Genomic DNA, 48935 nt, shown 5'->3' with positions numbered 1-48935 from the left:
TGTCGTGAGATGTTGGGTTAAGTCCCGCAACGAGCGCAACCCTCATTCTTATTTGCCAGCGGGTAATGCCGGGAACTATAAGAAAACTGCCGGTGATAAGCCGGAGGAAGGTGGGGACGACGTCAAGTCATCATGGCCCTTACGGGTTGGGCTACACGCGTGCTACAATGGTGTTTACAGAGGGAAGCAAGACGGCGACGTGGAGCAAATCCCTAAAAGACATCTCAGTTCGGATTGTTCTCTGCAACTCGAGAGCATGAAGTTGGAATCGCTAGTAATCGCGGATCAGCATGCCGCGGTGAATACGTTCTCGGGCCTTGTACACACTGCCCGTCACGCCATGGGAGTTAGTTTTACCTGAAGGTGGTGAGCTAACGCAAGAGGCAGCCAACCACGGTAAAATTAGCGACTGGGGTGAAGTCGTAACAAGGTAGCCGTAGGGGAACCTGCGGCTGGATTACCTCCTTAAAGACTAAATTAGTATATTACTTATACAAATATAAGTAATTACTCAGTCCAAATATTTACTGTCACTATCTTTAACTAATTGTTTGCTTTTAAGACTATAATTTCTTTTCTTTTTTCAATTTCCTATATCTCTTCTCAAAAACAAATACTGTTTTGTCTAAAGAAAGCATTAAAGTAATGAGGAATAACACTTATTTGCTTATATACTCATTAGACTTATTGCATATACTCCTTTTAAAGGTAGTTTGTCCACAGAATCTAGTAATGCTTGACAATATATATTAACAATATCTTTTTATTAAAATTTTGGAGATATTTAGATTAACTTATGAAAATTGCTAAATTACAGGCAAAGATACTTTTTTCAGCATTAAATAAATGGAATAACGCCGGTTTACTTGGATAATACAACTATATTACTTAAACACGATATAGAAATATTAAATTTTGATTGGAAGAAATTAGCTAGATATTCTTTTTTGGTTTCTTGAATATGTATAGTTAATGCTATTTTGTCTGATCATTATCTACGCGAATTATTAGAATATATTTTTAATGCCCCGTATCTGCTGAAATTTATTACCTTATCAACTTTATCGGGAATAATTTATTTTGTTGGTTTTAAAAGACAGCAACAAAAACCAGAGAAAATTTTTAGCAATGGGTCAGTATTATTTTGAGGGGTCTTAACCACTGTTTGTGCTATTTATCAACTAGGAAAAGCATTTGATTCAGGGAGTGGACATTTTTCCATTTTATTGCTTTTATCTTTTATGGTTTATGCCATATTAGAATATTTCTCTAAATCAAATTTAATTTGGTGTGTTGCTTTAATTGCACTAGGTAAGTTGGATAGGAGCAGAAACCGGGTATATGTCAGGATGGGGAGCATATTACTTAGGTATGAATTATCTATTACATTTTATATTATTTGGAGGAATATTAGCATTCTCTGCTCTTGCACTAGAAGAAAATAAAACATTCAATCATTTTACTCAAGTAACTCTTGTAGTTGGTTTATTATACTCATTTATTACAATGTGGTTATTATCAATATTTGGAAATTATGATCCTGAAGATTATTACTTAAAGCCGGTAAAGCCGATAGAATTATTTCATTGGTCTTTATTATTTGCTTTAATGTCTGGAGCAGCTATTTATCACGGTTCAAAACAAGATAATTCGGTAACTAAAGGATTCGGGATTACTTTTTTATTTATTAATTTATATACAAGATTTTTTGAATACAACTCATAAAGCAGTATTTTTACAATTCTAGGAATAAGCTTTTGGTAGCTTGGAAGTAAAGCAGAGAAAATTTGGAATCTTACTGCAAAAAAATAATTAATATATAAAGTTCTGCTTTTGTAAGGAACGTATATATTCAGATAGAACTTAAAAAATTGGCAGCAATGTCTTTGTAAGCCCTCGAATGCCGAACATTTCATAACTGCTGTTGTTTCTTGTCTGTGGCTTCTCGGCTCTTGTTAGCTATAAATTATAAGGTTTTTTTGAAATAGGATATATCCTCTCAAAAATATTAAGGATAAAATATATGAACTACTTAGGATATGGTGGTATTGCTCTTGGAACAATACTTGCAATAGTAATATCATTTAATGTGAATAAATCAATATTATGGGCTATTATTCATGGATTTTTTGGATGGTTTTATATTATATATTATTTGTTATTTAGAAAATAGACTTCTTGCATAACCTCCTTCTAAAGGCGATTTGTACGTCAATCCGGTACTTGCATCCTCACGTTGCTTGCGTGTACGCTGCGGTGGCAAGTGCTTCCGTCTTTCTTTCAAGTCCCTCTTTCTAAGATAGGTTATGCACGAAGTCTAATAATAGGAATCATCTACGAGAATAAAAGCTTTCAGTTGCTTTAAAGAGTGAAGTTTGTTAATCTCTATAAAAACATATTTGAGATTATATGATAACTACATATTTAAAGGACAATAGTTCTATAGTAAAAAATGCAGAATATATTATTAATGAATCCACATTATAGATTGATTTATTCAATATAACAGATGAAGAAAAAGTAATAGTAAAAAATACATTAAATATAGCAATACCGACTTTAAAGGATATATCGCAAATTGAGATTTCTGAGAGGTTATATGTTGAAAATGAGGCGTTATATCTAACTATTACGGAACTCGTTAATAAAGAGCAAGAATTTCCTGAAACACATTCTATAGTATTTATTTTGTATAAATGTTGTCTTATAACAGTTCGTTACGTAGCATTAATACCCTTTAATGACTGTATAAATAAATTTGCTAAGCAGCTTAATAACAAACATAATGCAGAAAATATTTTATTTATGTTACTGCGTAATATGGTAACAAGATTATCGAATATTGTACAGTCGATTAGTGTGGATATTGATGATTATGGACGTTTAATACTTGATAATAATATTAATGATTTGCGTATAGATTATACCAATGTATTAAAGAAAATAGGTTGAAAAGGTGATTTACTTTCTAAAGGCCATGAGTGTTTATTTTCTTTAACTATGGCTATTCAATATATTTTAAAATCTCCACAAATAACTCACAATAAAGCATCTAAGGATCTATTAGATACATTGCTTCGAGACGTAGACTCAATAATTAATTTTTCACAATTTATATCTAGCGAGATTGCAAGAACCCTAGACGCAGCACTCGGTATGATTGCAATTGAACAAAATAATATTATTAAAATTTTTGCGTTGGTTACTATATTTTTTCTCCCACCCACTTTAATAGATAGTATTTACGGCATTTTACCGTAATGCCTGAGCTTAAATCACCGTATGGTTATCCTATAGCCTTATTCTTAATGCTATTATCTACAATTATTAACTATAAATATTTTAAGAAACGGAAGTGGTTGTAAGTTTTTATTGAGAATAGTTCGATAGAATTTTGCATAAAAATCAATGACAGTATTTTATAGTCAATTGATTTGGACTCACCTACATCATTACTTGTTGCTTTCCTATTAGTTATAGGTTTCGTGCCTTGCGCCTTTTATGCAAATCTCATTGAATTGACTATATTACCAACAGTTAAAATTTCTTAAATTTCAATTTAATAATAATTAGGATTTAAATATGAGCGAATTAGATTTTGAAGTAGAAAAGACAAGTTTTGTAGTAAGTGTTATTGATGCTATTGAAGAGTATATAAAAGCAGAATTGTTATTTGACTATGAAAAGCAAAAAGAAAATTTTCAATATATCCAAGGTGATTTAAATAATTTGGAATTGCCTGAGATTATTAAAAATTCTGCAGTCATGCAAAAATTCTTTAGATTAAAATCAGAATTTAGGAAATATATTAAAGATAAAAATTATGAATTTTTTGCAGAAATATATAAAAAATCAAGTATATCTATAGAAGAGAAAATTGTAGAAATAGATACAAAATAGAGCGTATTAAAAACGATCAACCTGAAAATGAAGAAAAAAAGGCTTGGGAGTAGAATAAGAGTAATGAATTAGAGCGAAAAGCAATAGAAGAGGTGTATAAGAAAAAACAAGATAAGGAAAGTATAGATAGTTATAAACAATTAGGGGCAAGGGTACAAGCGGTAAGAGCTAATCATCAATAGAAAAGGTGGAAGATCATTTTTTAGTGCAAGAGAAAATATTAAGTGCAGAAGAAATGAAAGCTATTATTTCAAATCTTATCCCTTTTTTGCCGGTTACGTTATAGCCTTATTTTCAATGCTATTATCTATAATTATCAACTCTAAATTTTTATAAATACTATATAGCTTTATATGATTTTTTCTTATTAAAAACTTAACAACTATGAATAAAATACCAACTCTATCTTGACTTTTATAAAAATTGCCATATTATGCGGTAATTCTCATAGAATATGGTAATTAAGTGAATTATATAAGGATATAAATATGCAAAAAATATTGTTTAAAGGCCCGAATATAAGTATGAAAAATGAAAATCCTGATATCAAGGAAATAAAAACCTTAGCTGACTTACCTTCAGGTACAGGTAGTGAATATTTTATAAATGCACATGGATCAGAGTTTTTCTATAAACCTACTGATTTAGGTTTATGGGGAAAAATTAAATCATATTTTATGCCTGAGCCTTCTTACTTATCAATAAGTATATTTTCTGATGAAGGTACAACTCCTGTATTAGATATTACACTACTTAATAAAATACAAAATAATACCACTGCAAATCAATGTAATATTGTTCATATATTTTCTTGTCATTCAGGAGCCGCTCAACATCATTTAGATTGGATACAGGGCAACATGGTGTTATGCACTTATAATAAGGCCAGCGATGCAAATATTATGCGATTAGCTCAAAATAATTACGATGCTAGAACAAAAAATGACTTCTTATTGATTGAATATATAAGAGATTATTTTCATCTATTAGTAGCATCAGATTTTAGTATAAGCTATAAATTAGACGATCAAATTTATAGTTTTTCTTTAAGTGCTAATAAAATTAAAAAGATGAAAAGCATAGCGGAGTTGCCGGTTTTTCTACATAAAGAATATAAAGCTTTTGTAAAATTTTATAAAAATATTCATGCGAAATATCATGAATCATATCCTGAAATATTTAACTTAAATATAGAAACAAAGCCGAAAGAATTAACATATGATGACTTAATCAGGGTATTTAGTAGAGCTTTAACCTTAGAAACATATTATTTTAATAAATTTTCTCTAAGCAAGATAGAGACTATGTTAAATCAGAAGGGATTATACACTGATACTAGTATAGGGAATGCTATAGAGCAAGGCAATTCTGAACTATTAATGTGTTTACTTAATTATGGTAATACTAAAGTAAGTACCTATAATCTTGATAAGGCTATAGAGAAAGGTGATTTAGCTATTCTAAAAGCTGTACTTGAGCATAGTACTATAGAGGTAGGTAGCTCTAATATTTATATGGCAGAAGAGACGCATAATTTAGACGTTATCGAATTAGTAAAAAAATATTATTATTCTACTATAAAGACTATTACGTCTGAAGAAAATACTATAGATACAACACTTACTGTGGTAGAAGAAGTACCGGTATTAGGAGAGGGGACAGAGGGAGTATAAGTAATAAAATTCAATATTATTCCCGTGGAAGGCTTGCTTGCATGGCTTGAAAAACCTATTCGATGTCATTCCCGCGACAGCGGGAATGACATAAAACGAGCCATGCCACAACGCAGCGACTGCAAGAAGCGTGGCAATCTATAAAAAATAGTAAAAAATCTGTAAAAATGACGGCAAAACCAAGCCACGCGAGTAATGCCAAGTCATTTCAATAGACCTCTTCGGAAACTCGCTTATAGAGAGGAATTTGAAGGAGACACGGAACACAGAACCGCAGCATACAAAAGAGTACGTGAGGATTCGAGTACCGGATCGACATACAAATTACATATAGAAGTAGAGTTTCTGAAGAGGTCTAATAATATCTAAATATTTCTTAGAATTACTTTACTTAATTCATAATTCAAGTGTGAGAAGTTTATCTCTTCAAATCCTTTTCTCGGAATAATAATCATTGCAAATTTTATAGCCTTAAAGCTAGAATCACTAACAATAATTCTAATTAGATGTCGTATACGCCTTTTAATTTTGTTACGAACTACAGCTTTTTTATTTAGCTTTCTGCTAACTTTGATTCCTAAAAAGGTGTTATATTTTGATTCAAGGAAGATTTTTGGAAGTTTTGTGGCGATTACCAAAATAAAATATCTCTCATGGAGCTTCTTTCCAAGCTTATTTATAAGCTCAAATTCTTTTTGATTTTTTAAAGAGGTAATAGACAATTTGATAAATCAGATTATTTTAAGCAGATAATTTATTTCTACCTTTAGCACGACGTTTTCTTAAGATTGCTCTTCCGGTTGGAGTAGCCATTCTAGATCTAAAACCATGTCTTCTTTTTCTAACTAAATTACTAGGTTGAAATGTACGTTTCATAATATTTATACCGAACGAAAATAAAAATTAATTATTATAAATATGTCATCCCGTGGCTTGACCATGAGATGACATTAAATACTTAAATATGTGCTTTTGCTTTTTCTACGATACTTACGAATCCGTCACTGTTATTGACGGCAAGTTCTGCAAGTACTTTACGATCTATATCGATTTCTGTTTTTTTAAGAGCTCCCATAAATTGAGAGTAAACAAGCCCATGTTCTCTTATTGCTGCATTTATTCTTTGAATCCATAAGCCTCTAAAATCACGTTTACGGTTTCTACGATCTCTATAAGCATATTGTAGGGCTTTTTCTACTTTCTCAATAGCTACTCTAAAACAGCTATTTGCTCTACCTCTATAGCCTTTGGCTAATTTAAGGATTTTTTTATGTCGATTTTTGGAAATTTTTCCTGATTTTGCACGTGTCATTGCTTTAGTTCCTAGTTAATTAATTTATACCGTACGGTAAAAAATATTTTTTAATATTATATCCGTCTTGAGGACAAAGTATTGTAGTTCCTCTAAGGTTACGAATTTGAGCTTTAGTACGACGACGCATAAAATGTTTTTTACCTGCTTGAGATGCAATAACCTTGCCGCTAGCAGTAAGTTTAAAACGTTTTTTTACGGCAGATTTTGTTTTTAATTTAGGCATATTGTTCCTTATAATTGGTATTTCTAGGTTTAAGCGGTAAAATATTAGGTATACCAAAGCCATATTACCGATGAAACCTAAATAATAGTTTTTTGTATTAGTTATTGCAAGATTTTTTTATAAAAATGTACTATAATATTTTTAATCAATCGATAATAATTTAAAAATGTTTGGACAAAATCCTAAAAGAAGCATATTAAACGGTGACGGTACTCAGTTAGAGGTACAGTCTATTTTTAAGACTATACAAGGGGAGGGCATTTTTGTAGGTTGTCCTGCAATCTTTATTAGGCTTGGAGGATGTAATCTTGCTTGTAATTTTTGTGATACGGAGTTTGAAGATTTTGATTTAGTAGATATAGATAAGATTTTGAATAAAGTAGAAAGCCTGGCATTAAATTCTAAAAATGAAAAATCGATTAATTTAGTAGTAATAACCGGCGGTGAGCCGATGCGTCAACCTATAGAGTTATTATGTCAGAAGTTATTAGACCGAGATGTTAAAGTTCAAATAGAGACTAACGGTACGTTATATCGTTCTTTGCCGAAAGAAGTGTCTATAATTTGTTCGCCGAAGGTAGGTAAAACCGGTTATAGTAAAATAAGAGAAGATTTATTGCCTAAAATTAGTGCGGTGAAATTTATCGTTGCTAAAAATATTTTAGAATATAGTCTCATACCGGAAGTAGGGCAAACCTCTTATAATATACCGGTTTTTATTCAACCTATGGATCAAAACAACCAAAGACTTAATGGCGAAAATAATGAGTTAGCAGTAAAATTAGCATTAGAAAGTGGTGCTAGATTATCTCTGCAAACTCATAAATTTTTAAATATCCCATAGATTTAGGTCGCTGTATGACCCCTTTTCATCACCTAATAATATATACTATTCCAACGTTACCATTGTCAGAATTAGAAGGGTAAAGCTCTTTAAAAATTTTAATTATAACGATATAATTTCCCTAATTGTTTTTGTTGTGCTACAGAAGGGAAAGGTAAGCTAATTGTGTTAGCATCTATGTTGCTTTTTGATGTTGATGTTATCATAGATTCAATTGAACTTTCGGTACAGAATTGTTGGAGTTGTACTACATTTAATTACCTGCTTTTCATTGTCTAAATTAGAAACCTTCACATTTTCTGATTGTTCTCTAACATTTGTTTGGTAGTACATATATAATATACTAAACTAAATCTAAGTGAATTTAGCATTCCGGTTCTTTATTTTTAACAAGAGTATTGAGGCATAAGAATCGTCATCTTCACTATCTTCACTCGCGCTGTCACGCCCAATATAGTCATAGTCAGAAGAGTACATAATAGATTCAAGTAGAAAATCCTTATTATATCCTTGGCAGCAATTTCTTCTCCACAGTTTGAGGGATTTGCAATACGCTTAGGTTGTATCTGTTTCATAATTTCCTTACAAAATAATTTCGGTTAGAACTAAATTTCTTTTCAATATCCAATCAATTAAAGAATTTTAACTAAGGAATATATTACTCCTATATTCTAGTCAAAAATTAATTTACTTGAATTTTTAATTGTACTGAATTATGATAATGAAGATTTATTATAAGTTAATATGGAGTAATAATGAGTGAAATATTAGAACTTGAAGCGGAATTCCGCACGGAATTCGGTACGGGAGCAGCAAGAGCATTAAGAAGAGCAGGGCGTGTTCCGGCTATTATTTATGGAGCGGGTAAAACACCTGTTAGTATTTCTTTGGAAGAAAAGGAAATAACTAAATATTATAGAAAGCCGGCTTTTATCTCTCAGTTAATTAATTTAACAATTGATAAGAAAAAATATAAAGTATTGCCGAAGGCTGTAGAATTACATCCTGTTACGGATATAGTACGCCATGTTGATTTTGTCTTTTTAGAAGAGAAAACCCAAAAAATAGAAGTACCTGTAGTATATGAAGGGAAAGAAAGAGCTTTAGGCGTTAAAAGAGGTGGATACTTTAATATAGTAAAAAGAAGAGTTAGTTTATTATGTGATGTTAATAATATCCCAAGAAACGTAACTATAGATGTTACTAATATGCCTATGGCTACTTCGCTCAAATCGTCAAAAATAGAATTACCGAAAGGATGTAGTTTTATGACAAAAAAAGAATTTGTCCTTGCAACTATTATAGGACGTAGAGGAGCAAAAACTGAAGCTGAAGGGGAACAACAAGCCGCTGAAGCAGGGAAGTAAGATAATTCTCACTATAAGGACTTGCTTAGATACTTAAATCGGTTATTGCGAGGATTCGTAGGCGTTGTTGTTTGGCTCGTTTTATGCCATTCCTAGCTAGAAGCGGGAATCCGGTAATCTTTAATTGTCATATTGCGAGCTTGTAGCGGTATCCAGGCTTTGTTAATTTTTTTCTGGATACCGTGGTCAAGCCATGGTATGACATCGAGTAGGTTTTTCGATCCACGCAATAATGCTGAGCTAAGAATGACATTATTCTGTACTGCTTGCAAATCAATACTTCTTCAAAAATTTTCCATTACTATTTTTATTAGGTAAATTATTATGCTTCTTGTTATTGGTCTTGGTAATCCAGGAAAAGAGTATCAATATACGAGGCATAATGTCGGCTTTATTGCTATAGAGAAAATAGCAAACCAATATAATTCATCATTTAGTACAAAGAAAAAATTCAATTGTGAAATTGCTGAAACTATTAGTGATGGACAAAAGATTAGTTTTATAAAGCCTACCACCTATATGAACTTGTCCGGTAAGTCAGTGATATCGGTGAAAACATATTATAATATCTACCCCGCAAAAATCTTTGTTATTCATGATGATATTGATTTAGAAACAGGTAGAATAAAATTTAAAACCGGTGGCAGTAATGGTGGGCATAATGGTTTAAAGTCGATTGATGGGGTTATAGGTAATAATTATAACCGGATTAGGATTGGAGTCGGTAGACCGCAAAATAATCAGGATGTAGCAGATTACGTACTTAATCATTTCTCTAAACCGGAGTATAAAACAGTAATGCAAGCTATAGATAGAATCACTAGTAACTTTGGTTTAATATTAGAGAATAAGTTAGAAGAATTTAAGAATAAGATAGCTTGATATATTCAATGTTATTCCTACGACTTGATCGACGTTGCTGTATGGATGATACCAACTCGTCATTGCAAGGAAAAACTGTAAGTTTTGACGAAGCAATCTCAGGAATTCTATACTACTTCATGAGATTGCCACGTTTATGCTATGCATCTCCTCGCAATGACGGGAAAACGATATTAAAACTAAACAGCAAAGAAGCAAAGATTTATGACACAAAATTTTGAAATTGTTTTGCTGATGCAATGGATAGAACTCATAGAACTATAATTATTGAGGCTTTGAACAAAGATGCTAGAGAACAAAAGGGGTTAGTAGGAGATATTGAATCTTTTTCATTTTCCTGTTTAGATCAGGATAAAAATTTTGTTGTAGGCATTAGCGGTATGAGTTCTTGGGGGGATTTTACATTGAATCACTCTTTGTTAATGAAAAATATAAGAAACTAAAATTATGGTACTGTACTAATGCAAAAGGTTGAGGATTTAGCACGTGAACGAGGCTGTAATTTTATTCATCTTGTTACTATGGACTGCCAAGCAAAATCGTTTTATGAGAAACTGGGGTATAAAATTGAATTTGCTATGCACGGTTACGAAAAAGATTCTATAATGTATTATTTACGGAAAAATTTATGACACTAAAACTCGGAATTGTTGGGTTACCGAATGTCGGTAAGTCGACGTTATTTAATGCATTAACGGCAAGTCAGGCTGCAGATGCTGCTAATTATCCGTTTTGTACTATTGAGCCTAATAGCAGCAAAGTTTTAGTGCCTGATGCGCGTTTGCATACACTAGCAAGCTTAGCCGGAAGCGGTAAAATTATTCCGTCTTATATTGAGTTTGTCGATATTGCAGGACTTGTTAAAGGAGCAAGCAAAGGGGAGGGGCTAGGTAATAAGTTCTTATCTCATATCAGGGAAGTCGATGCAATACTGCACGTACTGCGTTGTTTTGAAGATGAGGATATAACGCACGTACATAACAAAGTCGATCCGCTGCATGACCTCGAGATTATTGAAACGGAATTAATACTTTCCGATATAGAATCGGTTGAAAAGTTTTTAGCTACAAGTGAAAAACGCTTGAAGTCAGGCGATAAAGCAATGGCAGAGCAGATAGAGCTGTTAAAAGAGGTTTATAAGGTATTAGGTGTGGATAAACCTGCAAGAGTGTTAAATGAAACTTTAAGAGTTGATAATTTAAAACAATTGCAGTTAATTACCTCTAAGCCCGTTTTATATATATGTAACGTACTTGAAAAAGATGCAGCTATAGGTAATGAATTTACAAAATTAGTAGCGGAAAGAGCAAAGAAAGAAAATGCTAAAAGTGTCGTAATTTCTTCAAAAATAGAAGCTGAAATTGCTTTACTTGAAAGCATGGAAGAAAAGGAAGAGTTTTTAAAATTTATAGGTTTAGATGAAACAGGGCTTAGTAAAGTCATTAAAGAGGGGTATAATCTTTTAAACCTTAAAAGTTTTTTTACTATAGGACCAAAGGAAGTCCATAGCTGGACTTTTAAAGACGGCACACTTGCACCGGCTGCTGCCGGTATTATTCATACCGATTTTGAAAAAGGTTTTATCAGAGCAGAAGTTATCAGCTATAAAGATTACATAAATCTCGGTAGTGAAGCAAAAGCCAAGGAAGTAGGTAAAATGCGTTTAGAGGGTAAAGAATATAAAATGCAGGATGGGGATATAGTACATTTTAGATTTAACGTTTAAATAACGATCAGCTATGAAAACAATTTGACCAAAATGGTCTCTTGAAGTGCAAAATAGGCTTGATTATATAGTGTAGCAAATTTTGGCTGTTGCCAAGGATAAAATTGCCCTGATTATCTTGTATGGCTCGTATGCTAGAGGTGATTGGGTTAAAGATATGTATACGGAAGATCATACTACTTATAGTTATACAAGTGATTTTAACTTTTTAGTAGAAAAAAAGGTAAATTTAAGGAGCATGCTACTTTAAGGGTGGAATCTAAGATAGAAAAAAGGTTAGAACAAACAGGCTTAAGAAAAGCCGAGTTTTTTTCGCTAGAACCTTGGATATCTATAATATGCGAATCTATAAGTGAGGTAAATGACAAGCTTGAAAAAGGGCGTTATTTTTATACCGACATTAAGCGTGAAGGTATTCTTTTATATGATAGTGGCGAGCAGCTTGCTCGAGCTAAAAATTTGTCTTGGAGTGAAGTAAAAGAAATGGCTAAAGAAGATTATGAATGCTGGTGTGGTAGAGACAAGAGTTTTTTATTGATTGTAAATACCCATTAGAAAGAGGTGATTTTAGTAAAAGTGCTTTTGAGCTGCATCAAGCCACTGAAAGTATTTACAGTAACATTTTATTAGTTTTTGCCCGTTACAAACCAAAGTTACACGATATAAGAAAGCTAGGTGGATATTGTGCAAATTTATAATGTTGAACTACTTAAAGTATTTCTGCAATCGTCTCCCGAACAAAAAGAATATTTTGAATTACTAGAAAAAGCTTACGTTGATGCAAGATATGATAAAAATTATAGAATTAGCAGAGAGCAGTTACTTTACTTGATTGAGAGAATAGAAAGATTAAAAATGATAATGGAAAAATTTTGTTTGGAGTGGATTAATAGATAAAACTCGATGAACCGAAATAAAAAAAATCATTTATGAAAATTATTGCGAAGATTCCACCATGGATGCTTCTATGCTTATTTATTTTATTACCGACTACGGAAACAATTTATACTTCAGGATTACCGAGTTTAACCAAATATTTCGGCATTGACGGCGGTCTCACTCACATTACATCTACATTATATTTTCTAGGGTTTACGCTTGGTATATTATCACTCGGCAGATTATCAGATATTTACGGCAGGAGACCTATAGCTTTATTAGGGCTTTTTATTTATGTTGTATCTTCAATTATTAGCATTTTTGCAGTTTAGCAATGTTGATGATAAGCTCGTTTTGTGCAAGCTTTTGGTGTAAGTGTAGGTTTTGTTATTGGGCAGGTATGGCTGGAGACTGCTATCAAGGCTTAGAGTTATCATATGTCTATGCTAGCTTATCTCTATGGCTGTTATTTATCCCTTCTCTATGTTCATCTATAGGGGACTATATTATAGAATATTCAAGCTGGCATTATGTTTTTGTATTTTTTAGCCTTACCGGTACTATATTATACAGTTTTACCTGAAATAAATTCTTATATAGATTTTTCCCAAAGCAGTAAATATTTTGAGGTGTTGCAGGTAATTATTAAAGATAAAATTCTTTGGTTATATGCTTTTATCATCGGTGCATTTAACGGCATATATTACGGTTTTTTCATAGAAGCTCCTTTTATTTTAATTGATAAAATGAAAGTTTCGCCATCTTTTTACGGTAAATTAGCGTTTTTGTTATCTTTTGCCGCTATCTTTGGAGGCTTTTTCAGAGGGTATTTAATAAAAAAACGCCCATGTACACGATAAAAAAGTTATGGGTTTAGGATTTATTTTTAGTTTGTGTGGTTGTATATTATTTGCGGTAAATGCTTTTATATTAGAAATTATTTCAACGAATCATAATCTTGCAATCGCTATGATATTTGCACCGATGATAATTCATATGGTTGGGCATCATCTACTTATCCCTATGATGCTTCGTTATGCACTGAAGGATTATGCTAAAGTAACAGGTACAGCAGGGTCTATATTTGGTGCAATATACTACGTAGTTATCGCTGCTGTAACTTTAATATTTGGTTTCTAAAATACACGGCGCAACGATAAGCAATTTTGCTTTATTATGCTTCGTTTTAAGTATTAGCTCTGCTATTTCGTTTTATTGTATTTGGATTTTATATAAGAAGAAAAAGTCAAATATCCCTAACTAAACACAGGTGTCGTCATTGTGAGCAGCTGTGGCGTTGTTGTATGGCTCGAAGAAAGCGTTCGATTTCATTCCTACGAAAACAGGAATCTAAGGTAAAGCGAGATAAATCGAACGTTTAGTTTTAAAAGTCTAGCATATTTATACTTTTTTGACTGGATTCCCGCCTACGCCGGAATGACATTAAGAAAGTTAGAGATAACCTTGTACATCATCTGTATGCTCTTCACCCTCAAGAGTCATATCCTCTTTTAAGGCTTCCATACTACAGCTACTAAATACATCAAGGTTATTCTGCTCTGCTTGCCATTTTAATCTAGCTTCTTTAAAAGTAACAATACCGTTTTCAATTTCTGCTAATGTCAAATTTTTTATTTCGTGTAAAAAATTCTCTATCTCTACTTTTGCTTCTGGATTTTTTTCGATGAATGGATTAAAAAACTCCTTGATACCTGCTAATAATTCTTTTTTCTCAGGTTCTATATCTTGAGAATCTAGAGCTTGAGCTATTGGTGTATTCACTGCATCCTCGTTGTTTGCTATATCCTCTTCCTGTTCAAAACTTTTATCAAGTACGTTATTAGAAGTATTAATATGGAATAACTCTTTATAAAAATCATTCATAACAATTTGGTCGTTAGGGTTATTTGCATTATAATTAGTTATTATTTTATCAATAGCTTCTTTAAACTTTTCATTATAAGGTATATCTCTAAAGGTGGAGCTTCCATATATAGATTTTTTAGCAAATTCTTTTAGTGCTTGCAGATTTTCAGTACTAGAATTACTCATCTCAGCATGTGTTGCTGGAATATAAGTAGCTATTTCTATTAATTTATTACCAAAAATGCTTTGAGCAGTTTGTTCATCAGCTTGTTGTGTTGCTGCTAATATTTTAGCGGGCATATTATTTTTCACTAGTTCTAGCATCCCTCCGCCGCAACAAACAGTTTGGTAATCATCATTATTTTCTTCTTTTAATGATAAATACAAAGCGTTTTCTATGTGATAGTTATTTTCTTTTAATAATTGCCATGTTTGTAAGGTTGGGTCATTAGCATATACTCCACCATCAATAATTTTATGTGATTTAGTATTGGTTATATTACGGAAATTGTGGCTGGGGAAATATCCAGGTGCTGCAGTGATGCCTTGTATTATATCTGAAAGGTAATAATTATTCTCTTCACTTTGTCTAGCATCTATAGTAGAGAAGGTCATAAGAGGATTTTGTTTATTATTTAGATCATAACCTGTAACTACAACATCACCGATTAAATCCTTGAGGGTATAATCCTTACAATATTTTTTCAATAATTTTACTAATGGTTCAGGAGAAAATTTATGGCTGAATAAGCCATTAAAACTCCACAATTTTCTAAAAGTTAATCCTACCGGAAAAATATTTTGTGCCATTTCTTCAAACAGTTTTTGAGCTTGCGCTGCACTGAATAAAGGTTTTCCGGGATTATTAGGATTCGGTAAATTAAGCAAAATAGAAATAAGTCCTCCAACACTGGTCCCTCCAGTAAAATCGAATATCTCACAAGTAGGCTTACCGGTTATTTGCTCCATTATTTTTAATTTTTCTAAATGGATATTTCCTTTTACTCCACCGCCTTCAAATAGTGCTAAGCTAATCTTATTATTGTTTATATCTACCATAACTACCTTTCAAAAAAAATACTAAGAGGGCAAAATACAATAAAAATTAACTTTTGTCAATAACTTATTTGTCTCAAATCTAAACTGAACAAAATTTAACTTATAAAATAAATTGTAACTATTAGTAAAGAAAGCTTAATTAATAGTGAATATTTTAGTATATAGCTAATATTATAACTATGATGGTATGAGATATGCTAAGTCATCCTAGTAATATAGATACTCAGTTATTAGCTCAAGAAGTAAATACAATGATGCCCTTAGTAGAGAAAGATTTAGCTGATGTTGAAGATACAATAACTTATGGAAAAGAATTATTATTTAAATTTGTTAAAGATAAGAAAATTATGGAAGCTTTGGCATTTATGTATTGTTTTGAGGGAAATACTGGATAAACTTTAGATATTAAAGAATTTTGTACTACAAATGATTTATTATATAGAGATGATTTTAGTGCCCTTACGGAGATACTAGATACTTTAATCCCCTTTATAGGGATATTTTCTAAATAATTTAATACTCATTCTACTATAAATAATAATGCTAAAATACGAAAACTTTGATAGCTCCTCTGATGAAGAGTTAAAAGAAAATTATACTTTATCTAAATATCTTAATTTTTTACTTAAAAATATACTAAATATTAATTATATATATAACTCTGAAGATTTTAAACTTAAACTAAGTTTAGTATTACATAATTTAGCTGATAGATTTTTTAAATATTCTACTATTAGAAATATTTATAAAAAAATTAAATCTGAAATATTAGTTGTAGATAATAATGATTACGAAGAAAATTTTAATACTATCAAAACTGCTTTTAATAAACGTAATTATTTAAAAATTATAACAAAGAAAATATAAGTGATAAGGATTATCAAAAGTTATTGCATTGTGTATTTAATCCAAATCACTCTATTCCTAAGATATTTGCTTTAGCAGACGGTATGACTGCTCAGCATGCAAAGAAAGTATTATTACAAGCATTGCAAAACAGTAATATCAACTTAAAAAAGTATAAGTAATAACCCATACATAATTCTAAAGGACTTTTAGCTTTTGCTGAAATGATTGGCAGGAATAATAAAATCAGCTAAAGCACCGGATTTTAGAAGAAATAAATAGTGATTTATCTACTATATGTAAGATCTCAAATACTAAAGAAGAAACTTTTACAATTAATCATATAGTACATTATAAAACCGGTAATGTACAAACAGATGTATCTGGCTTAGGACAGTATGATGAAATTTTATCTAAATTTGAGCAAGAACATGAATATAAACATGCTATTATAAAACGTATATTTGAAGTTGTACATGCTAAAGCATTGATAGCAAATTACCGCGAAAACTAAATTACTTTGCAGAAAAGTTAACACATTTGTTATTTATGCTTGTAACGCATAGAAATAATGCAACCTTATTTACGGCTCCTATATTTTTAGCATATAAGGAGTTTTTTCCTATGTTTGCTGAGCATGCCGTTGCTCAAACAAGAGGTATACTGAAAAACTATAAATATATGTTACCAAATTCCTGTCCAATAGATTATGACACTACAAATGTACAAAATGGTAATCTATTACTTATTAAAGAAGGTAATATATTAATAGAATGGCTTAGTAAAAAATTAAATAATCATAAACTAGCAAATATAGCACGAATATTTGACATCTTAGCTTCAATGTAATTTTACAAAAATATGGATAATGTAAAAAGCAATGATATAAAATCTTTTTTAGCCAAAGTTCATAAATTAGAGCATTGTCCTATAAAGTTGTTAAATTCATTAGACCAAAATTTAACTGCTTTAATTCTTAAAGTAAACAATATAGGAGAACGTAATTTAAAGCTTACAAAAACTAAATTGCTTGAAAAAAAGGATTTTTCTCAAGATTTAAAGGATTTAATTGAAATAACTTACTTGGAATTTACTGAAAGCTTAAAAAATATTGAAGGATTTTTAGCTCAAAAACAAGCATCTCTCAAGACAGAAATTAAAATCCTACCTGAAATTCTACAAATTTTATATGCTAAAATAAAAGAATGGTATGATATTGATGCACCTGAATATGCTAAGAATGTATTATAAGATATTACCCCCCAAATTTAATCAAACTATTTCCCCTACCCCGTTTCAAAAGAGATTAAAACTTTCCTTGTCTAAAAGAAAAGATATATATGATGCAAATGATGATGATAATAATCAAACTTTGGAAACAACTGATATAGACAATAGTATGAAAGAATATTCCAAACTAATTGGAGAACATACTAATACTATATACGATTAAAAACAGTATTAATATTATGGTCTTTTTGAGGTCCTAGAACTTGGTAGCTAAGAGTAAATGAATCAGGATTTAAAAATACATAGGTAGTATTATATTGATTTTTACCACATAGATGATTGCCTGTAGCTTGTATACTCAAATGATTTGAAGCATTGTTTCTACAAAACTTCGGAGGACTCGCATGCTCACCTATTAAGGGTTGTGCGTACTCGCTCCTCGTTTTACATTCCAATTCTCCAAATCATTTGAGTATACCCTTTCTGCATCAATAAATTTTAATTGATAAAATAAGCGCTTTTCAGGAGCAATAAAATATTTTGTAATATTACTATTCTTAAAAATATATCTATATTCTTGATTAGCGTGGATTTGATAATCGTAGTCGAGATAGTGAATTTATCATTTCTCTTTATTAATTTATTTAAACTTTTAAGTAAGAAATATGCTACCCCCTCACCGTAACCATAATTATCTATAATTCTGTTAATTTGGTATTTTCTGGAGAATCTTGAAAAAAAATTTCTTTTACTGAATCGTTTTTTGAAAGCATTTGATATATATATCTATATCATTCCTGCGAAGTTTGGGCTTTATTGTATGGCTGTTTATGTCATGTCCACGAAAGCGAGAATCCAGTAATTTAAAGGTTATACACAATAAGTTTGTACAATTAAAAGCTCGATTTATTTTACTTTACCCGGGATTCCCGATTTCGCGGGAATGACATCGCGTCAGTTTTTCGGACCATGCAACAAAGTCAGCTTGACTACAGTATGACGTTTAGTTCTGCAATATTTTCATTAGCAAATTAATCTCTTCGCGTAATTCTATATCGTTTTCCAGTAATTCTTCTACTTTCTTAATAGCATGCATAACCGTCGTGTGGTCTTTTTTACCGAATTTTTTACCGATATCTGCAAGACTTTTCGGCGTTAATGCTTTACTAAGATACATGGCTATTTGACGTGGTCTTGCAATTTCTCGTAATCTCCGTGATGAAGACATATCGGATAACTTAATATTATAACGGCTAGCTACCTTTTTCTGAATATCTTCAACGGTAATTATTCTTTCATTAGAACGCAGTAAATCCCGTAAAATATTTTGTGTGTTTTCGAGTGTAATTTCTTTTAAAGTAAAATTAGAATGAGCGATCACCTTATTTAAAGCTCCTTCAAGTTCTCTAACGTTTGAAACGATTTTAGATGCTAAAAAATCAATTACGTCTTTTGGTATTTTAACGTTCATCTGCTCAATCTTAGATTCTAGAATACCGAGTCGTAGCTCATAAGTAGTACTATGAACGTCAGCAACTAAGCCCCATCCAAGACGAGATTTTATCCGATCTTCAATATTATCTAAATCTGAAGGCGATCTATCACAAGAAATAACCATTTGACGGTTATTATCAATCAATGTATTAAAAGTATGGAAAAATTCTTCCTGCGTACTATCTTTACCGCAAATAAATTGAATATCATCAATCATTAACACGTCAACCGAACGAAATTTCTCTTTAAACGAGATTACTTCTTTGTTACGTAGAGCTTTAACAAATTGATACATAAATTTTTCTGCTGACATGTATATCACTTTGCGGCTTGGATTATGCTGCTTGATGTACCAACCGATTGCATGCATTAAATGAGTTTTACCAAGCCCTACGCCGCCATATAGAAAAAGCGGATTAGACTCAGAAACCGCACCTGATGATTCTGCAACCGCTCTTGCGGCTGCATAAGCTAGCTCATTTGGGGCTCCAACCACAAAATTGTCGAAAGTAAAACGTACATCAAGGGTTGAAAAGATATTTTCCGAATTAAGCGCACTGCTGCCGATATCGGCAAAAGTCTTAGTAGGTAATTCTGTAACTGTTTGAGTTGTTCCAGGTAACTCTTTAGTAATTATTTCAATTGACTTAATGGTATTATTATAATGTTGAAATAGTTGCAATATGACCATAGAGTACTTGGATTTTATCCAATCTCTAACAAAGTTAGTAGGGGCACAAAGAATAACGGTATTTAATGAAGACTCTATAAAATTAACTTTACTAAACCAGCTATTATATAGAGTTTCACCGTAATGATTGTAAAGATCTTGAGCCACGTGACTCCAGACATTTACATAATTATCACCTTGATCCGTTAAAATTATTTGGTTAGTACTCACTTAAAACTGCCACGGTAAGTTATTTTGTTTCCACCCTTTATCTTGATTATTGCCTTCAAAGCCGTCACTTATATTATAACAATTTTTATAACCTATATTAGTTATAAAATTTGCTGCGATAAATGACCTATATCCTGAACGGCACAGAAAAAATATTATTGCATGAATTTTATCGTTAACGATAGATAAAAAATTATCTTCAAAATCTTTATTCAATTGCCAACTTAGAAAGATCATCTTATTTTTATTATCTAAATGAGGTATCCCCACTTGCTGCCACTCTTCTCTAGTTCTAACATCTACAAGAAAAGCATTATCATTTGAAATTAGCATATCATAAGCTTTTGTAGAACAGATATTTTGAACCGACATATTTATTTTTTTGCTGTTATTGATAATAAAAGTTAATAGAATTTTACCCATGTAGAATGGATTTATTAGAGTGCTGAATTATTAAAGCATTTTAAAATGATCTTGGTATCTGATTATTTTAATAATATTATTATAAAAAATTTTTGCAAGATGTTATAGATGAATAAATTAAATAAAAACTCTTTACAAAAGAAACTTGTTTACCGTAGTAAAAATCGTGGTTGCAGAGAAATGGATTATATACTCGGTAGCTTTGCCGAAAAGTACCTATCCTTAATGGATGAAAAAAAACTTGGAAGCTATTCTTTAATACTTGATCAAAATGATAATGATCTTTATAATTGGATTAATAATAAATCTTCTGCTCCTTCTTATCTAGATGCCGAAATAATTGATAAATTACACAAAATAGCAAAAATATAAACTCCTGTAGAATGTTACAACAAAAATTTCCGGCGGCTGCCAAGTCTTTCTTTGCAATTGATAATTTTACTAAGAATCTTAAGCAAGATTTCATCTTGAGTGCGAGTAATGAAGAGGAGGCGTTGCAATTATACAAGCAAGCTTTATTTTTTTCTTCTAATGAAAATATTTATTACTTTCCAAGCTATAATACCATCCCTTATGGCCATACGTCACCAAATGCAAATATCTTATCTAGACGTGCAGAAACATTAATCAAGCTAACAACAAATAATAGTAATAGTAACAAATTACTCATCACTCATACAGCAAACTTATTAAACAAATTACCGCCGAAAGATTTTTTTTCTAAATATTTTTTGAAATTATCCCCTAAAATGAAATTTACTACGGATGAGCTTGCTATGTTTCTAGTAGAAAATAGTTTTACAAGAAATGCGAGTAGCATCGATGCTGGGGAATTTGCGGTTAGAGGCGAAATTATTGATATCATATTGTCCGGTCCTAAAGCTTATAGAATTCATTTTAGCTGGGGTTATATTGAATCAATAAAAGAATTTGATATTGATACGCAAATTTCGACTAAATCCTGCAGGGAGCTTATTATTAGTCCTGCAAATGAGATAGTTTTAAATAGTGAAACTATAGGTAATTTTAAGAATAATTACTTACGAAATTTTGGAGTTAATCATACTGATAATGCTTTATATGAGGCGGTAATATCTGGAAGAAAATTCACAGGATATGAACAATTACTCCCATTATTTTACGATTCCTGCTCTAACTTAATAGATTATTTAAACGATCCTATTTTCATATTCGATAATTTGTCAAAACAAGCCATTTTAGAATTTGAACATAGTTATAACGATTTTTATTCGGCAAGGTCAGAGGCAAATAAACTTAAATTTAATAGTTTCTATCCCACCCTTTCACCGACTAGCTTATATTTTACCGCTTCTGAAATAACGGAATTACTAGAACAAAAAAATAATATGCTACTTACTTTTGAAAACTCAGAGCAAGCTAGCTTAATTGAAAATATCGCTGCTACAAGTTTTATAGAAAAGAAAACGGTTTTCGATAAATTATTTGAGGTTATTAAAGCAAATTTTCATAAGAAAATTATTATAGGCTCAAGCGTTTTAAGTAGTTTTGAGCGAATCAAAAGCATAATTCAAAATTATGAATATAAATATAATGAGATAAATAAATTAGATGAGGCTAAGGCTTCAATAATAAATGTCGCGATAATTCCTTTAAATCAAAGCTTTTATACGAAAGAATATTTATTTATTACCGCTAGCGAATTATTAGAAGAAAAACCTAGCTCTACAAACACTAACAAAAAACTTAAAAATATCTTGCTGGAGCTTGATAATTTAGCTGAAGGCGAATTTGTTGTTCACAAAGATCATGGAATAGGGCAGTTTTTAAAGCTAGAAGCTTTAGAAATCAAAGGCAAACCACATGATTTTTTAAAGATTTTATATGCTGGCAATGATAAATTATATATACCAGTTGAAAGTATAGAGGTAATAAAAAAATACGGCAATGATAATGCGGAGCTTGATAAGCTTGGTAGCGTTGCATGGCAAAGAAGTAAGGCAAAGCTTAAAAAGCGTATAAAAGAGATAGCACTGCATTTAATACAAATAGCAGCTAAAAGGAAACTTAATAGTAGTGCTTCCGTTGAATTTGACCTTGAAGAATATGATAAATTTTGTGCTAATTTTCCTTTCAGCGAAACGGAAGACCAATTAATCGCTATAAACGATATTAAAGAAGATCTAAGAAACGGTATGTTAATGGATAGGTTAATATGCGGTGATGTCGGGTTTGGTAAAACAGAGGTAGCAATGCGTGCCGTCTTTATGGTAGCAAAATCTCTAAATGAACATTTACCTCAAGTAGCCGTAGTTGTACCGACAACTATTTTATGTAGTCAACATTTTTCAAGGTTCATAGAAAGGTTCAAAGGTTTTGGTTTAAATATCAAGCAATTATCTAGCGTTATTAGTTCTAAAGAAGCAAAAATTATAAGATCGGAGCTTGAAAGCGGTAAAATAAATATAATAATAGGCACTCATTCTTTATTACATAAAAATATAAAATTCTTTAATTTGAAATTGTTAATAATCGATGAAGAACAACATTTCGGTGTCGGTCAAAAAGAATTTCTTAAATCGCTAAAATCCTCTTCCCATGTACTTGCAATGTCGGCAACACCGATTCCTAGAACGCTGCAAATGTCAATGACCGGTTTAAAAGAACTTAGCATTATTGCAACGCCGCCTCTAAACAGGCTGGAAGTTCATACCTCGGTTATGCCGTTTGATCCCGTTATTATCAGAGATGCATTATTACGCGAACATTTTAGAGGTGGAAGAAGTTTTTATGTAGTTCCAAGAATTAGAGATATAGAGGATATCGCAAAACAATTACAACAAATTGTGCCGGAATTAAGCTATAAAATAGCTTACGGAAAAATGACTCCGAGTAAAATTGATGAGGTTATGAGCGAGTTTTATGCCGGCAAATTCGATATATTAGTCTCAACTACTATTATAGAATCAGGAATTGATATAGCCGAGGCAAATACCATGATCATACATAATGCTGATATGCTGGGTCTTAGTCAGCTATATCAATTGTGTGGTCGCATAGGTCGAAGTAAAATGCGGGGTTATGCTTATCTCACGGTAGCAAGTCATAAAAAAATGACATCGCACTCCTTAAGATGCTTAGAGATAATACAAAATAGTTGTGCTTTGGGCTCAGGTTTTACTATTGCAAGCCGTGATATGGATTTACGAGGTTTCGGTAATTTGATAGGTGAAGAACAATCAGGACAAATTAAAGAAGTAGGTACAGCACTATATCAAGAAATGCTGGAAGAACAAATAGCTATTTTTAAAGATGAACCGATTGTTTCAGAACAACCCTTTATCCCGACTATTAATTTGGGATTATCCGTCTTTATTCCAGATAATTATGTAGCCGATGCAGCTCTTAAACTTGGACTATATAGAAGAATAGGTAATTTAAGTAATGAGATAGAAGTAGAGACATTTAAAGATGAGATGATTGATAGATTCGGTTTACTACCGATTGAATTTAATAATTTACTTGATATTGTAAAAATAAAACTATTATGCTTTAAGTTAAATATTGAAAATCTAGATTCAGGAGATAACGGATTTGTGATTAAATTTTATAAAAATGCCGATATGACTGATAAAATTTTAAAGTTCGTTAGTACTTACTCTAATCAGGCAAAAATCAAACCAGATAATAAATTAGTATATATCAAGAAATTAGTAGATAAAAATATAATTGTTGAGGCAAATCAACTACTTTGGAATTTATCGGAGGTGTAGACTCGATGTTATTCCTGCTCTGTCATTGCAAGCAGCCGTAGGCTGCGTGGCAATCTCATGAAATAATAACAAACTCCTGATATTGCTTCGTCAATTGCTATGCAATTTCCTCGCAATGACGGTAACACTTTTTTAACATAATAAATATGTCCTATAACCTAAAGCAATTATTTCAACAACATAATGTAAAAGGTTTGTCGATTAATTCTAAAACCGTTAAGGATAAAGATATCTTTTTTGCGATTAAAGGACGGAATACTGATGGAAATAATTTTATTAAGGATGCTTTAAGCAAAGGTGCAGTATTAGTAATTACGGACAATAAAAAAAATATTGTTATAGATAAAGTAATTTACGTAAAAGATGTGCAGGCAGCTTTATATGAAGCCATAGAAATATTCTATCCTAAAAAACCAAAGGATCTAATAGCCGTAACCGGTACTAACGGTAAAAGCTCGGTAGTATCCTATATAGCTCAAACATATTCGTTACTTGGGAAAAAAGCAGCATCTATAGGTACGATAGGGGTAGAAATATTTGGCTGCGTTAATCTTATAAATGATGTACCGGAATTAACAACTTTAGACTATTTAAGCTTTAGAAAAATTGCTCATAATTTAGCTGAAAATGGTATAGAATATTTAGTTTTTGAAGCTTCTAGTCATGGTCTTGATCAAGCAAGACTTAGGGAAATAAAAGTAAATATTGCATGTTTTACTAGCTTTAGTCAGGATCATATAGATTACCACCATACAAAAGAAAATTATTTATTAGCCAAACTGAAATTATTTATAAATCATTTATTACCGAACGGTATCGCAATATTAAATTCTGATATAGAAGAAATAGAGTTTGTTAAAGATTATCTACATAATCATAATATTAAATTTATAACCGTTGGGACAAAAGGTGATTTAGAAATAACTAGACTTAACGGTTCTTTAAGAGGACAAAATATTAATTTTACATTTAATAATAGAGAATATAATTTTAATACCCCGATAATTGGTAGCTTTCAGGCTAGTAATTTATTAATTGCTGTTCTTAGCATTCATTATATTGGTTTTGCTTTTGATGATATTATAGATTCTTTAGTAGAAGTTAAAGCAGTAAAAGGCAGAATGGAGAGAATAGATAACACTAATATCTTCGTTGATTATGCCCACACTCCGGACGCTCTTGAAAAAGCTTTAACGGAACTGAAAAATATTAAATTACGTGATAGTAAGCTAAGCGTAGTTTTTGGCTGCGGCGGTAATCGTGATAAGACAAAGAGAAGTCTTATGGGGCAAATAGCCGCAAAACGTGCCGATACCATCATAATTACAGATGATAATCCACGCCATGAAGACCCAAAGCTTATTAGAGCTGAAATCATAAGTGGTATAGAGAAAGCAGATTATACAGAAATAGCAAATAGAGAAGAGGCTATTAAATACGGTATAAATAATTTAAAACAAGATGATATCTTATTAGTTGCCGGTAAAGGTCATGAAAATTACCAAATTATAGGCGATAAGAAATTACCTTTTAATGATGCTGAGGTTGTGAGGAAGTATATAAAAGTTTGTCATCCCGTGGCTTGACCCATAGTACCGGACAGTTTTAAAAAAAACTTGATGTCATCCCCGCGGAAGCGGGGATCCAGAAAAATAACTTCAATATTAATACAGAAGTGACATATTTGATAAAATAAACATATAAAAAGCTTGCTTTTTATATGTTTACTGGCTTCTCGCCTACGCGAGAATGACATAAACATGCCATACAACAACACATAAATAACAAAAACATATGATCTGGAATTCTAAAACATTAAGTGCTGTTCTCGGTATAACAATCTCTAATTCTATAAATTGTAATGAAGTGCAATTTAATTCCAAAGATGTTAAAAAAGGTAATTTATTTATAGCACTTCAAGGTAATAGAGATGGTCACGATTATGTTCTAGATGCAATAGATAAAGGAGCAGCAGCCGTAATTATTAGTAAGCGAGTAGAGATCAATGATAAAGATAAAATTATCTTAGTCGATGATTGTTTTGAAGCGCTACAAAAAATGGCTTTATATAAACGAGAGAATTCAAAAGCTCAATTTATAGCTATAACAGGCAGCGTTGGTAAAACTTCTACAAAAGAAGCACTGAAAGTATTATTACAACATGATTTTCTAGTTTTTGCTAGCCGAGATAACTTCAATAACAAACTCGGTATGCTTATTAATCTTGCTTCAATGGCTGATGATACGGAATATGCTATTTTTGAGCTTGGCATGAACCATAAAGGTGAAATAAGAGAGCTGGTTCAAATATTAAAGCCGAATATTGCCATGATTACTAATATTTCAGAGGCTCATTTAGAATTTTTTAACTCGCTTGAAGAGATAGCTGAAGCTAAATGTGAGATTTTTGCAAATTTTAGCAAAAATGATATTGCCGTTATTAATGCCGATACTAATTGCTATAACAAAATATTATCGATATTAAAAAACCTTTCTATCACCGATATACATAGCTTCGGTAGATCAGCTAAAACTTCAGCAGAATTAATTTTATATGAGAACCTAGGAGAGCAAGTCTACTTAAAGTATAAGATAAATAATAAAGTCTTAGATGTAACTATACCGTTTATTCCTCGGCATTTTACCGAAAATTATACCGGTGTACTTTTAATTATCGATATATTAGGGCAAGATATAGAGATAGCTGCAAATCACTTAGCAAATATTTCTCCTACTAAAGGAAGAGGGGAAATTATCAATATACAAAATTGTCGTGTAATTTGTGATTACTATAACGCAAGTCCGCAGTCAATGAAAGCTGCATTAGAATATTTAAAACAAGTACCTGCCGAGAATAAAACTGCTATAATAGGTGATATGCTAGAGCTAGGGGACAATTCTAAACGATTACATGAGAAACTAGTGCAGTACATATTAGATGCCGCTTGTTCTAAGGTCTATTTAGTAGGAATAAATACTAAATATATTGATGATTTACTACCTTCCAAAATAGCTAAAAAATACTTTAAAAATGTTGATGAATTAATTACGCATATTACGGGTTTATTTGAAGGTAATGAGCTGATTCTAATAAAAGGGTCAAGAGGCGTAAAACTTGATAAGATTGTTGATTATTATAAATAAATACACTAGGATACTCTTAATATTGTGTGGTTTGGTTGCCAGTCATTGCGCGGAAATTACGTAGTAATTGACGAAGCAATCTCAGGATGTTTGACGAGATTGCTGCCGCGCAGTCTACAACTGCGCGCAATGACGATTTGGTATCCAATAACATCAAAATATACTTTTAAATTTAAATCTACAAATGTTATACAATCTTTTACTCCCTTATATCCATAATTCACATATAGCTAATTTATTTCACTATATTACTTTTCGTAGCAGTCTTGCTATTATTATAACTCTAAGCCTTAGCTTTATCACGGGTCCGATATTAATAGAATTGCTGCGATCTCTTCAAAAAAACGGTCAGCCTATACGCTCAGACGGACCTGAATCGCATCAAACAAAAGTAGGTACTCCGACAATGGGGGGCATTATTATTATTTTGTCTAGTTGTCTTTCTACTTTATTACTTGCTGATTTAACGAATAAATATATTTGGATTACGTTATTTGGTTTTATTAGTTTCGGTATTATAGGATTTATGGATGATTATGCTAAGGTAACTAAAAATAATCATTACGGAGTAAGAGGAAAAAGTAAGCTTTTACTTCAAGGAATTATTAGCTTCATTATATGTGTTTTACTAGAATATCTAGATAAAAGTCCAAGTCATTTACTTAACGTACCGTTTTTTAAAAATTTAAGTTTAGATCTTGGTTATTGTTATATAGTTTTTGCTATATTTGTTATAGTCGGCTCTTCTAATGCCGTGAATCTAACGGATGGTCTTGATGGTCTTGCTACCGTTCCTATTGCCTTTACTGCCGGTTCTTTTGCTTTAATAAGTTATTTAGTAGGAAATCTAATTTACTCGAACTACTTACAGCTAACCTATATACCGAATACCGGAGAGTTAACGGTGTTATGTGCAGGATTAGTCGGTAGCTGCCTTGGATTTTTATGGTTTAATGCACAACCGGCAGAAGTTTTTATGGGCGATACCGGTAGTCTAAGTCTTGGCGGTGTGCTTGGTATTATTAGCGTTATTACTAAGCATGAAATAGTTTTAGCTATAGTCGGCGGCTTGTTTGTTATTGAAACGGCATCTGTAATTTTACAGGTATATTACTTCAAAGCTACTAAAGGAAAAAGAATATTTAAAATGGCACCGCTCCATCATCATTTTGAAAAACACGGCTGGGCAGAATCAAAAGTCGTAATAAGATTTTGGATTATTTCAGTTATATTTGCTCTTATAGGCTTATCATCCTTAAAATTACGTTAACTATATTCGTTTATCTATCTTTTATTTATCAAAATACATTACATAAATTAACTTTCTCTTTGCTTTTGTATAAGAAATTTGCTATAATACTGGTATTAATTTATAGTAGGTGTATGGCATGGTTAAAGAAATAGATATAAATAAATTATTAGCACAAGAAAATAATGCTTTAAATGCTATATTAAGCCAAGTAAATGAATTATGCAAGCAAAATAAGCAGTTGCAAGGTTTAATCGAAATACAAAATGAAACTAAAGAACTAGAAAAAGAACATAATAGATCGTTGCCTTGGTTTAAAAGATTTGTAAAAACAGTTTCTAATGTAAAGTATATTTTGATAAAAAGTGAAGAACAGTTAACAAATGAAGCAATAAAGTATAATAATAAAATATTAAAAGATATTGATAATAAGATATATAATATAGCGGCAAAATCTGTACCTTTAAAGCAAGCATTACAAGAAGAAATCGAAAAAAATTTTAAGGATTTAACAAAGAAAGATTTATCTAAAGATCAAAGAGCAAGATTATCGGAAGTATTTTTTAGTTATAAAAGTAAACCTGAAAGATTCTCAGCTCTACATATGACAAATCCCTTACAATTCATTAATGCTGAAGCACTAGAGAAACAATATAATTCTTTAAATGCTACAAAACAAAACATCCAAAATTTAATATCCAAAAATTCTAATATCAAAGAACTTAAAGAAATACAAAAACAGGTTGCTGAAATTAGGGCAGAAGTACCTCATACATTTTTTGAAAAATTAAATAATATTTGGCAAAATGTTAAAAATGTTTTTGTAAATAATAGTGAGCAGGTTTTAGCAAAAAACAAAGAGAGTAATACTAGAACAATTAGAAAGATTGATGAACAATTATATAAAACGAAGCATAAATTTGAGGAATTAATTGAAAATAAAGAAAGAAATATTAAGGGTATAATTGCAAAATTACCTGACAATGAGGAGTTACAAAAGATAGTAAGTAACCTTACAAATCACATGGCTTCAAAAAAAGAACCAATATTAGCAAATGCATCCCTAGTTAAACCTTTGGAAAATAACATTCCATCACCACCTCCACCTCCGCCTCCTTTACCGGAAAATAACATTCCATCACCACCTCCACCTCCACCTCCGCCTATGGCTCCGGCTGAGACATTATCTAAGTCTGTAGAAGCTACTACGGTTAAAAAACTGAAAAATCAACCACGTCCTTCTATAGATACTTCTGATTTAATGAGAGAAATAGCAGGGCCAAAAAAACTAAAAAAAGTTGAATTTGACCCTAATACAGGAAAACCGGTTGCACATTCTCATAGTAAGCCTGCTCAGAATGTTAACAAACCTAGTGGACTTGAATCAATTTTTGCACGAAGAGTTGCTATAGAGATGAGTGATAGTAGTAGCAGTGAAAGCGATAGTGGTAACTGGAGTGATGTTAGTGTTAATAGGAATAAATCAAAAATGCTTAAAACTAAAGGAGAACGAGATGCTAAAATGACTACGCATGCTCAAAAAATTAATAATAGGAACTCACAAAAACCATCATTTGTTAGATAATAAATTGTCATTCCCACGGAAGCGGGAATGACATAAAACACCATATAAATCTACCTAACTTCTTAGTTATTTCAACTATTCTTTTATCAAAGAAATTAGCAGTTTTTAAATCGCCTTGAGTAGGAGTAATATCAGGAGAAGATTTGTGGTTAGATTGAGTCATACGTCCTGACCAGCTACCTAAGCGGTGAATTTTATTGGGATCAGGCATATCTCATGATCAGAAAAATTCAGAGCAGCTTCAGCTTGCCCGACCCAAATCATACAATGCTGCATAGGGAAGTGAAATAGCTGCTGAATACTGCAAACTTATCACCTGAATAAAAACGCAGAATTAGTAAAAGTTGCAGCTATTTTATCTTTCCATTTTTGTTGTGCCCATCTAGTTGAGGTAGCTTCCATAAATATTTTAAACGATCTGGCTAAACTACCCATATAGGTTGGGACTCCAAAAATGATAGCACCTGCATTGTCTAATCAATCCCAATCGAGATTATTAGGTTTATCTTTATTTATTTGTATAAGAAACATTGGCTTCTGCTTCTTTTATGCTCTTATTTAGTTTTTCAGCTACTTTTGCAGTATGACCGTATCTACTATAATATTACGATAGCTACTTTAACCATTTTATTCTCCTATAAATTAACTATAAACTCGGCTTCAGTTTTAGACTTTATTTCTTTAATAGTAACATCATCAGCTTGTCTAACTAATATCATTTCATCTTTATCAATATCAAAAATTCCAAGATCGGTAATTACTCTGTTAACTACTTTTTTACCTGTTAACGGCAAGTTGCATTCTTTTAATAATTTAGCACCGCCATCTTTTGCGTTATGTTCCATTATAATAACTACTCTTTTGGTGTTAGCGACCAAATCCATAGCTCCTCCCATACCTTTAACCATTTTACCCGGAATAGTCCAGTTGGCAAGATCGCCTGTTTGTGCGACTTGCATAGCACCTAAAATAGTTAAATCGACATGCGAACCTCTAATCATCCCAAATGAAAAGCTACTGTCGAAATAGCTGCTTTCAGGAATAGCAGTAATAGTTTGCTTATCGGCGTTAATTAAATCAGGATCTTCCTCTCCTGCGTAAGGCAATGGTCCCATACCAATCATACCGTTCTCGCTTTGAAATATTACATTCACTCCTTGAGGTATATAATGTGCTACATGCGTAGGCATACCTATACCAAGATTGACATATAATCCGTCTTTAAGTTCCTCTGCGGTTATTTGATAAATTTCTTCTTTGCTCCAAGGCATATTTGATTTTTCCCTGACAGTTAATTGCCCAATACGTTTCTCATATTTTTCACCTACTATTAATCGTTGTATGAAAATATTAGGTGTGTGAATATTGTTAGGGTCAAGCTCTCCCACCTCAATTATTTCCTCTACTTCACAAACTGTAACTTTAGCGGCACCTGCCATGACTGCATTAAAATTTCATGCAGTTTTATTATAAATCACGTTGCCGCTTTTATCAGCTTTAAAGCCTTTAATAATAGCAAGGTCAGCTTGAAAGGCAGTTTCCATTATATATTTTTTACCGTTAAACTCCTTTGTTTCTTTACCTTCCTCTACAATTGTACCTATACCTGTTTTAGTATAAAAAGCTGGAATTCCCATACAAGCAGCCCTAATTCATTCAGCTAAAGTTCCTTGTGGGTTTAGCTCAAGCTCTAAAACCTTATCAAGATATTGTTGCTCAAAAATCTTATTTTCTCCGACATATGAAGAAATCATTTTTTTTATTTGTTTAGTTTGAAGAAGCAGCCCAAGTCCGAAGTTGTCAACACCGCAATTATTGCTTATAACTGTTAAATTTTGAACATTGCTTTTAAGAAGTGCATTTATTAAATTTCAGGAATATCGCATAGACCGCATCCGCCCGACATTATAGTCATGACGTCATAAAGAAGTCCTTCAAGAGCAGCTTCAGCCGAAGGATAGATTGTATTCATGCATTTTAAATTATTAATATCTATTCTTTAAGACATTAGGAAGATTTGCAAAAGAAGTCAAGGACATACATAAGTTTGGTATATTACAAAAATACTGTACAAGAAATTAAATTTAAGCATTGCTGCGTGTTTTTTGTATTCATCAACAGTATTAGTAACTGCATCAAATATTGATGACAATATAACAATTCAAGAAAATTCTAAAAAAAATTATAGTTATGTAGTGACTTATGATAAAGATATGTCCTCAAGAGTGAGTAGTAATGTTGCTATGTCATTAATTGAAGGTTACCGTCAATTAGATGATGCTATGTTTGCCGATTCAGATAATATAGCTATAAAGATCTTAAGTTATATTACAAGATTTACTGCTACATCTTGGATTATGGTAGGTAATCATGAAATAGGAGGTTTATGGAGTAAGAGCAAAGAATTTGATTTAAAAGTAACAAAATATGAAGTAGATCCTTTTGAGGGTACAACATATTTTAAAACTAAAGATTTTAATTCTTTGCAAGTTCATAAGCACATTGCTATAGATACAGGGGGAATGCAAGCAAGTTATTTGTTATCTGAAAATATTAAAGATAGATACATGGCAAGTAACAAAATTAATCCTACTTACGGTATAGGTTATTTATGAAGACTAGAGCAAGCAAGTTATATTTTTAGTACTAAGTTTGATGGTAAAGATAAAAGCGGTAATGATATAAATACATATGTAAAAGCGATTAACTCCATATACGGTAAAAATTATATTACTAAAAATAAAATTTTTTCATATGCTTATTGAGATTTATTTGATCCGTTTTTATCCTATTCAGGATATTCATTTATTAACTTAAATAATATTCCGATGATTGAATTAGGACCGGTTAAATATTTACCGGCTACTAGAGCGATACTTGCTCCATACGGTTTAGAGCGTGGTTTAGTTAACCATTTTGTTGTTGATAACAGAATATATTCAAGTTAATATTAATTACGGCAAAAATCAAAAATTTAAGTCTTACGGTGTCGGAGTTAAAGCTAATAACTGAGTCAAAGTTGAATTTATCGGTTTAGGTTTAGAAGCGACATTTTGGAATCAGCCTAAAATGTTAACCGCTACCCCTTTAAAAGAAAATTGTAAGCAAGGTGGACTTGGAGCCGTTAATTTTGAGCTTAGCTTAAATGAAACATTTAAGATAGTCGGCTCAGACGGTTACAAAACAGTGGGATGTATAGAAGGTATGCCTTTAAAATCCTCAGTTATAGTTAGAGCAGGGTTAAAATTAGCTTTATAAGAGAAGGCTTTGTTGCATGATTAATATGTCATTCCTGCGAAAGCAGCAATCCAGAAAAAAGCGTGATACATCAAGCTTTTAATTTTCAAAACTTACTGTGTATGCACCGTTTAATTACTGGATTCCCGCTTTTGCAAGAATGACATATTAATCATAATTTGTATATTTTATTATTCTTCTTTTATTATAAAGTATATATATTTGTATATAAGATAATTATGACTATATATGCTAACTATTTTAGAAAAATTCTTATTCTCTTCTGTAAAAACGTTCATCAATATACGTGAAGATACCGTATCTGCTCTTAAAAGGCTTGGTATTAACAATATTCGTGATTTATTATTTTATCTACCTGTTTCATATCAAAATAAAATATTATCGCCTAATTTAACTGAAGTTAGAGATGGTGACATAATCCAAACAGAAATTGTAGTTGAGAGCATTAATTTACCCAAGAAAAGTAGTCAGCCTTTAAAAATTACAGCTAGCAATGATACTGGTTCTTTGTTATTAGTATTTTTTCATAAACCCCCACCGTTTATTTTTAATAAGCTGCAAGTTGGTACTTCTCATATTATCAGCGGAAAGGTACAATTTTTTGATCATTACTTACAAATTGCGCATCCTGAATTTGTTGTAAATCCTAAACTCGCAAAAGAAATAGAGCCGATTTATTCCCTGACATATTTACTTAGTAACAAGCAGTTATATTCATATATCATAAAAGCAATAGAGATATTTGAAGAGAAGTGTAAGAGTATAGAAAATAAAGAAGTAAAAGATTATTTAGATATTATATTGCAGAATTTGCAAATGTTGCATGTGTTCCATCATTGCGAGGAGGCATGCATGCCGACGAAGCAATCCAGTAATGTAAAATTAATAAATTCTAGATTGCCGCAGCCCCTAAAGGGGCTTCGCAATGATGATTTATATACTAACGCCAAAAAACAACTAGCAGCTAAGGAGCTTATCGCTAATCAAATCTCTCTTTTAAATGTACGTACGCAAATAAGTAGAAGACAAGGTAATATTTACCCTAAAGCTGTATCTATTCAAGCAAATATATTAAATGAGCTAGGATTTGAGTTAACTTCTTATCAAAAGCAAGTCATAGAAGAAATAGAGTGTGATCAAAGCAATAAAATAGAAATGATGAGATTGTTGCAAGGCGATGTTGGTTCCGGTAAAACTTTGGTAGCTCTGCTGACGATGGTAAATGTGGTAGCCACTGGATTTCAAGCAACGCTTATGGCTCCAACTGATTTGCTTGCCAATCAGCATTATGAGTTTTTTGTTAAAGCTTTAAAAAATACTAATATAAGAGTCGGATTACTTACAGGTAAGATACTGGGGGCCGCTCGTAAAAATATTATGATACAACTTGACAACGATGAGATTGATATATTAGTCGGTACTCATGCTTTATTTCAAGAAAAAGTAAGTTTTAAGAAATTAGGTTATATAGTTATTGATGAGCAGCATAGATTTGGGGTACAACAGCGTTTGAATTTAATAAATAAAGGAGTAAATCCCGATGTGTTAGTTATGACTGCAACGCCGATTCCTCGAAGTCTTGCACTGACTATGTTTGGTGATATGACTATCTCAAAGCTAATGGGTAAGCCGAAAAGTCGTTTACCTATCGCTACAAATACCATGTCGGTTAATAAGATAGAGCATATTATAGTAGCGATAAATAAGAAGCTTATTGCAGGTGAGCGGGTATATTGGATTTGTCCATTGATAGAGCAGGGAGGGAAAGAAATGCCGGAAGAGGATAGTTTATTGATGGATGTGATGAATCGTTTTAACTCTATCGACAATATCTATCAAGGTTATACCGGTATTATTCACGGTAAGATGAAGAACGAGCAGAAAGACCAAATAATGAAGCAATTTAAGGAAGGTGAAATTAAGATATTAGTTGCAACAACCGTTATTGAAGTCGGAATAGACATACCTGAAGCCACTTTGATAATTATTGAAAATGCTGAGCAATTTGGTCTCGCTCAACTTCATCAGCTTAGAGGTAGAGTAGGGCGGGGTAGTTTGCAGTCATATTGTATATTGTTATACAATCCTAAAAGGCTTAGAAAAGTTGCACGAGGCAGGTTTGAGATAATGAAACAAACTAATGATGGATTTTATATAGCTGAGCAGGATTTAAAACTTCGAGGTAGCGGTGAGATTTTAGGAGTAAAACAAAGCGGCGAAATCACATTTTTCTTCGCCGATTTAGCGGACGATTATGACCTACTTCTTAAAGCGCATAAATTTGCGGCAATAGGCTCAAAAGGTAATGTAAATTTTGTTAACTTTCAGATCAAGCTCTTTGCCAAATCTCAAGTAAGCGAGCTGGTTTAGTTTAAATATGCTATTTCCGCTTGACATTGGCGTTGTTGCGTGGATCGATTTTTCCGTCATTGCGAGAAGAATTATGCAGTAATTCGATAAAGCAATCTCGTGCCAAAATCCTGAGATTGCCGTGCTCCTTTCAGTCGCTCGCAATGATGAAAAACCGTACCGTGCAAGCAAGCTTTTTTATAAAATCTAGAATACTATAAGTTAAAGTTAATCCTGTGTGACTTCAGCAAGTCTAGTAAACAGAGCGTCAATCATATCCCAGCCTTTTTTTTGAATAGTGAGTAAAGAAGAATCATTAATGTTTATTTGTTTTAATAAAGCTATTCCCATTTGTTCATGTTCAGGATCAAGATACATATGTGTTTTGAAATGTTTTGCTGCTTTATGATTAAAAAATATTGATCCTAGTTTTGCATAAAATATAGTAGCACATGACTCTATTACTAAATGGACAAGGACGGCTCTTTCACTATCTCCAAGAGTCATCATTTTTAGCGTAAACCAAGAACCTAAGGCCTCAAAAATAGCATCTGTAGTTTCTTCATTATTTTCTAGATTTTGGAATAATTCTATATTATGTCCAAATTCATCGGTAAGATGCTCCCATGCAAGTTGTTGAAATGCTTTTGTTTCAGAAAACACTACTCTTGCTAATACCATTTTTTGAAATGCGTCTGACCAAAGCCGAAAATGTTTAAGAAATTTATTTTTTCGTAGCGTACTATCTAACTTAATTTTAAATAGTTTGTTTTTTTTAAATTGCTCTTTATATTGTTCATTATCCAAAATTAAACGATCTATTATATTCATATATTTAATTATTAATATATTTAAATATATTAATATTAACTAAATCACGCTGTCACTCATTATTAATGTTTATTTACCAATTTTTAAAACCATATGTGTATTTATAGATGAATATGAATTGTAAGATCATAATGTGTATGCAGTAAATATATAAAACATTGCGACTTATCCATTTTAGATTTATAGCTATTTTTTGTGAATAACCCCTTAGGATCATTAATATATAGGTAATTGTTAAGAAAGTGAGGTTTAAAATTAAGCCAGTATTTGAAAAATTAAACTCATTAAAGGAAATCGCAAGAGTAAAAAGAGTTGAATGCACGAAAGAAGCAAAAATTGCTATAAAACAGCAAAGTTTTAAGTTCGCCTGCTCATGTTTTGAAATAAATCCAAGTATCATTGTAGCAATTACAAGAGTCCCGTAATCAATCAAAGCCCAGCTAATATACCACAATAGTACCATTATAATTGCATGACAATAACCGCTATAGAAAAAGCGAGTTAAAGAATTACGAAAATAATAAATATACCATTGCCCTAAATAGATAGAGATTAGAATATTTGTAGTAAGAAACTGTTTAAATAGTACAGTGGTATATATTTGTAATAAAACACCGAATATTATTATATGGGTTTTTGGTTTATCATGAAAATTATAACCGGCAAAAAAGCAAAATACTGGCATAGTTGTACGACCTATGATCCGCATAATCGTTAATTCAGGATATAGATATAAACCTACATGATCAATGATCATGGCTATAATAGCTAAGGCTTTTAACCAATCCTGATAATTTGATTGGTGCTTATTTTTTGTTATTATCATAATTAACCGCTTTTAATAAATATGCCGTGCTGAAAAATGCTCCCATTCCAACTGCAATTGTACTACCTAGCATACAGACTTTAATCAGTAAAGATTCCGAATAAAAATATTCTAAATAATAATGCTTTATTAAAGCAATTATAATAGTCATTAATATACAGCATAACAAAATTTTACCGCAGAAAAGTTTTATACTGGCTTCTATATGAAGCTTATTTTGTTTTGTAGTATAGCTATATAATAAACCTAGATTATACCAAGCTGCAATAGATGTACCGACTGCAATACCGATATGTTTCAAAGAATCCATTAATAATAGGTTCATGCCAGTATTAATTATTATTGAAAATAAGGTTATTTTGAGCGGTGTTTTAGTATCTCCGTTAGCATAAAAAATAGGAGTTAAAATTTTTGCCAAAATAAAAGCAGGGAGCCCAAGTGCAAACGCAGAAATAGCCTCAGCTGTATTTGTAGTATCTTGGCTCGTGAATACTCCTCTTTCATAAATTATATTAATAATCGGATGAGATAGAATTATAATACCGAATGTAGCAGGCAACGATAATAATAATCCCATTCTAATAGCATTATTCTGTATTTTTTTTGCAGCTACTATATCATTTGATTTATAGATTTTTGACAGCTCAGGTAGCAATATAGTAGAGAAGCTAGTACCTATTATTGATAGAGGAAATTGATATATTCGGTCGGCATAAGATAATATAGAAATAGCACCTTCAATAAAGCTAGCAATAGATTGGGATATGAAAAGGTTTAATTGCTGTACGCCGGAGCTAATGGTTGCCGGTCCCATATTAATCAAAAGCTTTTTTACATCGGGATCGCTTGGGTTAAAAATTATCGGAAAGTTTAAATCCGCTCTTTTCACACAGACAAACATAAACGAAACTTGTAGTATTCCGGCCATTATTAAAGATAAGCTAATTGAGATAGTAGATTCTATATAATGATCAAATGTTAAAGTAAAAATTATTACGCATATACTTAAAATAACCGGTGAAAAAGCAAATGCAGCGAATTTTTTTATAGAGTTTAATATTCCGCCCATTAGAGCCGTTAATGAAACAAATATTAAATACGGTATTGTAATTCGGCATAAAAATACCGTAAGCTCAAACTTTTCTTTTTTACCGTGAAATCCAGGAACAATAAACAGCATTAATTGTGGCATGAAGATTTGCATTGATGCTATTATTACTATTAATGTCAGAAGTAAAAGGGTAAAAATCTCACCTGAAAAATTATTAGCGGCTTTCTTAGAAATAAGCATTTTTTCATTATAAATAGGAATGAATACGCTTGATAATGCTCCTTCTGCAAAAATTCTTCTAAATAGATTCGGTAGTTTAAAAGCAACATTAATGCTATCACCAATAGGAGTAGAGCCGAATAATGATGCAATAAACTGTTCACGCACTAAGCCAAATATGCGAGAAATTAATGTGAAAAAAGCTACTACGACTCCTGAACGAAATAATCGACTTCTTGCATAACTTGCCTCTAAAGGTAATTTGTGCGTCAATCCGGTACTCGCATTCTCACGTACTAAAGTGTACGCTGCGGTGCTGTGTTCCGTGTTTCCTTTAAATTCCTCTTTATTAGCTACGTTATGCAAGAAGTCGGTCACTGTTTGTTTTGTATCTTATTTTTCTGATGTCATTCCCGTGGAGGTGGGAATCCAGTAAAAACCTATAAAAAATAAAAACTTCTTTTTATAGGTTTATTTTGTTAATTAATGTGTAATTGTTGAGATCGGGATTAAGGCTACTTTTTCTGGATTCCCGCCTCCGCGGGAATGACATCAAGCACCATGCAAGCAACGTCATGAATTCTTATCCCTAGCTGACCCTATTCCTGCATTGATTAAAGCGTCTGCTTTTGATTTATTTTCCCATCCAGTAACTTTAACCCATTTACCTTTTTCTAAATCTTTATAATGCTCAAAGAAATGCACGATACGTTTTTTGAGCATGTCACATAAATCATCTAGCTCTTTAATATGATCGAAAGTAATATCGAGCTTAGAAGTCGGTACTGCGATTATTTTCTCATCAAGTCCTGATTCGTCTTCCATCATCAATACACCGACTGCTCGGCATTTTATAACCGACCCAGGCACTACCGGATGATGAGCTACGACAAGTACGTCTACCGGATCACCGTCATTTGAAAGAGTATGAGGAATAAAACCGTAATTGCATGGATAGCTCATGGTAGTTTGCATAAAGCGATCAACAAAAATTGCTCCTGATTCTTTGTCAAATTCGTATTTGATTGGACCGCTATTCATCGGAATTTCGATAATTACGTTTATTTCGTAATTATTTGCTTTTGCTTTGATTTTATCTATAAACATGTTTTTATTTATTTGGTTTAGTTGTGTTTCGTCATTGCGAGGAGAATTACAACGTAATTCGACGAAGCAATCTCAGGCCTATTTTACTAGATTGCCACGTCGCTTTGTTCTTCGCAATGACGCTGTTATTGCGGAGGTCTGTAATTCTCATCATGCTTTGCAAGTAATTGTCTTGCTATAAATTTCCCGTTCGATAATTGCCCGATGGCAATAATTCCTTGTCCTTTACGAAATAGCGCCGGAAGGGCTCCTTGATATAATATCTCGAAATCCTTAATATTATCGGTAATAACAAAACTTATCTTATCATCAGCAATTTTATTTATTGAGTCTGTTTTAACAAGCCCACCGACTCTTAACTCTTTGCCTTGTTCTATTTCATTAATTTTTGACGGCGGCAAAAAAAATACTATATTTTTCTCTAAATTGTAAAGTATTATACTAATTCCTAAACATGCTGAGCAGAAACAAATAATTATTGTTATTAATCTATTTCTTACTCTCTTTTGCATTAAAGTGCTGTTTATTTTTCAATGACTTGTAATTTAAAAAACTTACAATTAACAATGTCGCTAAGGTTAAAAAGGTAAATAAATACGCTACCGATATATAATTATTCATTTCTTAAAAATTCCATAATTTCCTTAGGTGAAGAATCTAAATAGAAATGTTTTAGATATTTTCCGTTTGCATCGATTAAATATGTAAAAGATGAATGATCAAGCATATAGTTCGGGTCGTCATCATCACCATGCACACGAGCATAGAAAACCTTGAATTTATCAGTTACATCTTTTATTTGCTGCTCGTTACCGGTAAGACCTATAAATTTCGGATGAAAATGTTTTAGATATTCTTTAAGTGCTATAGGAGTATCACGTTTTGGGTCAATAGTGATAAAAACAGGTAGAATATCTATTTTATGTTTATTTAAAATTTCTACAATCTCCGTCATTTTATTTAGAGAGGTTGGGCATATATCAGGACAACTAGTAAAGCCAAAGTAAATGAGGCTTAAGTTGCCTTTCAACTTATCACTATTAAATATCTCTCCATTTTGGTCTATTAGTTCAAAATCACCGCCAATTTTTACGTTATCTTCATAGATATTAACTTGACCGGCAAGTGGCTTTTCAGGCGTTCTTAAAGATAACAACAAATATAATGCTCCTACTCCTATTAATAAGCTAATTACGATAATTATTTTTATAACATTTGACTGTATTTTCATAAGATATTATCCATTTTTGTGTTGTCAATTCTAGCTGGTCCTGCTGCATGGCTCTTATGTTATTCCTGCGAAAGCAGGAATCCAGAGAAAAGTGAAAATGTCATACCGTGGCTTGACTACGGTATCGTATATCACAGGCCGTGTCCTGAGATCCCGCAATCAAGTTGCGGGATGAAATTAAAGATTACTGGATTCCCGCTTGCGTGGGAATGACATAAAAAGACCATACAACAAAGTCTACTCTTTTATACAAGCCCTAATTTTTTAGGTTTAAAATATTGTACCCAAATATCTATTAACAATTTAGTAATGATAATTGCCGAAAACATTGAAGATATAATCCCGATCGTTAATGCAACGGCAAAACCTTTTATTGCACCTACTCCAAATATATAAAGTAAAAAAGCAACGATTAAAGTAGTTAGGTTAGCATCAAGGATAGTGGCAAACGCAGATTCAAAACCGGTTCTAATAGCATAAAGATTAGACACTCCTTTATGCAGTTCCTCTTTAATTCTTTCATAAATCAATACATTAGCATCAACAGCCATACCCATAGTGAGTATTATTCCTGCAATTCCCGGCAGAGTTAAAGTAGCTTGGAAAAGTGAAAGTAAAGCTAAAATATATAACAATGCAAGGATTAAGGCTATATTGGCAAATAAACCAAGCACACCGTAAGACCAAATCATAAATATACACACTGCTATAAATCCTATAAGTCCTGCCTTTTTGCCCGATTCTATAGAATCAGCACCCAAATTTGGACCTATACTTCTCTCTTCAATAATTTTAAGTGGGGCAGGAAGCGAACCGGCTCGCAATAATAGTGCAAGCTCATTTGCCGACTCAACGGTAAAATTTCCTGTTATTATACCGCTTCCGCCTATAATCGCTCCGTTTATCGTTGGAGCACTTAGTAATTTATTGTCCAAAACTATAGCAAGGCGTTTACCGGTATTATTTTTAGTTATTTCACCAAATATTTTACTACCTAAATTGTTGAAAGAAAAAGCAACTACCGCTTGCGAATTTTGGTCAAAAGAAGCTGAAGCGGTTGTAAGCTGATCCCCACCCAAAACAACTTTTTTCTTTATAACGATATAATATTCCCCATGACTTTCGTTATCTCCCTTAACTAGCATTGAACCTACTGGAACATGTCCTTTTACCGCTTCTTCGATATTGGCATTTTCATCAACTAAATGAAAAGTTAGCTTTGCAGTTTTCCCTAATATATTCTTCAGGTAAGAGGGATTTTCTTCACCGGGAACTTGCAGTAATATATGCTTATCGCCTTGTTTCTGTAGGGTCGGCTCTTTAGTGCCGGTACTATCAACTCTCATGCGAACGATCTCAATAGATTGGTCTACTACCTTATTAAGTAAGTCCTTTAATCTAGATTCGCTGTAGCTAAGCTTTATTTTATTTTCATTTACTTCAGCGATAATTTCTGGATCGATTTTATTAATTATTTTCTTTAACGGCTTTAATTTCTCAGGCGATCTTACTTCTAATTGAATGCTATTTTGTCTAACTAACAGATTTTTATAGCCGATTTTATCCTCACGAAAATTTTTGCGTAAAGTGTCGGCAAGATTTTCCATTGAATCATTTAAGTAGGTGTCAAAATCAACATCGAGTAATAAATGGGCTCCTCCTCTAAGATCAAGTCCTAGATTTACTGAATCATGAGGTAGAAACTTAGAGTTTACCTGCATGAAATTAGGTAAGGCACAAATAACCGCAAAAACCGTACATATAATTGAAAGAAAAATTTTCCACTTAGGAAGATTTTGCACCGCTTACCTTCTTATTTTTTTTGTTTTCTTTTTTTACTGCTACTTCTTTTGTACGACTAGTTATATCGATAATAGCACTTTTTAAAACTTTAATACGTACATCTTTAGCTATTTCGATTTCAATATTATTGTCATTTTCACTTACTTTAGTCACAATACCATAAATGCCGCTATTTGTTAGAACTTCTTCGCCTTTTTTAACTTCACTTACTAATTTCTCTCTTTCTTTGCGTCGTGTTTCTTGTGGACGTAATAATAAGAAGTAAAATACAGCAAAAATTAAAACCATCGGTATTAAGCTTGTTAACCCCGATTGTAAAGAATTTGTTTTTGCAGGCACTATCTCAGTTTCCTGTATTTCTATAGTGTCGTTATTATTTGTCTGATTATCTTGCGTATTTGCTGACATATGTAATTTCCTAATTGTTGCAATAGTCTTCCTGTATAACCTCTTTCTAAAAGTAATTTGTATACCTTTGATACTTCAAGCTTTGGTACATCAAATTTTAGGCTTCGCCTTTGCTCATGTAGTTTTCTATGCTCTGCAGGCTCACCACTTACTTGGCTTCCAACTTTTGAAGTATCTGTGGTATACATCAATCGGGTACTCACATCTCACATCCCTTTTTGTACGCTGCAGTGCTACGTGCCGTGTTTCCTTAAAATTTCTCTTTATAAGATAGGTTATGCCTAAGTCTAATAAAATAAAAATAGCTACCTAATAGGTTTAATGCAAGGGTAAAATAATAATATTAAATATATTTAAATGTATTTAATACTAATATAAGTTATCACAAAACCGATAAATGGCTATTTTTATGACAGTTATAACTACTAGAATTTCTAATTAACTAGATATTATACGTAAAGCAATAGAAAGTTATATAGAAGAAAAAGCAGATTTATTAATTGCTGTGTCTTGTGTAGAAAAAAGAGAAGAAGTAATTTCATTAGAAGATATTAAGAAAAAATATGGTTTGGAAGATTGAATTTATGATAAACTTACTGATGTCATTTGCAAAAGGGCGTTGTTGCTTGGCTTGAAAAACATGCTCTATGTCATTCCCGCGTAGGCGGGAATGACATAAAACGGACAAAATCACTGGAGCGGGTGAAGGGATTCGAACCCTCGACTTCAACCTTGGCAAGGTAGTGCTCTACCCCTGAGCTACACCCGCTTAAATAAAATAACGGCGTTTTAATGTAAAAAGTTTAAGGGGATCAAAATTAATTACATAAAAACGCCTTAGTGCTTTTTAATCTAAGCGAATCTGAATATAAGTAATTATAAGATAAATTGCAAGTATTAAATTAGAAATTTATTGGCATTGCTAAATAAAGATATATTATTTAATAAATTAACGCCATTGCAAGGCAATTACAAAGTATATTGACTTAAGCAATCTAGTTAAAAACTCTGTAAACTAGAATTGATTATTATTTTTTTAGAGTGATACGCTCCTTTTAGTCGCTCAGCTCATTACGACACCTGTCTTGAGTTAGCAATGCTATAAAAAATCTAATTTTGTTAACTTGACTTTTATTTTTATATAAAACAGTATAGTGCTTTATTAATTTTAACTAATCTGTAAAAAAGTATGTGAAGTTACGTAAAAGAGCAAAAAAGTTTAGCCCGTAATCAAAAAGAAACAATAAGACTACTATCGATAGGTACGTTTCTTGCATATTTTGATCTCACGCTCGTACACATGGCGGTAATACTTAACGAGCTATTTTTTCCTGAAGCTGATGCACGAGCAGCTTCTCTATTGTCATTGCATATTGTGCAACATATGTATTTAGACCTATCGGTGCTTTAATATTCGGTTGGATAGGAGATACTATAGGTCGTAAGGCAACGGTCATTATTACAACTTTTTTAATGTCGCTTTGTTATCTTATAATGGCTAATTATAAAAACTTATGCTGTAATTGGTATTACGGGGACTTTTGTAGTAACTGCGTGTCGTATCGCTTAGGGGATGTCCTTTATAGGGGAGGTAGTAGGCCGAGCTTTATCTAACTGAAATGACAAAAATTCCTCAACGTTATTGGGTGGTGGCTTCGCTTGTTGTTTTTATAATTTTAGGTGCAACCGTGTAGCATTGGCGGTAGGAACACTTGTTACTTCTTTTGGACTTGATTGGCGTATTGCATTTTGGTTGGGAGCAGTTATTGCTATAGTTGGTGCTGTTGTAAGGACAAATCTTAGGGAGACTCCAGATTTCATTGATGCAAAAAGACGAATAAAGAAAACTGTAGCGTAAGCAAGGATAGATAGTAATCGGCTAAAATCAAGCCCTATTTGGAGTGAAAAAATTAATAAACCAACAGCAATAGCTTTCTTTTTGGTACATTGTGGAGCCCCGTTATGGTTTTATATTGTTTATATTTATTGCGGTAATATGCTAAAAACTCATTATAATTACAGTGCTACTCAAGTAATTCATCAAAATTTTATTGTTTGTGGTACAGAATTAATAAGTACAATAATTGTTACTTATTTGGTTTGTAAAATACATCCTTTAAAAGTCCTTAAAGTAAGATTAATAATATTTTCTATGGTAGCCCTTATGTCTTCTATCTTACTAAATAATATTTCAAATACTATAGAATTTTTTATTCCAATTATTTATTGTAGTATTTGCCCCTACTACTTTTCCGGCAGGTGCAGTGTTTGATGCAAGATTGCCAGTATTAAAACGTTGTACATGCGGTAGTTTTATATTTGCTTTATCCACGAGCTTTAATGTTTGCAGTTTCTTCTTTTAGAATAATTTACTTGATAGATTCTTTTAATCACTGGGGATTATTATTCTTGATGATTCCAATTCTAATTGGTTATACATTTGGAGTAAATCATTTTATAAAGTTAGAGTAGGAAGCAGAGAGTTATTATTAGAAAAAGCTTTGTGTCTTTCAAGTTCAATATTAAAAACTTTTAGGCATAACTTAGCAAATTCTTGTTCTAGTTTATAATTTATATTAGCAGCGACCAAAAGAAAATTTATTAAACTCGCTTCAATGTCGCTTCAATAATTTTGCTAGCTTTCTCAGGTGATTTAACTCCTAAAGTTTGCACATTATGAATTCGGTCAAATAATTTTATTAATGCCGTATTGTATCTTTTCTCTTTAATTAATAAGTTTAGGCTTTCTCCGCTACTTATCTTCCCGTAAGATTTAATTCTAGTTAGACCTTCTACGTGTTTTGCTACTTCCGGTCCAAAAATTTCGGTAATTGCTTCTTCAGTTAATTCAGTGCCTTCAATAGTATCATGAAGTAAAGCGGCTTGCAGCATAATAATGTTATAAAGCTTAGGTGCTTCTTCAGCTACAAATTCAGCAAGCATAATTTTTACCTCAATCGGGTGCGAATAATAAGGATCGCCTGATTGACGTATTTGAGAACTGTGTTACATGCATAGTGGATACCTTTTGTGATTTCGAGTATATCTATAGGATTTGCTACTTTAGTATTTAAATATTCGAGTTTATCAAGTAATTTTTGACTATAAACACAAATTGCAAACTTTTCTTTCCAAGAGCTTATATTTTCTATAAAAGTTATTTCTTATTTCATTATAATTTGTGGGCTATTAATTAAAAAATTAGGCATTGCCTAGAAAAAGTTGATAATTTGAAAAGTTTACGTCATTGCTACGCTTTTTGCAGTCGCTTAGCTCATGACGATATCAACCGTTTCGAGGAAATGCCAAAAATTGCAGTAATAAATAGCTGCAGATTAGGTTCTATGAAGGAAAATTAAATTAAGCTATTTTTGCTATTTTTTGCTGTAAATCGTAAGATTTTTTTGAAATAGGAACAACTATTACTGCAAAAATCTTATTAATGTTCGCTAAAAAATATCTGAAAATATCAATAATTTAATTTGCCTTCACAGAACCTAAAGATTATTGTTTTATTATTTTAAATATGAATCCTAAAGTCAAAATATAACTATGTCAAACCGTAATAGTTTAGAAGTACAAGAGTACGCACAAGCTAGCTCCTTAAATAATACTAATCTAACTGCATCATAGGGTGCATTAATACTAACTGTTGCAAATTTATTGTGTTCAAAGAGTCCAATATTAATAATCATCAGAATATACAAAGAGATAATAATATATCTTATGAGAATAATATTACAGACTTTGAAAATCAGGATACAAGTTGTGGTATATGTAAATGTCTTGGAGCGATAGCTACACTGTTTGCTGCAATGTGTATGTATTTTTATTTGCATAAACACCAAATTTTACACTAAAAAAATATGAGCAAGGCTTAAGAAAGTTAGGAAACCTAGAGCATCGGTTATGGTGGTTAGAAATACACCGGAGCCTGTAGCGGGGTCTATATCAAAATAATGCAGTATTATAGGAATAGCAGAGCCGAATAATCCGGCTACTAAAAAATTTAAAATAACTGCAATAGCAAAAATAACGCTAAGGTTTAAGTCAAGCAACATCACAAAGCTAAGTCCTGCTCCGATAATTGCAAGTACAAAACCGTTAAAAGCCGATACGGCTATTTCTTTTAATATAACTTTATTGACATTATTATAATGAATATCTTTATTAGCAAGGGCTCTAACCGTAACGGTCATGGCTTGTGTTCCGGCATTTCCGCCCATTGAAGCTACAATAGGCATAATTGCTGCAAGCGTTACAAGTTTTGCAATAGTATCATTAAAATGGTTAATGATCAGTGAGGTCATGCAGGCAGTGATTAGATTAACAAAGAGCCAAGGAAAACGATGTCTAACGGTATAAAATACATTGAAGAACGTATCTTGAGTGTGTACCCCACTTAATGATAATATATCTTTGCCGGCTTGTTCTTCGATAATATAAATTATATTATCGATTGATACGCTACCTACTAACTTACCGCTTTTATTTACTACCGGTACAATAGTTAAAGCATATTGTCTAAAAATGAAGCTTAGTTCATTTAAGTCGGTAAAAGCATCTACAAGTTTAAAATCTTTGTTCATCAAATCTTTTATCAATTCATTTTGTTTGCCTTTAATTAGCATGCTAAGAGAAATAATACCGATAGGGCGTAATTTATTATCCGTAACGATTGCCGCATAAAAGTCATTCTTTACGTTCTTGATAAAATTTAATGATTCCTCGACCGTCCATCCTTCTTGAAGATTAATAAAATCTCGTTCAATTACCCTACCTACCGTATTTTCGGGATATGTACAACCTACGGTAATTTGGTGTTTTTTTTCTTTAGTGAGATTACTTAGGATAAGGTCTTTTATATCATCGTCTAGATCGATTACTACTTCAATAGCATCTTCTATAACTAGCTTATTGATTAATTCTGTAGATTTTTTTATGCCTAAAGTTTCTATTATTAAAGGTTTACTATAAGCATTTAATGATACTAACGTTTCAGGCTTAATTTCATCCTGTAATAAAGGAATAATTATTTTATATGTTTTATTGTTAAGATTATCTAAGAAATCTGCTAAATCGGCATAATGAAGCTTGGCCAGCCTGCTTGCAGCAGCATCATAATTGTGATTTTCGATCAGATCGTTAATTTGATCAAAAATTTCAGCAAATTGATTGTGATGATCTGGTAAGATGCTTTTAAATATATTGAAATTAGGCATAGCCTATTGACCTAATAGTTTATTATAGACTTATTATAATTATTTAAAGCTGGGTAGCTAGGCTTGGCACAGAATTGTGTACAATTTGCTAATCAATATAAATTACAGAGTACAAATAAGCAATAGTTTTTATTTTAACTCCTTTTCATTTATCAGGAGTATACAATTAGCACAAACATTTGCTGACAAGACGAACTTAGGAGTAAATATAAAATCTGAAACAAACAAAAATTTGACTTCGTGAAAAACCGGCGAATGGTGCGGTCGAGAAG

The 48935-nt window shown here is 31.9% G+C and carries 50 protein-coding genes, 1 tRNA gene, 1 rRNA gene and 9 pseudogenes (1 of these 61 running past the window's edge); 37 read left to right on the top strand and 24 right to left on the bottom strand.

All coding sequences use genetic code 11. From position 1 onward, the window contains the following. The 7 genes and pseudogenes from BG75_RS05140 to BG75_RS05115 form a co-directional block, all read left to right on the top strand. A 16S ribosomal RNA gene (locus tag BG75_RS05140) occupies positions 1 to 468 on the top strand; it begins 1028 nt to the left of the window's first position. 873 nt (positions 469 to 1341) lie between these two features. Beyond that, on the top strand, positions 1342 to 1725 hold the full coding sequence (locus BG75_RS07690; protein WP_084777236.1) for a hypothetical protein: 384 nt from the start codon (positions 1342 to 1344) through the stop codon (positions 1723 to 1725). A 298-nt stretch (positions 1726 to 2023) separates the two neighbouring features. Next, the gene (locus tag BG75_RS08780; protein ID WP_196242483.1) at positions 2024 to 2173 is read left to right on the top strand and encodes a hypothetical protein; all 150 of its coding nucleotides are present in this window, start codon (positions 2024 to 2026) and stop codon (positions 2171 to 2173) included. 236 nt (positions 2174 to 2409) lie between these two features. Then, positions 2410 to 3365: pseudogene (locus BG75_RS05130) on the top strand (magnesium transporter CorA family protein). A 217-nt stretch (positions 3366 to 3582) separates the two neighbouring features. Then, positions 3583 to 3900, top strand: a complete 318-nt coding sequence (locus tag BG75_RS05125; RefSeq protein ID WP_062811670.1) for a hypothetical protein — start codon at positions 3583 to 3585, stop codon at positions 3898 to 3900. Between the two features lie 488 nt (positions 3901 to 4388). Then, positions 4389 to 5573 carry a hypothetical protein gene (locus BG75_RS05120; protein WP_062811669.1) on the top strand — a complete coding sequence of 395 codons (1185 nt, stop codon included), beginning with the start codon at positions 4389 to 4391 and terminating at the stop codon, positions 5571 to 5573. Between the two features lie 195 nt (positions 5574 to 5768). Further along, on the top strand, positions 5769 to 5942 hold the full coding sequence (locus BG75_RS05115) for a palindromic element RPE1 domain-containing protein (RefSeq protein WP_084777234.1): 174 nt from the start codon (positions 5769 to 5771) through the stop codon (positions 5940 to 5942). Here BG75_RS05115 and rnpA read toward each other — a convergent pair. The 4 genes from rnpA to rpmI form a co-directional block, all read right to left on the bottom strand. After that, complete coding sequence (gene rnpA, locus BG75_RS05110) at positions 5939 to 6295, bottom strand: ribonuclease P protein component (RefSeq protein ID WP_010977534.1); 357 nt, start codon at positions 6293 to 6295, stop codon at positions 5939 to 5941. The two genes, BG75_RS05115 and rnpA, sit on opposite strands and share 4 nt — an antisense overlap. A gap of 19 nt (positions 6296 to 6314) precedes the next feature. Continuing rightward, complete coding sequence (gene rpmH, locus BG75_RS05105) at positions 6315 to 6449, bottom strand: 50S ribosomal protein L34 (RefSeq protein ID WP_004997918.1); 135 nt, start codon at positions 6447 to 6449, stop codon at positions 6315 to 6317. Between the two features lie 82 nt (positions 6450 to 6531). Next, positions 6532 to 6885: a 50S ribosomal protein L20 gene (gene rplT / locus BG75_RS05100; protein WP_062811668.1), complete on the bottom strand. Its 354-nt coding sequence runs from the start codon at positions 6883 to 6885 to the stop codon at positions 6532 to 6534. Positions 6886 to 6904: 19 nt separating this feature from the next. Further along, positions 6905 to 7111, bottom strand: coding sequence for a 50S ribosomal protein L35 (gene rpmI / locus BG75_RS05095; RefSeq protein ID WP_004997924.1), 207 nt, complete (start codon positions 7109 to 7111; stop codon positions 6905 to 6907). Positions 7112 to 7277: 166 nt separating this feature from the next. Between rpmI and BG75_RS05090 the strand changes: the two genes are divergently transcribed. The 11 genes and pseudogenes from BG75_RS05090 (at position 7278) to BG75_RS07650 (ending at position 14073) form a co-directional block, all read left to right on the top strand. After that, positions 7278 to 7955, top strand: a complete 678-nt coding sequence (locus BG75_RS05090; protein WP_004997925.1) for a 7-carboxy-7-deazaguanine synthase QueE — start codon at positions 7278 to 7280, stop codon at positions 7953 to 7955. A 755-nt stretch (positions 7956 to 8710) separates the two neighbouring features. After that, a complete protein-coding gene (locus BG75_RS05085) occupies positions 8711 to 9322 on the top strand; it encodes a 50S ribosomal protein L25/general stress protein Ctc (protein ID WP_062811667.1) in 612 nt (203 codons plus the stop codon). Positions 9323 to 9646: 324 nt separating this feature from the next. Further along, entirely contained in the window at positions 9647 to 10204 is a 558-nt protein-coding gene (gene pth, locus BG75_RS05080) for an aminoacyl-tRNA hydrolase (protein ID WP_062811666.1), read from the top strand. Positions 10205 to 10245: 41 nt separating this feature from the next. Next, positions 10246 to 10425 (top strand): hypothetical protein, encoded by a 180-nt coding sequence (locus tag BG75_RS10035; RefSeq protein WP_252903671.1) that lies wholly within the window; start codon positions 10246 to 10248, stop codon positions 10423 to 10425. Continuing rightward, positions 10409 to 10666 (top strand): annotated as a pseudogene (locus BG75_RS05075) (acetyltransferase). The gene BG75_RS10035 and the pseudogene BG75_RS05075 overlap by 17 nt, the downstream one beginning before the upstream one ends. Further along, positions 10666 to 10836 (top strand): GNAT family N-acetyltransferase, encoded by a 171-nt coding sequence (locus tag BG75_RS05070; protein WP_014273656.1) that lies wholly within the window; start codon positions 10666 to 10668, stop codon positions 10834 to 10836. The pseudogene BG75_RS05075 and the gene BG75_RS05070 overlap by 1 nt, the downstream one beginning before the upstream one ends. After that, a complete protein-coding gene (gene ychF, locus BG75_RS05065) occupies positions 10833 to 11930 on the top strand; it encodes a redox-regulated ATPase YchF (protein WP_062811664.1) in 1098 nt (365 codons plus the stop codon). Before BG75_RS05070 ends, ychF begins: the two co-directional genes overlap by 4 nt. An 82-nt stretch (positions 11931 to 12012) precedes the next feature. Further along, on the top strand, positions 12013 to 12180 hold the full coding sequence (locus BG75_RS08375) for a nucleotidyltransferase domain-containing protein (protein WP_156468978.1): 168 nt from the start codon (positions 12013 to 12015) through the stop codon (positions 12178 to 12180). 2 nt (positions 12181 to 12182) lie between these two features. Continuing rightward, on the top strand, positions 12183 to 12485 hold the full coding sequence (locus BG75_RS10030; RefSeq protein ID WP_252903670.1) for a hypothetical protein: 303 nt from the start codon (positions 12183 to 12185) through the stop codon (positions 12483 to 12485). 120 nt (positions 12486 to 12605) lie between these two features. Then, positions 12606 to 12827 (top strand): HEPN domain-containing protein, encoded by a 222-nt coding sequence (locus BG75_RS10025; RefSeq protein ID WP_084777233.1) that lies wholly within the window; start codon positions 12606 to 12608, stop codon positions 12825 to 12827. Positions 12828 to 12859: 32 nt separating this feature from the next. Continuing rightward, positions 12860 to 14073 (top strand): annotated as a pseudogene (locus tag BG75_RS07650) (Bcr/CflA family efflux MFS transporter). A gap of 188 nt (positions 14074 to 14261) precedes the next feature. Here BG75_RS07650 and BG75_RS05040 read toward each other — a convergent pair. Beyond that, positions 14262 to 15734: a patatin-like phospholipase family protein gene (locus BG75_RS05040; protein ID WP_062811662.1), complete on the bottom strand. Its 1473-nt coding sequence runs from the start codon at positions 15732 to 15734 to the stop codon at positions 14262 to 14264. A 194-nt stretch (positions 15735 to 15928) separates the two neighbouring features. On the opposite strand from BG75_RS05040, the pseudogene BG75_RS10675 reads away from it, so the two are divergent. The 6 genes and pseudogenes from BG75_RS10675 (at position 15929) to BG75_RS05015 (ending at position 18033) form a co-directional block, all read left to right on the top strand. Next, a pseudogene (locus BG75_RS10675) lies at positions 15929 to 16246 on the top strand (hypothetical protein). A gap of 28 nt (positions 16247 to 16274) precedes the next feature. Continuing rightward, positions 16275 to 16601, top strand: coding sequence for a hypothetical protein (locus BG75_RS05030; protein WP_062811661.1), 327 nt, complete (start codon positions 16275 to 16277; stop codon positions 16599 to 16601). A gap of 23 nt (positions 16602 to 16624) precedes the next feature. After that, the gene (locus tag BG75_RS09095; protein WP_217284901.1) at positions 16625 to 16762 is read left to right on the top strand and encodes a hypothetical protein; all 138 of its coding nucleotides are present in this window, start codon (positions 16625 to 16627) and stop codon (positions 16760 to 16762) included. Between the two features lie 367 nt (positions 16763 to 17129). Further along, positions 17130 to 17429, top strand: a complete 300-nt coding sequence (locus tag BG75_RS05025; protein WP_062811660.1) for a hypothetical protein — start codon at positions 17130 to 17132, stop codon at positions 17427 to 17429. A gap of 12 nt (positions 17430 to 17441) precedes the next feature. Next, complete coding sequence (locus tag BG75_RS05020) at positions 17442 to 17831, top strand: hypothetical protein (protein WP_217284887.1); 390 nt, start codon at positions 17442 to 17444, stop codon at positions 17829 to 17831. After that, on the top strand, positions 17821 to 18033 hold the full coding sequence (locus tag BG75_RS05015; protein ID WP_084777231.1) for a hypothetical protein: 213 nt from the start codon (positions 17821 to 17823) through the stop codon (positions 18031 to 18033). The genes BG75_RS05020 and BG75_RS05015 overlap by 11 nt, the downstream gene beginning before the upstream one ends. Here BG75_RS05015 and BG75_RS10020 read toward each other — a convergent pair. The 3 genes from BG75_RS10020 to BG75_RS04995 form a co-directional block, all read right to left on the bottom strand. Beyond that, positions 18020 to 18172: a DUF6314 family protein gene (locus BG75_RS10020; protein ID WP_252903669.1), complete on the bottom strand. Its 153-nt coding sequence runs from the start codon at positions 18170 to 18172 to the stop codon at positions 18020 to 18022. The two genes, BG75_RS05015 and BG75_RS10020, sit on opposite strands and share 14 nt — an antisense overlap. Positions 18173 to 18813: 641 nt before the next feature. Next, entirely contained in the window at positions 18814 to 20205 is a 1392-nt protein-coding gene (gene dnaA / locus BG75_RS05000) for a chromosomal replication initiator protein DnaA (protein WP_062811657.1), read from the bottom strand. Further along, on the bottom strand, positions 20206 to 20577 hold the full coding sequence (locus BG75_RS04995) for a rhodanese-like domain-containing protein (RefSeq protein WP_062811891.1): 372 nt from the start codon (positions 20575 to 20577) through the stop codon (positions 20206 to 20208). A gap of 159 nt (positions 20578 to 20736) precedes the next feature. On the opposite strand from BG75_RS04995, the gene BG75_RS04990 reads away from it, so the two are divergent. The 6 genes from BG75_RS04990 (at position 20737) to rickA (ending at position 30358) form a co-directional block, all read left to right on the top strand. Further along, on the top strand, positions 20737 to 21000 hold the full coding sequence (locus tag BG75_RS04990) for a succinate dehydrogenase assembly factor 2 (RefSeq protein ID WP_012151075.1): 264 nt from the start codon (positions 20737 to 20739) through the stop codon (positions 20998 to 21000). Between the two features lie 11 nt (positions 21001 to 21011). After that, positions 21012 to 24380: a transcription-repair coupling factor gene (gene mfd / locus BG75_RS04985; RefSeq protein ID WP_062811656.1), complete on the top strand. Its 3369-nt coding sequence runs from the start codon at positions 21012 to 21014 to the stop codon at positions 24378 to 24380. Positions 24381 to 24526: 146 nt separating this feature from the next. Next, entirely contained in the window at positions 24527 to 25966 is a 1440-nt protein-coding gene (locus BG75_RS04980; protein ID WP_062811655.1) for a UDP-N-acetylmuramoyl-L-alanyl-D-glutamate--2,6-diaminopimelate ligase, read from the top strand. A gap of 208 nt (positions 25967 to 26174) precedes the next feature. Next, on the top strand, positions 26175 to 27524 hold the full coding sequence (locus BG75_RS04975) for a UDP-N-acetylmuramoyl-tripeptide--D-alanyl-D-alanine ligase (protein ID WP_062811654.1): 1350 nt from the start codon (positions 26175 to 26177) through the stop codon (positions 27522 to 27524). A gap of 184 nt (positions 27525 to 27708) precedes the next feature. Next, complete coding sequence (gene mraY / locus BG75_RS04970) at positions 27709 to 28794, top strand: phospho-N-acetylmuramoyl-pentapeptide-transferase (RefSeq protein WP_062811653.1); 1086 nt, start codon at positions 27709 to 27711, stop codon at positions 28792 to 28794. Between the two features lie 118 nt (positions 28795 to 28912). Next, positions 28913 to 30358, top strand: coding sequence for an Arp2/3 complex-activating protein RickA (rickA, locus tag BG75_RS04965; RefSeq protein WP_062811652.1), 1446 nt, complete (start codon positions 28913 to 28915; stop codon positions 30356 to 30358). A 7-nt stretch (positions 30359 to 30365) separates the two neighbouring features. Here the strand turns inward: rickA and BG75_RS10015 are convergent. From BG75_RS10015 to BG75_RS10005, 4 genes and pseudogenes are all read right to left on the bottom strand, one after another. After that, a pseudogene (locus tag BG75_RS10015) lies at positions 30366 to 30622 on the bottom strand (transcriptional regulator). A gap of 48 nt (positions 30623 to 30670) precedes the next feature. Beyond that, positions 30671 to 30793 carry a hypothetical protein gene (locus tag BG75_RS10010; protein ID WP_252903668.1) on the bottom strand — a complete coding sequence of 41 codons (123 nt, stop codon included), beginning with the start codon at positions 30791 to 30793 and terminating at the stop codon, positions 30671 to 30673. A 200-nt stretch (positions 30794 to 30993) separates the two neighbouring features. Then, positions 30994 to 31629 (bottom strand): 3-oxoacid CoA-transferase subunit B, encoded by a 636-nt coding sequence (locus BG75_RS04950; RefSeq protein WP_062811890.1) that lies wholly within the window; start codon positions 31627 to 31629, stop codon positions 30994 to 30996. 6 nt (positions 31630 to 31635) lie between these two features. Continuing rightward, a pseudogene (locus BG75_RS10005) lies at positions 31636 to 32330 on the bottom strand (CoA transferase subunit A); the annotation flags it as partial. Positions 32331 to 32463: 133 nt separating this feature from the next. Here BG75_RS10005 and BG75_RS10000 point away from each other — a divergent pair. The 3 genes from BG75_RS10000 (at position 32464) to BG75_RS04925 (ending at position 35986) form a co-directional block, all read left to right on the top strand. Further along, entirely contained in the window at positions 32464 to 32973 is a 510-nt protein-coding gene (locus tag BG75_RS10000; RefSeq protein ID WP_252903667.1) for a hypothetical protein, read from the top strand. Positions 32974 to 33427: 454 nt separating this feature from the next. Next, positions 33428 to 33616, top strand: coding sequence for a hypothetical protein (locus tag BG75_RS04930; RefSeq protein WP_062811651.1), 189 nt, complete (start codon positions 33428 to 33430; stop codon positions 33614 to 33616). 228 nt (positions 33617 to 33844) lie between these two features. Continuing rightward, positions 33845 to 35986 (top strand): ATP-dependent DNA helicase RecG, encoded by a 2142-nt coding sequence (locus tag BG75_RS04925; RefSeq protein ID WP_062811650.1) that lies wholly within the window; start codon positions 33845 to 33847, stop codon positions 35984 to 35986. A 207-nt stretch (positions 35987 to 36193) separates the two neighbouring features. On the opposite strand, the gene BG75_RS04920 is transcribed toward BG75_RS04925, so the two are convergent. The 9 genes from BG75_RS04920 to BG75_RS04880 all read right to left on the bottom strand — a co-directional run bounded on the left by BG75_RS04920 (position 36194) and on the right by BG75_RS04880 (position 43632). Beyond that, positions 36194 to 36796 (bottom strand): hypothetical protein, encoded by a 603-nt coding sequence (locus tag BG75_RS04920; RefSeq protein ID WP_062811649.1) that lies wholly within the window; start codon positions 36794 to 36796, stop codon positions 36194 to 36196. A gap of 73 nt (positions 36797 to 36869) precedes the next feature. Next, positions 36870 to 37622: a TraX family protein gene (locus BG75_RS04915; RefSeq protein ID WP_062811648.1), complete on the bottom strand. Its 753-nt coding sequence runs from the start codon at positions 37620 to 37622 to the stop codon at positions 36870 to 36872. Beyond that, positions 37603 to 39165: a murein biosynthesis integral membrane protein MurJ gene (murJ, locus tag BG75_RS04910; protein WP_410525722.1), complete on the bottom strand. Its 1563-nt coding sequence runs from the start codon at positions 39163 to 39165 to the stop codon at positions 37603 to 37605. The genes BG75_RS04915 and murJ overlap by 20 nt, the downstream gene beginning before the upstream one ends. Positions 39166 to 39465: 300 nt before the next feature. Next, a complete protein-coding gene (gene ppa / locus BG75_RS04905; protein WP_062811646.1) occupies positions 39466 to 39999 on the bottom strand; it encodes an inorganic diphosphatase in 534 nt (177 codons plus the stop codon). A 125-nt stretch (positions 40000 to 40124) separates the two neighbouring features. Next, complete coding sequence (gene ccmE / locus BG75_RS04900) at positions 40125 to 40511, bottom strand: cytochrome c maturation protein CcmE (RefSeq protein WP_004998015.1); 387 nt, start codon at positions 40509 to 40511, stop codon at positions 40125 to 40127. 101 nt (positions 40512 to 40612) lie between these two features. Next, complete coding sequence (locus BG75_RS04895) at positions 40613 to 41230, bottom strand: SCO family protein (RefSeq protein ID WP_012736692.1); 618 nt, start codon at positions 41228 to 41230, stop codon at positions 40613 to 40615. Between the two features lie 245 nt (positions 41231 to 41475). Further along, positions 41476 to 43032 (bottom strand): protein translocase subunit SecD, encoded by a 1557-nt coding sequence (gene secD, locus BG75_RS04890; protein WP_062811645.1) that lies wholly within the window; start codon positions 43030 to 43032, stop codon positions 41476 to 41478. Beyond that, positions 43016 to 43441 (bottom strand): preprotein translocase subunit YajC, encoded by a 426-nt coding sequence (yajC, locus tag BG75_RS04885; protein WP_062811644.1) that lies wholly within the window; start codon positions 43439 to 43441, stop codon positions 43016 to 43018. Before yajC ends, secD begins: the two co-directional genes overlap by 17 nt. Continuing rightward, positions 43393 to 43632, bottom strand: a complete 240-nt coding sequence (locus BG75_RS04880) for a palindromic element RPE5 domain-containing protein (RefSeq protein ID WP_062811643.1) — start codon at positions 43630 to 43632, stop codon at positions 43393 to 43395. Before BG75_RS04880 ends, yajC begins: the two co-directional genes overlap by 49 nt. A 257-nt stretch (positions 43633 to 43889) precedes the next feature. On the opposite strand from BG75_RS04880, the gene BG75_RS07620 reads away from it, so the two are divergent. Continuing rightward, positions 43890 to 44021 (top strand): antitoxin of toxin-antitoxin stability system, encoded by a 132-nt coding sequence (locus BG75_RS07620; protein ID WP_252903737.1) that lies wholly within the window; start codon positions 43890 to 43892, stop codon positions 44019 to 44021. A gap of 114 nt (positions 44022 to 44135) precedes the next feature. On the opposite strand, the gene BG75_RS04875 is transcribed toward BG75_RS07620, so the two are convergent. Next, positions 44136 to 44210, bottom strand: a tRNA-Gly gene (locus BG75_RS04875). A 590-nt stretch (positions 44211 to 44800) separates the two neighbouring features. Here BG75_RS04875 and BG75_RS09995 point away from each other — a divergent pair. Both BG75_RS09995 and BG75_RS10670 read left to right on the top strand, forming a co-directional pair. Next, positions 44801 to 45055, top strand: a complete 255-nt coding sequence (locus BG75_RS09995; protein WP_368072230.1) for an MFS transporter — start codon at positions 44801 to 44803, stop codon at positions 45053 to 45055. A gap of 538 nt (positions 45056 to 45593) precedes the next feature. Next, positions 45594 to 45913 (top strand): annotated as a pseudogene (locus BG75_RS10670) (proline/betaine transporter). On the opposite strand, the pseudogene BG75_RS04860 reads toward BG75_RS10670, so the two are convergent. Next, positions 45897 to 46593: pseudogene (locus BG75_RS04860) on the bottom strand (HD domain-containing protein). The pseudogenes BG75_RS10670 and BG75_RS04860 sit on opposite strands and share 17 nt — an antisense overlap. 400 nt (positions 46594 to 46993) lie before the next feature. On the opposite strand from BG75_RS04860, the pseudogene BG75_RS07600 reads away from it, so the two are divergent. Then, a pseudogene (locus BG75_RS07600) lies at positions 46994 to 47282 on the top strand (hypothetical protein). A 10-nt stretch (positions 47283 to 47292) separates the two neighbouring features. On the opposite strand, the gene mgtE reads toward BG75_RS07600, so the two are convergent. After that, a complete protein-coding gene (gene mgtE, locus BG75_RS04850) occupies positions 47293 to 48663 on the bottom strand; it encodes a magnesium transporter (protein WP_062811641.1) in 1371 nt (456 codons plus the stop codon). Positions 48664 to 48935: the final 272 nt, after the last annotated feature.

Origin of the sequence: Rickettsia endosymbiont of Proechinophthirus fluctus (assembly GCF_001602635.1) — a bacterium.
Classification (GTDB): Bacteria; Pseudomonadota; Alphaproteobacteria; order Rickettsiales; family Rickettsiaceae; genus Rickettsia; species Rickettsia rickettsii.
This window is presented reverse-complemented; position numbering and strand designations above follow the sequence as displayed.

Excerpts from the sequence above, each read along its gene's own strand:
- rpmH (WP_004997918.1), bottom strand. The coding sequence starts at position 6,449 with ATGAAACGTACATTTCAACCTAGTAATTTAGTTAGAAAAAGAAGACAT.
- yajC (WP_062811644.1), bottom strand. The coding sequence starts at position 43,441 with ATGTCAGCAAATACGCAAGATAATCAGACAAATAATAACGACACTATA.
- rplT (WP_062811668.1), bottom strand. The coding sequence starts at position 6,885 with ATGACACGTGCAAAATCAGGAAAAATTTCCAAAAATCGACATAAAAAA.
- BG75_RS05085 (WP_062811667.1), top strand. The coding sequence starts at position 8,711 with ATGAGTGAAATATTAGAACTTGAAGCGGAATTCCGCACGGAATTCGGT.
- BG75_RS04950 (WP_062811890.1), bottom strand. The coding sequence starts at position 31,629 with ATGCCTTGGAGCAAAGAAGAAATTTATCAAATAACCGCAGAGGAACTT.
- BG75_RS04980 (WP_062811655.1), top strand. The coding sequence starts at position 24,527 with ATGTCCTATAACCTAAAGCAATTATTTCAACAACATAATGTAAAAGGT.
- BG75_RS05120 (WP_062811669.1), top strand. The coding sequence starts at position 4,389 with ATGCAAAAAATATTGTTTAAAGGCCCGAATATAAGTATGAAAAATGAA.
- BG75_RS05070 (WP_014273656.1), top strand. The coding sequence starts at position 10,666 with ATGCAAAAGGTTGAGGATTTAGCACGTGAACGAGGCTGTAATTTTATT.
- mgtE (WP_062811641.1), bottom strand. The coding sequence starts at position 48,663 with ATGCCTAATTTCAATATATTTAAAAGCATCTTACCAGATCATCACAAT.
- BG75_RS04915 (WP_062811648.1), bottom strand. The coding sequence starts at position 37,622 with ATGATAATAACAAAAAATAAGCACCAATCAAATTATCAGGATTGGTTA.
- BG75_RS04990 (WP_012151075.1), top strand. The coding sequence starts at position 20,737 with ATGAATAAATTAAATAAAAACTCTTTACAAAAGAAACTTGTTTACCGT.
- ppa (WP_062811646.1), bottom strand. The coding sequence starts at position 39,999 with ATGTTTATAGATAAAATCAAAGCAAAAGCAAATAATTACGAAATAAAC.
- ccmE (WP_004998015.1), bottom strand. The coding sequence starts at position 40,511 with ATGCAAAAGAGAGTAAGAAATAGATTAATAACAATAATTATTTGTTTC.
- mraY (WP_062811653.1), top strand. The coding sequence starts at position 27,709 with ATGTTATACAATCTTTTACTCCCTTATATCCATAATTCACATATAGCT.
- ychF (WP_062811664.1), top strand. The coding sequence starts at position 10,833 with ATGACACTAAAACTCGGAATTGTTGGGTTACCGAATGTCGGTAAGTCG.
- BG75_RS04930 (WP_062811651.1), top strand. The coding sequence starts at position 33,428 with ATGTTAACCGCTACCCCTTTAAAAGAAAATTGTAAGCAAGGTGGACTT.
- rpmI (WP_004997924.1), bottom strand. The coding sequence starts at position 7,111 with ATGCCTAAATTAAAAACAAAATCTGCCGTAAAAAAACGTTTTAAACTT.
- BG75_RS04920 (WP_062811649.1), bottom strand. The coding sequence starts at position 36,796 with ATGAATATAATAGATCGTTTAATTTTGGATAATGAACAATATAAAGAG.
- BG75_RS04975 (WP_062811654.1), top strand. The coding sequence starts at position 26,175 with ATGATCTGGAATTCTAAAACATTAAGTGCTGTTCTCGGTATAACAATC.
- BG75_RS04925 (WP_062811650.1), top strand. The coding sequence starts at position 33,845 with ATGCTAACTATTTTAGAAAAATTCTTATTCTCTTCTGTAAAAACGTTC.
- BG75_RS05115 (WP_084777234.1), top strand. The coding sequence starts at position 5,769 with ATGCCAAGTCATTTCAATAGACCTCTTCGGAAACTCGCTTATAGAGAG.
- rickA (WP_062811652.1), top strand. The coding sequence starts at position 28,913 with ATGGTTAAAGAAATAGATATAAATAAATTATTAGCACAAGAAAATAAT.
- BG75_RS05030 (WP_062811661.1), top strand. The coding sequence starts at position 16,275 with ATGCTAAAATACGAAAACTTTGATAGCTCCTCTGATGAAGAGTTAAAA.
- BG75_RS05020 (WP_217284887.1), top strand. The coding sequence starts at position 17,442 with ATGGATAATGTAAAAAGCAATGATATAAAATCTTTTTTAGCCAAAGTT.
- pth (WP_062811666.1), top strand. The coding sequence starts at position 9,647 with ATGCTTCTTGTTATTGGTCTTGGTAATCCAGGAAAAGAGTATCAATAT.
- BG75_RS08780 (WP_196242483.1), top strand. The coding sequence starts at position 2,024 with ATGAACTACTTAGGATATGGTGGTATTGCTCTTGGAACAATACTTGCA.
- BG75_RS10035 (WP_252903671.1), top strand. The coding sequence starts at position 10,246 with ATGGATGATACCAACTCGTCATTGCAAGGAAAAACTGTAAGTTTTGAC.
- BG75_RS07690 (WP_084777236.1), top strand. The coding sequence starts at position 1,342 with ATGTCAGGATGGGGAGCATATTACTTAGGTATGAATTATCTATTACAT.
- BG75_RS04995 (WP_062811891.1), bottom strand. The coding sequence starts at position 20,577 with ATGTCGGTTCAAAATATCTGTTCTACAAAAGCTTATGATATGCTAATT.
- BG75_RS05015 (WP_084777231.1), top strand. The coding sequence starts at position 17,821 with ATGTATTATAAGATATTACCCCCCAAATTTAATCAAACTATTTCCCCT.
- BG75_RS05025 (WP_062811660.1), top strand. The coding sequence starts at position 17,130 with ATGCTTGTAACGCATAGAAATAATGCAACCTTATTTACGGCTCCTATA.
- BG75_RS05090 (WP_004997925.1), top strand. The coding sequence starts at position 7,278 with ATGTTTGGACAAAATCCTAAAAGAAGCATATTAAACGGTGACGGTACT.
- BG75_RS05040 (WP_062811662.1), bottom strand. The coding sequence starts at position 15,734 with ATGGTAGATATAAACAATAATAAGATTAGCTTAGCACTATTTGAAGGC.
- BG75_RS10010 (WP_252903668.1), bottom strand. The coding sequence starts at position 30,793 with ATGGGTAGTTTAGCCAGATCGTTTAAAATATTTATGGAAGCTACCTCA.
- BG75_RS04895 (WP_012736692.1), bottom strand. The coding sequence starts at position 41,230 with ATGAAAATACAGTCAAATGTTATAAAAATAATTATCGTAATTAGCTTA.
- BG75_RS05125 (WP_062811670.1), top strand. The coding sequence starts at position 3,583 with ATGAGCGAATTAGATTTTGAAGTAGAAAAGACAAGTTTTGTAGTAAGT.
- mfd (WP_062811656.1), top strand. The coding sequence starts at position 21,012 with ATGTTACAACAAAAATTTCCGGCGGCTGCCAAGTCTTTCTTTGCAATT.